This is a genomic window from Kutzneria sp. 744 (assembly GCF_000568255.1).
Classification (GTDB): Bacteria; Actinomycetota; Actinomycetes; order Mycobacteriales; family Pseudonocardiaceae; genus Kutzneria.
In genome coordinates this window covers 1,956,941-2,012,476 of the sequence record NZ_KK037166.1, presented here as the reverse complement: position 1 = coordinate 2,012,476, position 55,536 = coordinate 1,956,941, and the positions used below count along the sequence as shown (strand labels likewise).

Below are 55,536 nucleotides of genomic sequence, written 5' to 3'. Positions count from 1 at the left end.
CTCGACCTGCGCACCCGCGCCCAGGTCGCGGCGTGGGCGGTGGAGCAGGGCCGGGTTTCGTCACGCCCCTGAGCCCTGTGGGTTTCCCCGATGCCGGGGCCCGGCCGATGGTTGAAACTAAAACCATGGCTAGGGGAGAGAAGGTCGTCCGGGCGTTGTACCAGCAGCACGGGGCCGCGCTGATGGCGTACGCGAACCGGTTGACCGGGGGCCGCCAGGCCTGGGCCGACGACGTCGTCACGGAGACGCTCGTCCGCGCGGCCAAGGCCGGTGACCTGGGCAAGGACATTCAGGCGCGGCTGTGGCTGTTCCGCACCGTGCAGGACGTGGTCGGCGAGGGCACCGACAGCGTGGTGCCGGTGGCGCAGCGCCGACAGCTCGCCGTCGCCGACGCGCTGTTCGCGCTGCCACCCCGGCACCGTGACGTTTTGGTCGCGCCCAAGCCCGGCGCCGCCGCCACCAAGGACGCCTTCGCCGCGCTGCAACGCGTTCAGGAGCGCGCTGGCGGCCCGCGGCGTGACGAAATCAGGTCTCGACGATCTGCTTGCCGAGCGGCAGCAGTGACACCGGGATCAGCTTGAAGTTGGCCACCCCGAACGGGATGCCGATGATCGTGACGCAGAGCAGGAAGCCGGTGACCAGATGTCCGAGTGCCAGCCACCAACCGGCAACCACCAGCCAGATGATGTTGCCGAGCACCGCCCCCGCACCCGCCGACGGCTTGTCGACCAGGGTGCGTCCGAATGGCCACAGCGCGTAGCTCGCCATGCGGAACGACGCGATGCCGAACGGGATCGTGATGATCAGCACGCAGCAGATCACGCCGGCCACGGCGTAGCCCAGCGCCATCCAGAAGCCGGACAGCACCAGCCAGATCAGGTTCAGCAGGGTCTTCATGCCCCCATCCTGCCCGGGCGGTGCCACCGGTGGTGCCGCGACGGGCGAGGTCCAGGGTCATTTCAGGGTCGGCATCAGGGTGGCGGCCCCGACTGGTCAGTGCGCCAGCAGCTGATCGAGGAACGACCGGTAGCCGCGCAGCGCGAGGCGGAGATCCTCGGTCTCGGCGCTCGATCCCTCGCGCCACTTCTCCTCGAGCAGGTGCTTGCGCTGGCTGAACGCTGAGGCCAGCGACTGCATCAGCTCGGCGACCAGCACGTCGGCGTCCTGCACGGACCGCTTCGGGTCGTCGACGAAGCCGGCCTGCACCTCGTGCCAGCGGTCACGGAAGCGGGCGGCGTCGGCCTCGTCGAACAGCACGTCGGCGGCGGCGGCCCCGGATTCACGCTTGTCGGTGTTGTGCTTCGGGCCGCGCTGGCCGGCGATCGCGGTGTCGTGCTTGGACTCCCGCTCGCCGGCGAGCGCGGCGCCGGGCTCGCGGCGGTCGGCCGGCGTGGTGCCGGCCAGTCTGGTGTCGGCCGGCCGGGCCGTCTCGTCGTTGGTGGTGATGCGGTCCTCATTGTCGAGCCGGTCGCCGGAAATCCGGTCCGACCCGGCACGGCCGGCCTTGCCGGCATCGGTTCGACCGGTGTCCGTGTGATCGGTTTCGGCCCGGCCGGAGCCGGCGCGATCGGACTCGACCCGATTGGACGCGGTGCGGTCGGACGCGGTGCGGTCGGACTCGGTGCCATTGGACTCGACACGGCCGGTGTCGGCGCGGTCCGAGTCGATCGGGTCGGTCCGCTCACGGGACGTGCCGGCGGTCGTCGGTGTGGCGTTGGTCGAGTTGGCGATGTCGTCGGTCGTGGTGGGGTTCTTGTGCTGCTGCGGCATCACTTGCTCCGTTCCGTCGTGGCGTGGTCGAGGAGGTCCTCGACGAGCGTGCGGTAGTGGCGCATGGCGTTGCGCAGGTCCTCGGTGGACGGCGGGTCGTCGTCGCCGCGGCTGGAGATGTCGTGCGCGATGCGGTAGTTGCCCAGCACCTTGGAGTGCTCGACGGACAGGTCGGCGATCTGCTGCTCGGCGCCCTCGACCGGGTAGCCGCGGTCGCGCATGATCTGGCCCACCAGCTCGTCGGCCCGGCGGACCGCGCCGCGCGGCGAGTCCACGAACTGCTCCTGCGCCCACGCCCAGTCGCGCAGGTAGCCCTCGCGGCTCTCGTCGGTCAGCGGGCGCAGCTCGAACTTCTCGTGCCGGCGCTGGCGCTCCTCGAGCTCCTGCTCGGCGGTCCGGCGATCTCCCTTGTCCCGCACCAGATGGTCGTACTCGGGACCGAACTTCGCTTGCAGCTGCCGGCGCTTGAGGTAGGGACGGGCCGCGAGCCCGGCCGCCAGCAGAACGACTACGACAACGACCACGATCACGATGGCTGTGGTCGACATGGGGTCCTCCTTCGTCGATGTGACTACCGACGACTGCCCGGTTCTCGCCACGCGAAACGTGTGTTGGTCCGGTTCGGAGGGAGAGTGGGGCCAGGGGGAGCAGTCGGCGTTGCGCCGGGCGGGGGTTACCGCCAGGTATGCAGCTGCTCGCCGGTCAGCTGGGCGAACACGCCGGCGACACGGTTGTACGCGGTGGGTGAGAAACCCTTGAGCCGCCCCGTGCGCGCGCCGTCGGCCGGGTCCCAGACCTCCATGCCCTCATCGGTGACGGTGTGCAGCCGGCCCTGGTGGGCCCACATCCGACCGCTGGGGCCGTGGAACCGGCCGACCTCCTCGAAGGTCGGCGCCCGATCAAGAGTGACGCCGTGGGCCTGGTTGTGAACCGCGAACACGTCGTCGTCCAGCCAGGCCGGCGGGCGGTTCCAGAAACCGTCGGGGTCGTCGACGACGATGCCGTGCTCGGCGGCGTACCGATCCTGCGACCAGACCGCCATGTCGATGGCCCGGAGGATGCCGATCGGGTGCCAGACCCAGCCGTCGTCGATCAGCCAGCGGCCGCTCGGGCTGGGTGTGAGGCCGCCGTGGAAGCAGTCCTCGTAGCGCTCGGCGCCGTACGAGATGTCGCGTGCCGTGAGGTTTTCGCCGGTGCTCAGGTCGAAACGGTCCAGGCAGTTGCTCTCGGTCGCGGTGACGAACGTGCCGTCGGGCAGGAAGGCGGCCGGGTAGTAGGTGGTCCAGTTGTCGTCGTCGCCCCGGTCGAACTCCAGCGCCAGAGAGCCGTCCGACAGGTCGATCACCTCGCCGTAGCGGCCGAAATTCGTGACCACGGCGGCGAAACGGCCGTCGTGCGAGACGTGGATGCCCGGGCCGATGTCGAAGTCGCCGATCCCGTCGTCGGGGTCGTACGACTCGGCGTGGCCCCGCTCGCCGATGTGGTCCGGGCTGCCGTCGTCGGCGATACGGACCAGGCCGTCCTCGGTCAGCGCCAGCCAGCCGTCGGGCAGCGCCGCCAGGCAGTCCGGGTTGAGCGGAACCACGGTGCAGGCAACAGAAGTCACGTGGCCGCGGGACAGGTTCTGCATGCCTCAGGTCATAGCACGTACGAGCCGATCAGCTGACTGATTTGTCGGACGTCGGACTCGCCGCGGAACTCGAAGCGGACCTTGCCCAGGCCGCTGAACCACAGGTCAAGCTCGGCGTCGAGGTCGAAGTGGCCGGCGGTCTCCACCGAGAAGGCCTGGATCTTGCTGTACGGCAGGGAGGTGTAGTCCTTCTTCTTGCCGGTCATGCCCTGCACGTTGACCGCGATCACCCGCTTGTTGGTGAACACGACGAAGTCGCGCACCGTCTTGAACGCGAGATGCAGCTGCTCGCCGGGCACGATCAGCGGCTCCACGCTCTTGGCGATGTCCTGCGGATCGATGCGGGCCAGCTTGAGCAGCGCCGCCTTCTCGAAGTCAATCATGTACCGAGGGTAACCACGACACCGGTTATCATGGGCGGAAATCGGGACATTCGGGAAAGGGACCATGGTGGGCGTCCCCGTGATCGTGCTGGCCGGATTTCTCGGCGCCGGCAAGACGACACTGCTCAACCACCTGCTGCGGACCGGTTCCGGCACGCGCATCGGGGTGGTGGTGAACGACTTCGGCGCGGTCAACATCGACGCGATGGCGGTCGCCGGTCAGGTGGACGCGATGGTGTCGCTGGCAGGCGGCTGTGTGTGCTGCGTGACCGACGAGGGCGGTCTCGACGACGTGCTGGGCAAGCTGACCGGCGCCGTGGACGTGATCGTGGTGGAGGCCAGCGGCATCGCCGAGCCGCAGGCGGTGGCCCAGCAGGTGTTGGGCAGCGCCGATCCGTCGGTGGAGTACGGCGGCCTGGTCGAGGTGGTGGACGTCGTCGAGTTCGCGGCCACCCGCGTGCGGCATCCGGAGCTGGACAAGCACCTGCGCGTCGCGGACCTGGTGGTGCTGAACAAGGTCGACCGGGTGGACGCCGCCGCGCTGGCCGAGGTGTTCGCCGTGGTGACGGAGCTGGCCGAGGGCGCCGCGATCGTCACCACGGAGCACGGGCGGCTCGATCCGGGGCTGCTGTTCGACCGCCGCGAGCGCCCGAAGTCGGCGCAGCTGTCGTTCGACGACCTCGAGGACCACAGCGACCACGTGCACGCTCTGTACCAGAGCATTTCGTTCGAGTCCGACGAGCCGATGCATCCCGAGCGGCTGGTCGAGTTCCTCGACGGTCGCCCGGAGGGCGTGTTCCGCATCAAGGGCTATGTCCACTTCGGGCAGCCCGAGCGCTACGAGCTCCAGGTGGTCGGCGGCTTCCTGCGCTTGCGGCGTGCCCGATGGGGTAGAGCCGAGCCGCGCCGCACCAGCCTGGTGGTGATCGGCGTCGACATGAGCGACATCGAGGAACAGCTGGTCAGCTGCGTGGGGGAGGGTGACGAGCGGGCCATGTTCGCGGTGCACCGGCACACCGAGGCCTGAGTCCGTTATTCAACAGCTGTTGAGTTTACCGGCGCTTGGTCCTAACCTCGGCGTCATGTCGACGCTGACCTTGGACTTCATCCGAATCGACGGCACCATGCTGGCCTCGGTCGGCGGCAAGGCGGCCAACCTGGGCGAGCTGACGGGGGCCGGCCTGCCGGTGCCGCCCGGCTTCTGCGTCACCACCGAGGCCTATCGCCCGCGTCGCGGCCGGCGTCCCGCTCGACGAGGTGCGCGAGGCGCTGCTGGCGGTGGAGATTCCCGCCGACATCGCCGACCAGATCCGGGCCGGCTACGAGAAACTGGGCGCGGATGTCCCGGTCGCCGTGCGCTCGTCGGCCACCGCCGAGGACCTGCCGTTCGCCAGTTTCGCCGGCCAGCAGGACACTTTCCTCAACGTCGTGGGCATCGACAGCGTGCTGGACGCCGTACGCCGGTGCTGGGCTTCGCTGTGGACCGATCGCGCCTACGCCTACCGCGAGAGCAACGGAATCGACCATGCCGCCGTCGAGTTGGCCGTTGTCGTGCAGCGCATGGTGGACGCCGAGGTCGCGGGCGTGCTGTTCACCGCCAATCCGGTCACCGGCCGGCGGCGCGAGGCCGTGATCGACGCCAACGCCGGTCTGGGCGAGACCGTCGTGTCCGGCTCGGTCAACCCCGACCACTTCGTGGTCGACACCGCCTCGGCCCGAATCCTCCAGCGGCGGTTGGGGGACAAGAAGATCGCCATCCGGTCGGTCGCTGGCGGTGGCACACAAGAGGTTTCGCTCGACTCCGCCGAGCCCTGCCTGTCGGACAAGCAGATCCTCGCGCTGGCCGCGCTCGGCGACCGCGTCGAACGGCACTACGGCAGCCCGCAGGACACCGAGTGGGCCATCGACGCCGCCGGGACCCTGTGGCTGACCCAGGCCCGTCCGATCACCACGCTGTACCCGGTGCCCGACAGCCCCTCCAACGACGGCAAGGGTCGTCGCGCGTACCTGTGTGTTTCCGTTGCGCAGGGCCTTTATCGCCCCATCACACCGATGGGCATGGCCTCGTTCCGGCTCATCGCCAGCGGTGGCCGCCGCATGTTCGGCCTGCCGGTCACCGACGCCCTGGCCGGGCCGGCCTTCTTCTCCGACGCCGGCCAGCGCGTGTACGTCGACGCCACGGTGATCGTGCGCAGCCGCCTGGGCCGGTTCATCGTGCCCAGGATCTTCGACGTCATGGAGGCCCGGACGGCCGCCGCGATGCGATCCCTGTTCGACGACCCCGACATGTCGGTGCGCCCAGGCGCCTTTCGTGCGGCGCGGCACATCATGAAGTTGGCGCTGCGCATGGGTTTCCCGTTCCGCCTGACCGAGGCCATGGTCCGGCCCGCGGCTGCCGACCGGCGTCTGGACGGCGTGGGCCAACGGTTGCTGGCCATCGCGGCCCTGCCCGGCGAGCACGATTCGCGGACCCGGCTGGACCACGTGATCAAGGCGCTGCCGGCGATCCCGACGATGTTGCCGAAGGCGCTGCCGGTGCCGCTGGCCGGGTTCATCATGCTGGCCTTCGCCCGCCGGCTGCTGGGCAGCGGCGAAGGGCTGGAGACCGTCCTTCGTGGACTCCCGCACAACGTCACCACCGAGATGGACCTGGAGCTGTGGCGGGTGGCCGGCGAGCTGCGCGGCGTCGACCTGTCCTCCGGCGAGATTCCGTCGCCTGTGCAACGGTTCCTTGACCGCTACGGGCACCGGGCCGTCGCCGAGATCGACCTGGGCATGCCGCGCTGGTCCGACGACCCGGCCCACATCCTCGGCGTGCTGGCCAACTACCTGCGCCTGGACGACGCCGACGCCGCCCCGGACGCCCAGTTCCGGCGCGGCGCCGCCGAGGCCGAGGCGATGATCCAGTCGTTGTCCCGCAAGGCCGGCGGCGTACGTGGGCGGCTCGTCCGGTTCGCACTCGGCCGCACCCGGCGGCTCGCCGGCCTACGGGAGACCCCGAAGTTCTTCCTGATCCAGTTCCTGGCCGAGATTCGCCGTCAGCTCCAGCACGTCGGCGCGGACCTGGCCGCCGCCGACCGCATCGCCCGCACCGAGGACGTGTTCTTCCTGTCGCTCATGGAATGCCGGGAAGCGCTGGACGGCAAGGACTTCCGGAAGATCGTCGCCGGCCGGCACGAGTCGTACGAGCGGGAACTGCGCCGCCGTCAGGTGCCGCAGATGATCCTGTCCGACGGCACCGACCCCGAGGCCATCGCCGCCCCGCCGGCCGACGGCGACCTGGTCGGCACCGCCGCCTCCACCGGCCACATCACCGGCATCGCCCGGGTGGTGCTGGATCCCGTCGGCGCGCACCTCGAACCCGGCGAGATTCTCGTTGCCCCGTCGACGGATCCGGGCTGGACGCCGCTGTTCCTCACCGCCGGCGGGCTCGTGATGGAGATGGGCGGCGCCAACTCGCACGGCGCCGTCGTCGCCCGGGAGTACGGGATTCCGGCCGTGGTGGGCGTCCCGAACGCCACGCGGCGCATCGCCACCGGCGACGAGATCACGATCGACGGGGCGGCCGGGACGGTGACGCTGCTGCCCGCAGCCGACCGAACTCCTCCGCCAGCGCCGGCAACTGCCAGTGGGCGTTGAGGCCGCTGGGATTGGGCAGCACCCACACCCGGGTCTCGCCGATCGTCGCCTCCTGCGGCCCGACAACGGCCTTGGGGGCGGCGAAGGCGGTCCGGTACGCGCCGACGCCCACCACGGCCAGGAACTTCGGCCGATACTTCAGCACGACCGAGACCAGCCGCTTCCCGCCCTCCACGAACTCCGTCGGCGTCAACTCGTCGGCCCGGGCCGTGGCCCGGGCGACGACGTTGGTGATGCCCAACCCCAATCCCAACAGCAACTTCTGCTCCGAGGCGTCGAACAACCGCGGCGTGAAGCCGGAAAGATGCAGCGCCGGCCAGAAGCGGTTGCCGGGACGGGCGAAGTGGAAGCCGGTGGCCGCCGACCACAGCCCTGGGTTGATCCCGCAGAACAGGACGTTCAGCTCGGGAGCGACCAGGTCGTCGAGGACGGTGCCGTGGGCGGCGGCCAACTCGGCCTTGCTGGGCTTGTGCACCTGCCAAACCTAGTTGAACGGGTCCAGGGTCATCGTGGCGCTGGCCGGGTTGCCGTCGTTGACCAGCGACTCGAAGTTGCCCACGTCGTCGAAGGCGAAGGCATAGGCCTTGCCGTCGACCATCTGGCTGTGGATCAGCTTGGCGTACTGGTTGGTGACGCTGTCCTTGTAGAAGTCGCCGGCGTTGTTGTCGGGCTGGTTGGCCGAGGTCAGCAGCGTGCCCCGGTTGTAGCCGGCGCACAGCGTGCGGGAGATGGGCCCGCGCACCAGGTCGTTCGGCGCGTCCAGCAGCTTGAAGCAGCCGAAGATGCTGGAGGCGTCGGGTTTCTGGAACGAGGTGACCACCTGGCCGGCGCTGTTGGTGAAGTTCATGACGTTGCCGGAGACCCGCCCGAAGTACTTGGTGTTGGGCTGGTCGGCGAACGGCGTCACGGTCAGGGTGGAGCCGGAGTACCTGCTCCACACCCGGTTCACGTAGTCGGCCATCGCGTTCTCGGTCAGCGCCCCGGTCTCCACGCCGTGGCCGGGTGACAGTGCGCGGATGACCGTGCTGCCCGAGGTCTGGATCAGCCCGGACCAGCCGCTCATGGCCTTCAGGCCGTTCAGCACGGCGTTGTAGCCGCCGGCCTTCAGGTGCCCGGTGGTCTTCGAGCCCACGCTCACCGCGTAGGGCGCGGAGAACATGTCGACCTGGGTGCTGTTGATCCAGATGCCGGCGTCGTTGAGGGTGTACTCGGACCAGTTGAACAGGATGTTCCGGTTGGGGTCGGTGGGGTTCTGCACCGCCGGCTGCACCAGGCCGCCGGTGGTCAGCTTGAACACCAGCTTCTGGCCGTAGGAGAAGTACACCCGCCCTGAGAACTTGGGGATCCGGATGGTTGTCGACCCGCCGTTGCCGGGTCCGGCGATGGAGGCGTCCGGGGCGGGGGTGGGCGGGTTGCCGCCGGCCGGCCAGGCGTGGAAGCCGCCGCCCGCGTCGGCCCAGCCCTGCTGGCCGGTGGCCAGGTTGGTGCCCAGGTCGTAGATGTACACCGGGCCGGAGCGCCCGGAGTTGTTGACGATCTTCAGCGGAATCGTGGCCGGCACCGCGGCCTGGGCCGGCGCTACCAGCACGCCGGCGGCGACTGCTGTCGCGGCGGCGATGGTGCACAACGTCCTTGTCGTGCGCATACGTGAAATCCCCTCGTCGTGGGCAGGGTGGCGAGGCGGCCGTGCTCCCGGTCAGGGTGTGAGAGCGCTCTCATGGTCACGCTCCCCGCCATTCCGTGTCAATGCCGGAACCGGTCCCGGGTTTCTTCGGACAAAGGTCTGGACCTCCGGTACCGGTACCGCGAGGCTGTGGGCATGTTGACCTCACGACTGGCCCGCGGGCTGGCCACGACCGTGGCGCTGGCTGCGGTGGCCGCCACGGTGACCCCCGGCAGCGCGGCGGCCGCCGGCTCCCACCAGCGCGCGATCCCGGCGCACGTGTTCGCGCCGTACTTCCAGACGTACAAGCCGGGCGACCCGGCGGAGCAGGCCGCCGCCTCCGGCGCCCGCTACCTGACGATGGCCTTCCTGCAGACGCCGGTCGCGGGCTCCTGCGAGGCGACCTGGGACGGCGACCCCAAGCGGCCGATCTCCCAGGCCGAGTACGGCGACTCCATCAAGCGCCTGCGGGCCATGGGCGGCGACGTGATCGCCTCCTACGGCGGCGGCGACGCCTCCGGCCACGGCACCGACATCGCCGACAGCTGCACCGATGTCGACAAGATCGCCGAGAACTTCGAGCAGGTGATCACGACCTACGACATCACCCGCATCGACCTCGACGTCGAAGGCCCGATGCAGAAGAACCTGGCCGGCGTGGACCGCCGCAACAAGGCCATCGCCAAGGTCGAGAAGTGGGCGGCCGCCAACCACCGCGTCATCCAGTTCGACTACACGGTGCCGACCGACGTCATCGGCATCACCCAGGGTTCCCGGGACATGTTGGCCAACGCCAAGGCCAACGGCGCGGACATCCACATCGTCAACATCATGACCTTCGACTACTACGACGACCAGCCGCACCAGATGGCCGCCGACACCAAGACGGCGGCCAACCTCCTGCTGGCCGACCTGCGCGCCCTGCACCCGGGCACGCCGGACACCAAGCTGTGGGAGCAGGTCGGCATCATCGAGATGGTCGGCGTCGACGACTACGGCTCGGGCGGCGAGACCGGCCCGCTGGAGATCTTCACCCCGCGCGACGCCATCGACGTGACGGTGTGGTCATGGCTGCACAACATCGGCTCGCTGTCCTTCTGGGCGCTGGGCCGTGACAGCGGTTCCTGCCCGGGAGAGCACTCCGACGCCTGTTCCGGCGTGCAGCAGGCCCCGTGGCAGTACACCCGAACCATGGGCGCGTTCACGCACAACTAGTGTCCTGCGCCAGGAATTCGGTCAAGATATGAGGCGAGGCGGTCGAGGATCTCGTCAGCGTCCTTGGTCCACACGAACGGCCTGGGATCGGCGTTCCACGTCGTGATCCAGTCGCGGATGTCGTTTTCCAGTGCACGTAAGGACTTGTGCGCAGCTCGACGCAGGCGTTTGTCGGTCAGCAAGCCGAACCATCGCTCCACCTGGTTGAGCCAGGAGGAGTAGGTCGGGGTGAAGTGCATGTGGAAGCGGGGGTGCGCGGCCAGCCACTTGTTGATCGTGGGGTGTTTGTGGGTGGTGTAGTTGTCGCAGATTAGGTGCACGTCAAGGTCGGCGGGCACCTGCTTGTCCAGTGTGGTGAGGAACTTCTTGAACTCCACCGCGCGGTGACGGCGGTGGATGGAGCCGATCACCTCGCCGCTGGCCACGTCGAGCGCGGCGAACAGGGTGGTGATGCCGTGCCGGATGTAGTCATGGGTACGGCGCTGCGGCAGGCCGGGCATCATCGGCAGCATCGGCGCGGACCGGTCCAGCGCCTGGATCTGCGACTTCGTGCGCCACGAGGCGCTGCACTATCGGGTGGAGGTGAGAGACCTCCGCCGTCGTCCTGTCGCAGCAGGTCGATGAAGCTGAGGGCAGCCTGATCCGGGAGGCGCCGGGGAGGGTGGGAGCAGCCCTGACAACGAGGAGACGGGCCGGCACTGCCAGACGGCTCGGGCTCACCTAGCGAGACGGAAAGGTGTACGTGAGGAACCAGCGGTTAAAGCCTCTCAAGAGATACACCGGCTCCAACCTGGCGGATGCGGGCCGGAGCGCGACGCACACCTGTCTTGACCGGATGTCCGGGACAGGGCGGGTGACTTTCGGGCCGGGTGAAGACGCCGGCAGGGAGGCCGCGAGGAAAGGCTGCGGCGTACTCGTGGCGATGTCGCAGGGGCAAAGCTGGGCACCGACCCCGTCGACCGGTGTGTGGTGAACGTGGGAAGCGTCCCGGGCTGGTCCCGCGTGCTGGCCGTCCAGGTCGGGTGCGGGCAGGCTCGTCGTCGGCTGAGCGGGCCGGGGCGTGGCGGAGCCGTCGTAGTAGTCCGAGGTCGGGAAAGCCGGCCACATGGCGAAGGGCGGCAGCGAGTCCGCGGCGATGGGAACGGAAGGGCAGGAGATCACCGGTGAATACGGGTGTGCTGTGGCCGACGGTCGAGGAGGCCGAGGCGCGGGTACTGCGGATCCAGACCAAGCTGCATCAGTGGGCGATCGATGGTCCTGGTCGCCGGTTCGACGACGTGTTCAATTTGGTGTGTGACCCGGCTGTTCTCGTTGTGGCGTGGACGCGGGTCAGGGGCAACAAGGGTAAGCGGTCGGCGGGGGTGGATGGTGTCCGTCCGGACGCCGTGTTCGCCGCCGAGGAGTGGTTCCTGCCCACCTTGAGGCGAGATCTCAGGGAGCGGCGGTTCGACCCGATGCCCGTGCGGGAGCGGATGATCCCCAAGCCGGGCAGCGCGAATCTGCGTCGCTTGGGTATCCCGACCGCGCGGGACCGCACCGTGCAGGCGGCTCTGAAGCTGGTACTGGAGCCGATCTTCGAGGCGGACTTCCAACCGTGTTCCTACGGTTTCCGTCCTCGGCGCCGGGCCCAGGATGCGATCGCGGAGATCCACCAGTTCACGTCCCGCTCGTATGAGTGGGTCCTGGAAGGGGACATCGAGGCGTGCTTCGACATGATCGACCACCCGGCCCTGATGGACCGGGTGCGTGGTCGGGTCGGGGACAAACGTGTTCTGGCTCTGGTGAAGGCGTTCCTGCATGCGGGCGTCCTCAGCGAGGACGGCGTGGTCAGGAACACCAGTACCGGCACACCCCAAGGCGGGATCCTGTCTCCGTTGCTGGCCAACATCGCCCTGTCAGTCCTGGACGAGCATTTCGCCCGGGCATGGGCGGCCAGCGGCACCTCGTATCGGCGGTTCGTGGCGCGCCGCAAGGGGTCGGCCACCTATCGGATCGTTCGCTACGCGGACGATTTCGTGGTTCTGGTGTCCGGGTCGAAGCGGCATGCCGAAGACCTCCGGGAGGTGGTGGCCGGACTGTTGGCCCCGATGGGCCTGCGGTTGTCGGCAGCCAAGACGAGGGTCTGTCACATCGATGAGGGCTTCGACTTCCTCGGGTTCCGCATCCAGCGGAAACGGAAGCGGGGCACGGACAAGCGCGTGGTCTACACCTACCCGTCGAAGAAGGCGCTGGCCTCGATCGTCGGGCGGGTCCGCGCGCTGACCCGCAGGTCGTCGCATCCAACACTTGCCGCCCTGCTGCGCCAACTCAACTTGGTGCTGCGGGGTTGGTGCGTCTACTTCCGTCATGGTGTGTCGAAGGCGACCTTCCACTACCTCGATGATTACGCCTGGCATCGGGTAGTGCGGTGGATTCGTAAGCGGCACAACAAAACGAAGTGGGCCGTCCTCATGCGCCGTTACCTTCCGGGGTGGCGACCGACGGAGGACGAGGTGACGTTGTTCCAGCCCCAGACGGTGACGGTCAGCCGTTACCGATACCGGGCGGCCAACATCCCTACACCCTGGGCAGTCATAACGCCAGAACCAGCAAAGTGATCCGCTGACACGGGCTCGTGGAGAGCCGGATGCTCAGGAATGGGCACGTCCGGTTCGGCGGGCGGGCCGGGGAAACGTAACGTTCGTAAGGACGTCAACGCGCCCCGGTCCGACCCAACTCGTCGACGCAGAGGACCAGCGCCTTGTCGGGCGGATTCAGGTAGAGCCCGACGACGTCGCGGACCTTGTCGACGAACTGCGGATCGTTGCTGAGTTTGAAGGTGTCGACCTGGTGGGGCTTGAGGTTGAACGCCTTCCAGATCCGTCCGACCGTCGACTTGGACAATCCGCTCTCGGCCGCCATCGAGGTCCGCGACCAGTGCGTGGCATCGGCCGGGGTCCGTTCCAGCGTGGCCACCACCAGTTCCTCGACCTGCTCGTCGGTGATCTTGCGCGGGGCGCCCGGACGTGGCTCGTCCACCAAGCCCTCCAGGCGCCTGTCCAGGAACCGTCGTCGCCACTTGCCCACCGTCTGCGGCCAGATCCCCAACTCGGCGGCGACGTCCTGATTGGATCCGCCGGCCGCGCACCCGAGCACGATTCGGCATCGCTGTGCCAATGCCTGCGACGACTTCGCCCGCCGCGCCCACCGTTGAAGCGTCTCGCGTTCCTCGTCGGTTAACACCACAGCGGCCACCGGCCGGCCTCTACCTGCCATCCGTCAATCCTACAATTAATCAACGAACTTTAGGCGCAGGACACTAGGCCGGCGTGTAGATCAGCTCGACGGCGCCGCCGGGATGCGTTCGCTGGCACTGCAGGTGCAGCGGCTGCCCGGCGGTGCCGTCGAACAGCGGGATTCCGTTGCCCAGCAACATCGGCAGCACCACGACGCCGAGCCGGGCGACGGCCCCGAGGTCGAGGAAGGCTCGGATCGTGCGGGCGCCGCCGAGCAGGTGGACGTCGCCCATCAGGCCGGTGCGCTGTAACCGCGCCAACAGCTCGGTGGCGTTGTCGCACGCGCGGGCCTGCACGCCGGGAGGCAGGGGACGGGAGGTCAGCACGTGCACGTCTTTGTCGGCCCAGGGCCAGTCGGCGGACCAGCGGGCCAGCCCGCGGTCGAACGTCGAGCGGCCCATGACGACGGCCTCGCAGTGCTCCAGCACCTCGGCGATGCCGTGCGAGCGGTGCTCGTAGCCGGGCAGCGACTCCCAGGCCGCCACGCCGTCCGCATCGGCGACGAACCCGTCGAGGCTCACCCCGACGTGCGTGCGGATCACCATCCGGGCCCCTTCACGATCGGTGTCCCGTGGACACATCAGTGTCTGCCGGACACTTGGGTGTACGGTAGACACGCCTGGGGAGGACAGCAAGGGGCCGTATGTGACAGAAAGTGCCAGATTTCACGGCACAGAGCTGCTCTGGAAGCTGAGCGACCAGGGCCGCTCGGTCACGCGCCCGGCGCTGACGGTTCCCCGGATCGCCGCCGCCGGCATCACGCTGGCCGACGCGGCCGGCATGGCCTCGGTGTCCATGCAGCAGGTGGCCGGCATGCTTGACGTCACCAAGATGGCCCTCTACCGGCACGTCACCAACAAGGCCGAACTGGTCGCCGTGATGATCGAGATCGCGGTGGGGGAGCCGCCAGACCTGTCCACCGTGCCCGGCGGCTGGCGGCCCAAGCTGACGGAGTGGGCCCGCCTGATGCGCGAGACCTGGCAGCGCCACCCCTGGCTGCCGGCGGCCACCGTCGGCGAGCGGGCGATGGGGCCGCGCGAGATCGGCTGGACGGAGTCGGCCGTGGCCGCGCTCGAAGGCACGGGGCTGACCGGCGCCCAGCGCATGGACGCCGTTTTCCTGGTCAGCGGCCACATCCGCAACACCCGGTCGGCATCGACCGCCGGCACCCAGCCGTGGAGTCCGGACAAGCGCCTCCGCAGCCAGATCGCGGCCCACGGCGACCTGTTCCCGGCGCTGGTGGCGGCGACCGAGGACACCATCGACGCCACCCCGGACAGCAGCTGGGAGTTCGGCCTGGCCCGCATCTTCGACGGCCTGGAGTTGTTGATCACGGGCCGATAGCGTGACCGCCGCGCACCTGGTGGAATGGCAGCCATGAGCATCTATCTGCGCGTCGAGGTCGCCCCGCACGACGGCAAGCAGGCCGAGTTCGAGGAGACCGCCAAGGCGCTGGTGGCGGGCACGGCCGACGAGCCCGGCACGCTGTCCTACCGAGTGTTCTCCGACGCCTCCGGCAGCTACACCTTCATCGAGGAGTACGTCGACGCCGCCGCCTCGGCCGCGCACGGCAAGAACAGCCGCGAGCTGCTGGGCCAGCTGGCCACCGTGGCCAGCATCAGCCGGGTCGACGTCTACGGCGGCCCCGGCGACGACGTCGACAAGATCGCCAAGGTCTTCCCCAACGCCACCGCGCACGCCCAGGTGGTCTAACGCTCCGGAGTCACGATCCCGTACTCGTGGATCTTGCGGTACAGGGTCGCCCGGGACATGCCCAGCAGCTGAGCGGTCTGCACCTTGTTGCCGCCGCTGTCGGCCAGGCCCTGCACGATGGCGTCCCGCTCGATCGACTCCAGCCGGGACAGCGGCCGCCGCGTCAGGGTCCGGAACTCGGCCGGCAGGTCGCCCGGCTGGATGGTGCCCGTCCGCCGGTGCTGCACCGCGATCCTGAGCACGTGGTGCAGCTCGGCGACGTTGCCCGGCCAGTCGGCCCGCATCAGCAGGTGCATCGCCGCCGGCGAGCACGTCAGCTGGCCGCCGTGCCCCAGCCGGTTCAGGAACAGCGGCACCAGCTCGGACAGGTCCTCCACGTGCCGGCGCAGCGGCGGCACCTTCACCGTCCTCGGGAACAGGGCCAGCAGTTCCGCCAGCTCCGCGCGGTTGATGGTGTTCTCCGCCAACGTGACCGAGACCCACGTCGCCGGGGAAGCCAGTCGTAGCAACCGGATCGTGGTCGCCAGCGCCGGACCGGCCAGCCGGTCCCCGTGCCGGATCACCAAGGCGTCCACGGGATCCTCGATCAGTTCCCGCCGCAGCTCGTCGTGCCAGCCGGCATCCGCGGTGGCGGCGTCGAGCACGTGCACCCGGCCGGTCGGGTGCCGGCGCTGGTGCACGCACCGGGCCAGCGTCGTCTTGCCCACGCCCGGATCCCCGCCCAGCACAAGCCATTCGCCCGAGTTGTACGCCGAGTCGACGTCGTGGGCGCAGCGCAGCCACAGCGGCGCCGACCCGACCGCGCCGGGCAGGAACATCGGCAGCCGCGGCTCGGGCACACCAGCCCCCTCGGGCTCGGAGTCGATCAGCTTGCCGCACAGCACCACGCCGGCCACGTCGTTGCGGTTCTGGCCGAACACCTTGCGGCACTGGGACCTGACCTTGCTGCCGGTCGGCAGCGCCACGTCCGCGGTGCTGGACCGCCGCTCGGCCACCGCCTGCGTGGCGTGCCCGATCAGCACCGACTGGTCGGACGGGTCCAGCAGCTGCCGGGCGTGGTCGTTCATCATCACCACGCCGTCGTTGAACGCCAGCACGATGCCCGTGGTCCGCCGGCACGCCCGCAGATAGGCCTGGAACAGCGCCAGCTCACGGGGATTGGTGTGGGTCAACAGGGACTGGCTGATCTGCTCGGCCGCCGAGTGGGCCAGCGCCACCAGCAGCCGGCCGGCGTCGCGGCTCCAGCACGTCAGGTCGACCGCGCCGACCATCTTGCCCGACACCGGATGCTGGATGGGCGCGCCCGCGCAGGCCAGGCTCTCCAGGTTCTCGGCGTAGTGCTCGTGCCCGAACACGTACGTCGGCCGGCCCTCCTCCAGCGCGGTGCCGATGCCGTTGGTGCCGACGAACTGCTCGCCGTAGCTGAAGCCGGGGACCAGCTCCACCCGTTCCAGCTTGCGGTGCAGATCGATGTCGCCGGTGCGCTGGGTCAGCACCACACCCGTCGGGTCGGTGAGGATGAGGCTGATGGGCTGGCCGTCGAGCTGGTCGCCCAGCCGTTGCAGCACGGGCGTGGCCGCGCGGATCAGCGGGGAGTCCAGGTCGGGCTCGCGGACGTAGGGCAGCACGATCCGGTCGGCCGGCACCCGCAGCTGCCGCGACCGCCACCACGAGTCCAGGATGCTCTTGCGCACCTGGTCGGAGGCGATGGACTCCGAGGTCAGGAACCGCTCCCGGGTGCGGGCAAGGCGCCTCTCGTCGGCCGCCACTACGTCCTGCACATGGACCTCCTACCCACGGACAGCCCTGGCCGCGGGCACCCGGCGGTGCCTCCCGCTGGGCTCAGAGTAGGCCTCCGGCGGCGTCGGCGGGTGTCTCAAATTGAGACAGTCGGCCGGCTGCGACCGGAGTGGGATGAGAGGTCGGAGGTGTGTGGGTAATGACCGACAACGAGTCCTACAACCCATGGACCGTCGTGAACCTCGTCTTCAACCACTTGGTCGAACAGGGCTACCACCCGGTGCTCGGGGAGTCCGGCCACCCCGGTGAGCCCGCCGCCCAGCTGCTGCGCGCGCTGGGCGTCACGCCCGTGGTCGGGGGTACCGACGAACGAGTGGTCCAGTGCAACCGCGCGAAGCTCGCGGACATGCTCGAGCAGGAGTTCGGGCCGCGCTGACTGTCTCATTTTGAGACCGGAGGCCGCCCCGTCACCGGTTGTAATTCGACAGGCAGTAGGCGCAACGACGACGACGCGCTCGACCGCCGGCGACCGGCGGGTGAGGAGTGACCATGAGCCGCCAGAGCGTGGCGAAAGCACACCAGAAGATCCAGGAGCTGAGTTGGGACCCGGTGTACCACGAGCCGGTCTCCCACTACGGCACCGACTACACCTTCCGCAAGGCCAAGAAGAAGGACCCGCTCAAGCAGGTGCTGCGGTCCTACTTCCCCATGCAGGAGGAGAAGGACCACCGCGTGTACGGCGCGGAGGACGGCGCGATCCGCGGCAACATGTTCCGCCAGGTCCAGGAGCGCTGGCTGGAGTGGCAGAAGCTGTTCCTGTCCATCATTCCGCTGCCGGAGATCTCGGCGGCCCGGGCGATGCCGCTGCTGTTCCGCACGGTGCCCAACCCGGAGCTGCACAACGGGCAGGCGATCCAGATGATCGACGAGGTTCGCCACTCGACGATCCAGCAGAACCTCAAGCGCCTGTACATGAACAACTACATCGACCCCGCCGGCTTCAACTCCAGCCTGCGCAACTTCCAGAACGACTACTGCGGCACCATCGGACGGCAGTTCGCCGAGGGCTTCATCACCGGCGACGCCATCACCGCGGCCAGCATCTACCTGACCATCGTGGCCGAGACGGCGTTCACCAACACGCTGTTCGTGGCCATGCCGGCCGAGGCCGCGGCCAACGGCGACTACCTGCTGCCCACGGTGTTCCACTCGGTGCAGTCCGACGAGTCCCGGCACATCAGCAACGGCTACGCCACGCTGCTGATGGCGCTGTCCGACGAGTCCAACCACCAGCTGCTGGAACGCGACCTGCGCTACGCGTGGTGGAACAACCACCGCGTGGTGGACGCGGCCATCGGCACGTTCATCGAGTACGGCACCAAGGACCGCCGCAAGGACCGTGAGAGCTACGCGGAGATGTGGCGGCGCTGGATCTACGACGACTACTACCGCTCCTACCTCGTACCGTTGGAGAAGTACGGCCTGACGATTCCGCACGACCTCATCGAGGAGTCCTGGAACCAGATCTGGAACAAGGGCTACGTGCACGAGGTCGCGCAGTTCTTCGCCACCGGCTGGCTGGCCAACTACTGGCGCATCGACGCGATGACCGACGAGGACTTCGAGTGGTTCGAGTTCAAGTACCCGGGCTGGTACGACCGGTACGGCAAGTGGTGGGAGAACTACAACCGCCTGGCCACGCCGAACGGGCACCACCCGATCGTCGCCGAGAACGTGGACTACGTGTACCCGCACCGCTGCTGGACCTGCATGGTGCCGTGCCTCGTGCGCGAGGACATGGTGATGGCCGAGGTCGACGGCCAGTGGCGCACGTACTGCCACGAGGCCTGCCGCTGGACCGACGTCGAGGCGTTCCGGCCGACCTACCAGGGCCGCAACACGCCGAACATGGGCCAGCTGATCGGCGCCCGCGAGTGGGAAACCCTGTACCACGGCTGGAACTGGGCCGATGTGGTGAAGGACATGGGTTTCGTGCGCGACGACGGCAAGACCATGGTCGCGCAGCCGCACCTGGACCTGAACCCGAAGAAGATGTGGACGCTGGACCACCTTCGCCGGATGGGCCCGGTGCAGAGCCCGAACGTGCTGCTCAACCAGATGACCGACACCGAGCGGGCCGCGTTCCAGGCCGACTACAACCGGCAGGGTCCTGCCGGCAGGCCGGCTCCCGCCAAGTCAGCCTGAGACGCGGTCTGAGGGAGGCGACCTCCGGCCGCCTCCCTCGCCCTTCGAGAGGTGGGGCCAATGGGCGACAAGCACCGCATCCGCTTCGAGCCGGTCGGCATCGAGATCGACGCCGACGAGGACCAGACCATCCTGCGCGCCGCCGCCGAGCAGGGCGTGATGCTCATGCACGGCTGCAAGGAGGGCCAGTGCGCGGCGTGCAAGTCGTTCATCCTCGACGGTGACGACGTCGAGCACGACCGCTACTCCACGTTCGCGCTGCCCGACTACGAGAAGGAGGAGGGCTACACCCTGCTGTGCCGGGCGCACGCCTACGAGGACATGACCATCGAGCTGATCAACTACGACGAGGAGATGATCCGCTCGGGCCTGCCCATCCAGCAGGCCGTGGTCGAGGTGGTGTCCAAGGACCGCGTCACCCACGACATGGTGCAGCTGGTGGTGCGGCTGGTCGAGCCGGCCGACCTGAAGTACTTTCCCGGGCAGTACCTGGACTTCGAGGTGCCGGGCCGGGACGCCACGCGGTCGTTCTCGATGGCCACCACCTCGGCCGCGGGCGGGCTGCTCGAGTTCGTCATCAAGATCTACCCCGACGGCCTGTTCTCCGGCGTGCTGGACGGCGAGGTCGCGGTCGGCGACCGGTTACGGGTGACCGGACCGTTCGGGGTGTTCACGCTGCGGGACTCGACGGCGCCGATCGTGTTCCTCGGCGGCGGGGCCGGCATCGCGCCGATCCTGGCGCTGCTGCGGACCATGGCGGAGCGGGGCATCGACCGCAAGGCGGTGTTCTACTACGGCGCCCGCGGCCGGCGCGATCTCTGCTTCGAGAAGGAGATCGCCGAGCTCGCGACCCGGTTGCCCCGGCTGGAGTTCGTGCCCGCACTGTCCGAACCGGACGGTGAGCCGTGGGACGGCGAGGTCGGGCTGATCACCGACGTGGTCCGGCGCCGCGAGTCCGACCTGTCCGGCGCCGACGCCTACGTGTGCGGGCCGCCGCCGATGGTGGAGGCGGCGCTGGAGCTGCTGCCCGCACTGGGCGTGGCCGACAAACGGGTGTTCTACGACAAGTTCACCACCACCGGCGGCTGAAGGAGTTAGCCGATGACAACAACCGCAGAACCCACCACCGAACGCAGCGTGCCCAAGCCGGTGTTCACCGACGCCGAGGCGGGCGCCAAGGTGTTCCCCGACTCCGAAGCGCGCCGCTACAACTACTTCAAGCCGGCCAAGCGCAAGCAGAGCCACTACGAGGACGTCACCGTCGAGGTGCAGCCCGACCCGAGGCACTACCTGTCCCAGGGCTGGCTGTACGGATTCGCCGATGGCAAGGGCGGCTATCCGTTGGAGTGGACCGCTTTGCGGGCCTGGGGCAGCGACCGGCCGGTGCCGGAGCGCTTCGCCGGCTCCGGCGGCCAGGGCTACGAGTGGCCCGCCCACGGCTGGCACGAGTTCCGCGACCCCAACGAGGAGTGGGAGCTCACCCTCTACCGCTACAACTCCAACGTGGTCCGCCAGCTCAACCAGAACATCGAGGCGGCCCGCCAGGCCAAGGCGTTCGACCAGTGGAACCGCAATTGGGTGCAGTTCGTGGCCCAGCACGTGGGCGCATGGATGCACGTGGACCACGGCCTCGGGCTCTACCTGTTCGCCAACGCCAACCGCCGTGCGCCCACGAACATGCACAACAACGCGATCTCCGTGAACAGCATGCACCGCATCCGCGCCGCGCAGGACCTGGCGCTGTACAACCTCACGCTGAGCGAGGAGATCGAGGGCTTCGACGGCAGCGCGCACATCGAGACCTGGAACTCCGACCCGGCGTGGCAGGGCGTACGCGAGGCGGCCGAGCAGCTGACGGCGACGTGGGACTGGTGCGAGGCGATCTTCGCGGCAAACATCGTGTTCGAGCCGTTGGTCGGGGAGTTGTTCCGCAGCAACCTGGTTCAGCAGGCGGCGCCGTCCAATGGGGACTTCATCACGCCGACGCTGATCGGCGCCGAGGAGTACGACTTCGCCGAGCGGGATCTCCGCTACACCAAGCCGATGTTCCAGCTGCTGGTCAACGACAAGCAGTTCGGCGCGGAGAACAAGAAGCTGTTGCAGCAGTGGCTGGAGACCTGGGTGCCGCGCTGCATCCACGCCGCCCGCACGCTGCAGCCGCTGTGGTCGCAGCCGGACGCCAAGCCGCCGCGCTTCGAGGACGGCCTGGACCGGGCCAAGAGCCGGTTCAGCGCGATCCTGTCCGAACTGGAACTGACGGCGCCGAAGGAGCTGGGCCAGTGACCACCTTCAAGACGGCCGAGAGTCCGTACAAGCAGAACAACACCGCCTCCAACATGTGCGGCTTCACCCTGATGAACAACCAGGTCGGCGCGATCATCGCGGAGGTCATGGCCAGCAAGGACAACGTGACCGTGCTGCCGCTGCCGTCCATGATCAGGGTGGACGCGGTCGGCCGGATGGACCTGCTCTACAGCGAGGTCGACGAGGCCGCCGGCGAGGAGGAGGGCTGGTTCAACGCGGCCGAGTTCGAGGAGAGCATGTCCACCCACTACGGGCGCATGATCCACGAGGACGACCGCACGATCATGTTCGCCAATCCCGAGGACGCCGCCGAATACCTCGACTTCGACCTCGTTGCCCGCTCCTGAACCGCCGGTAGGAGGAGACGTGTACGTCAAGGACGGTGTGAAGTACTTCGTGGTCGACGGCCACACCCACTTCTGGGACGCCAGCCCCGCCAACTGGGTGGCGGGCCAGGAGGAGTACGCCAAGGGCTGGATCGAGTGCTTCCACGCCTACCAGAGTCTGGGCCCGGCCGAGACGCACTGGCCGATCGAGAAGTTCCAGAAGTACTCCGAAGAGCAGATGATGACCGATCTGTTCGACGAGGGCCACGTGGACGTCGCGATCTTCCAGCCGACCAACCTCCGCCAGTGGTACACGGAGGGGTTCAACACCACGGAGACCAACGGGGCTCTGGCCGAGAGGCATCCCGGCAAGTTCGTGGTGAACACCAACTGGGATCCCCGCGACGGCGAGGAAGGCCTGAAGGCGCTGGAGGAGCGAGCCAAGCGCTGGGGTTGTGTCGGGGCCAAGCTCTATACCGCTGAGTGGAAGGGCGACTCACGGGGCTGGAGCCTGAAGAGCCCGGAAGCCGCACGGTACCTGGAGAAGTGCCAGGAACTGGGCATTCGCAACATCCACATCCACAAGGGGCCGACGATCTGGCCCCTGGACAAGGACGCGTTCGACGTGTCCGATGTGGACCACGCGGCGACCAACTTCCCGGAGCTCAACTTCATCGTCGAGCACGTGGGCCTGCCGCGGATCGAGGACTTCTGCTTCATGGCCACGCAGGAGCCCAACGTCTACGCGGGACTGTCCGTCGTGGTCGGTGGCCTGATGCACGCGCGGCCGCGGTTCTTCGCCAAGGTCATGGGCGAGCTGATGTTCTGGCTCGGCGAGGACCGGCTGGTGTTCGGCGCGGACTACGCCATCTGGGAGCCCAAGTGGCAGGTGGAGGGCTTCGTCGACTGGCAGATGCCCGACGGCGAGGAGTTCTCCGACTACGCCAAGCTCTCGGTCACCGCCAAGAAGAAGATCCTGGGCCTCAACGCGGCCAAGCTGTACGACCTGAAGGTGCCGCCGGAGTGCGATGTCGACGCGCCCGAGGTCGAGCCGGTCGGTGTGCCGGCGTCATGACCTCTGTGACTCGCACCCCCGACCAGGCCGCCGCGGTGCTCGCGGCGGTCTGGTCGGCCCTGGGCGCCGTGCTCGACCCCGAGTTGGACGAACCGTTGACCCACTTGGGTTTTGTCTCCCACTGCCTGGTCACCGAGGAGGGGGAGGTTCGCGTGCGGCTGCGGCTGCCGACGTATTTCTGCGCGCCGAACTTCGCCTATCTGATGGTGGCGGACTCGTACGACGCCGTCCGCGCCGTGCCCGGCGTGACCTCAGTGTCCGTGAAGCTGGAGGACCACTTCGCCGCCGCGTCGATCAACGACGGGGTGGCCAGGCGGTCCGGCTTCGTGGACTCCTTTCCCGGCGAGGCCGTCAGCGAGCTGGATGACCTGCGCGCGGACTTCCTGCGTCGGGCCGTGCTCGCCGGCACCGACCGGGTGTGCCGGGCCATGATCGCCGCCGGCGTCGACCGCTTCTCCCTCACCGACCTGACTCTCGGCGACGCACCGGAGGGCGCCGATCGAGAGCGGTTGCGTTCTCGTAGAAGGGAACTGGGCCTGCCCAGCGGGGACTCTGATCCGCTGGTGCTGGATCCGGCGACGGGCGAGGTGGTCACCGATCTGCGCGCACATCTCGGGCTGGCCCGGCTGACCCGCGTCAGCCAGGAGGCGAATTCCGGGGTGTGCCGGGGAATGCTGCTCGGCCGTTACGGAGTGAAGGAGGAGCAATGAAAGCCGTTCGGCTGCACTCCTACCACAAGCAGCCCGTTGTCGAGGAAGTGCCGGAACCCCGGGCCCGCGACCCGTTCGACGTGGTCGTGCGCATCGGCGGGGCCGGTGTCTGCCGCACCGACCTGCACATCATCGAGGAGCAGTGGGCCGAGAAGTCCGGCGTCACGCTGCCGTACACCATCGGGCACGAGAATGCCGGCTGGGTCGAGGAGATCGGCTCCGGTGTGTCCAATGTGGCCGTCGGGGACACGGTGATCCTGCACCCCACGCCGACCTGCGGGCTGTGCCATGCCTGCCGGGCCGGCGACGACATGCACTGTCTCAACTCGACCTTCCCGGGCATCAACGCCGACGGCGGCATGGCCGAGTACCTGCTGACCTCGGCCCGGGCCTGCATCAAGCTGGACCCGGCCACGCAGCCGTCCGACGTGGCCGCCCTGGCCGACGCCGGCATCACGGCGTATCACGCTGTGCGCAAGGCGGTTCCGCTGCTGTATCCCGGCACGGTGTGCGTGGTGAACGGGGCCGGCGGTCTCGGGCACATCGGTATCCAGTCGCTGGCGGCCTTGACCGCGACAACAATCGTCGTCGTCGACCGGAACGCCGAAGCCCTTGACCTGGCATCGAAACTCGGCGCGGACGTGACGATTCTGGCCGACGGCAAGCACGTCGAGGCCGTGCTCGACCTGACCGGCGGGCAGGGCGCCGAAGTGGTGCTGGACTTCGTCGCGGAGCAGGGCGCCCAGCAGGACGCCTTCGCGATGACCCGGCGCGGTGGCTCGCACTTCGTCATCGGCTACGGCAGCAACATCGACATCCCCACCATCGACATCATCTCCACCGAGCGCAACGTGGTCGGCAACCTGGTCGGCACCTACAACGACCTGGTCGAGCTGATGGTGTTGGCGCAAAAGGGGAAGGTCACGCTGCACACCCGCAAGTACCCGCTCGACGCCGCGCTGGACGCGCTGGCCGACCTCGACGCCGGCCGGGTGCGTGGCCGGGCCGTGCTCACCCCCTAGAGAGGCATGGAACCATGGCCAAGGAACTGCGCTTCGGCGCACAAGCCCGGGACCTGCTGCTGGCGGGCGTGGACAAGCTGGCCGAGGCGGTCAAGTCGACGCTGGGCCCCAAGGGCCGCAACGTGATCATCGAGAAGATCACCGGCTCGCCGGTGGTCACCAACGACGGGGTGACCATCGCGCGGGAGATCCACCTGAAGGACCAGTTCGAGAACATGGGCGCGCAGCTCGTCAAGGAAGCCGCGATCAAGACCAACGACGTGGTGGGCGACGGCACCACCACGGCCACGGTGATCGCGCAGGCCATCATCCACGAGGGCATGGCCCGGATCAGCCAGGGCGGCAACCCGGTGCTGATCAAGCGGGGCATCGACCACGCCGTCGGCCTGTTGGTGGAGCACCTGGAGAAGGTGGCCCACCCGGTCAGCTCGCGGCAGGACTTCGCCCGCGTGGCCGCCATTTCCGCCAACGACGACGACCACGTCGGCACCGTGATCGCCGAGGCGCTGCACACCGTCGGCGAGGGCGGCGTGGTCAGCATCGAGGAGTCGGCCAAGATCGGCATGCGGGTCGACTTCGTGGAGGGCTTCGAGTTCGACAACGGCTACCTGTCGCCTTACCTAGTCACGGATCCGGGGCGACTGGAGGCCGTGCTCGACGACCCGTACATCCTGATGTGCAGCGAGAAGATCACCAAGGTCCAGGAGCTGATGCCGCTGCTGGACAAGGTCATGCGTGATCCGCGGCCGCTGCTGCTGATCGCCGAGAACGTCGAGGGCACCGCGCTGAGCATGTTGGTGCACAACCACGTCAACGGCACCTTCCGGGCCTGTGCCGTGCGCGCCCCCGGTTTCGGCGACCGGCGTCTGCATAAGTTGGAGGATCTCGCCGCCGTCGTCGGTGGTGCCGTGCTGTCGCGGCAGTCCGGCTTCTCCCTGGAAACCCTGACCCTGGCCCACCTCGGCCGGGCGCGGCAGGTTCGCATCACCGAGAACTCCACCACCATCGTCGGCGGTTTCGGCACCGAGTCCGACATCGAGTTCCGCGTGACCCAGCTGCGTTCCGAGCTGGAGCGAGCCCAGAACGGCACCGACGAGGACGTGCTGACCGAGCGGATCGGGGCGCTGACCGGCAAAGTAGCGTTGATCCGCGTCGGCGCGGCCACTCCGGCGGAGTTGAAAGAATTGCAGCACCGCGTCGAGGACGCCCTGTCCGCGACCCGGGCCGCCATGGCCGAGGGCATCGTTCCCGGCGGTGGGGCGGCGTTGCTGCACGCCGAGAAGATCCTGGTCGACCTCCCCGTCACCGGCGACTACGCCACCGGTGCCGACATTGTGCGCCGGGCCCTGTCCGAGCCGGCCTTCCTCATCGCCTCCAACGCCGGCCTGCCCGCCGCCCAGATCCTGGCCCACACCCGTGAACTGGCCGACGACGAGGGTTTCGACGCCCTGCACGAGCGCTACGGCAACATGGTCGAGATGGGCATCATCGACCCCCTGCGGGTCTGCCGCTCCGCCCTCCAGAACGGCGCCTCGGTCGCCGGCCTCCTGCTCACGACCAACTCCCTGATCGCCGAGGAGCAGACCCCGTGGGGAGGCAGCGCCGCGTTGATGACCGAGTTCGGCCCCCTCGACGGCGGCCTCCACCAGCCCTCTCCCGACTCCAGCACCCCCCAATCCCTGGGCATAGGCCCCTCCGTCGCCTGACCAAGATCGAGGGACCTCTCCTCTCGTTGAACGTCAGGAAGGGCCCCTTCCTGTCATTCAACGTCAGGAAGGGGCCCTTCCTGACATCACCCGTTCTCAGAGAAGGAGGTGGCGGTGCTTGAGCGTGATCCGGCGACTGTGACGACCGCGCGGCCGGCCGTCTCCGCGAAGTTGGTGGGACCGGCGTTCGTGGCGGCGGTGGCGTACATCGATCCCGGGAACTTCGCCACCAACATCAGCGCCGGCGGGCTGTTCGGGTACCGGCTGCTGTGGGTGATCCTGGCGGCCAACGTGATGGCGATGCTGGTCCAGTACCTGTCGGCCAAGCTGGGCATCGCCACCGGCCGGGACCTGCCGGAGCTGTGCCGGCAGCACTTCCCGAAGCCGGTGTCGCGGGGGCTGTGGGTGCAGGCGGAGCTGGTGGCGATGGCCACCGACCTGGCCGAGCTGGTGGGCGCGGCGGTGGGCCTGAACCTGCTGTTCGGGGTGCCGCTGCCGTTGGCCGGCGTGATGACGGCGGTGGTGGCCTTCGGGGTGCTGGCCCTGGAGCAGCACGGGCGTCGTCCGTTCGAGCTGGCCATCGCGGCGATGTTCGGGGTGGTGTTCCTGGGCTTCGCCTACGACCTGGCGACGGTCGGCACGCGGGGGAACATCGCGGCCGGGCTGGTGCCGGGGTTCGCGGGGTCGGACAGCGTGCTGCTGGCGGTGAGCATCATCGGCGCGACAGTGATGCCGCACGTGATCTACCTGCATTCCGCGTTGACGAAGAAGCGGGCCCATCACCGCAGCGAGATGTCCCGGCACACGCTGCTGCGGTCGCAGGGCGTGGACGTGCTGTTGGCGCTGGGCACCGCGGGCCTGATCAACATGGCGATGCTGGTGCTGGCGGCATCGCTGCTGCACGGCGGACCGCTCGGCGGGGACCCGATCCTGTCGGCCCACGACACGCTGGCGCGGATGGTCGGCGGCGGCGCGGCGCTGGCGTTCGCGATCGCCCTGCTGGCTTCGGGGGTGTCGTCGTCGAGCGTCGGCACCTACGCGGGGCAGGTGGTCATGCGGGGGTTCATCCGTCGCAGCATTCCGCTGTACGTGCGGCGGTCGATCACCATGCTGCCGGGGCTGGCCGTGCTCGCTATGGGGCTGCCGACCACCGACAGCCTGGTGATCTCCCAGGTCGCGCTGTCGTTCGGCATCCCGTTCGCGCTGATCCCGTTGGTGCTGCTGACCCGTCGGGTCGATGTGATGGGCTCGTTCGTCAACCGCCGCGTCACCACCATCGGCGCCGCCGGCTGCGCCGGGTTGATCACCGTGCTGAACGTCTACCTGGTGTTCGCGGAGGTGAGCTCGTGATCTCGCTGGTCATCCTCGGCGCCACTCTCACGCTGTCCCTGCTCGCGTTCCGGTTCGCCGAACTCGGCGCCGTGCCCGACTGTGTGCGAGCCCGGGTCGCCTGGGTCTGTGCCCACGCCTCGACGCTGCTCACGATCGGCGCGGCCGTATTGATCATCGGTATCGTGGGCCTCGCCCACACGACAGGAGGCTCGCCGTGATCTTCATCGTGGTCAAGTTCACCGTCCGCCCCGAGCTGGCCGACAGCTGGCCGGACATCGTCGCCGACTTCACCACGTCGACACGGGCCGAGGCCGGCAACGTCTTCTTCGACTGGTCCCGCAGCGTCGAGGATCCCACCGTCTACGTCCTCACCGAGGGCTTCCAGGACGACGCCGCCGAAGCCCACGTGACCTCCGCGCACTTCAAGACGGCCATGGCCGAGCTGCCCAAGGCCATCGCCACCACGCCACAGATCATCAACGTCACCATTCCCCAGGCCGGCTGGTCCGAGATGGCCGAACTCAAGCCCGTCTGACCCCGCGAGTCACGCTCTCGGGCACACCGAAATACGGTTTCGAGCACATCGACGTCAGCGGCGCACCGCACGGCACCTGGGGCCGAGGCACCAGCCGAGTTCGGCGACGAAGTCATCCCTCAGCGGCGGCCAGTCGTTGAAGCGCACGGCAACGTTGCCGACCTGGCATGTCCATTCGCCCGGCCAGTCCACGAGCGATCGCATGCGGGACAGCGGACGACCGGCTCGCCGGCCAGTAGCCACGGCTCCAGCTGATCGATGTACCGGCCGATGTCCAGCCGTGCGGCGCAGTTCGGGCAGTCGGGAGGCGTGACGTTCTGGCCCGAGTCGAAGACCATCCGCTCGGTGATGACGTCCACACCGGTGTCCCACAGCGGGGCGATGTCGGTGGTGCGGGCCGCGGCCTCCGAGACCGGGAGATGCGCGCTGGGCGGCGACGGGTTCGGCACGATCACGCCGGTGGCGAGCAGCCAGTCGCGCACGGCCTCAGCACGGACCACGGCGTCGTGTGGTGGCACCGAGATCTCGACCGCCGTCACGTCATCGTCACTCACGCCGCGACCGGTCTGGGCAAACCGGCTGACGGCGTGCGGATCGTCGGCTACCGTCGGTGGCGTGACGGATTTCAAGCTGCCGCTCTACGGCGCTGACACCGAACGCGGCGACCTCGCTCCCTGAGTCGCCGGCCGTTCTTCCGTCCCCACAACCGTTTCTGCTCAGGGAGCACAGCCATGCCCGGCGACAGCCTGCGCGCGTTCATCCATGCCCTGCCCAAGGTCGAGCTGCACGTCCACCTCGTCGGCTCGGCCGGCGTCGACGCCGTGCTCGCCCTGGCCCGTCGACACCCCTCGGCCGGGGTGCCGACGGACGCGGTCGAGCTGCGAGAGTTCTTCACCTTCCGCGACTTCCCGCACTTCCTGAAGGTGTATTGGGCCGTACAGTCCATGCTCACCGACCGGCACGACATCGAGAGCCTGGTCCTCGGCCTCACCGACTCGTTGCGCAGCCAGAACGTCCGCTACGCCGAGGTCACCGTCACGCCGTACAACCACATGGTCGACGGCATGCCCGCCGATGAGCTGCTGGCCGGTCTCGCGTCCGGTCGGGCCGAGGCCGCCCGTCGTGGCGTCGATCTGGCCTGGTGCTTCGACATTCCCGGGGAGAAGGGCCTCGCCGCCGGCCGGGAGACCCTCGCCTTCGCCCTCACCGAGCGGCCCGACGGCCTCGTCAGCTTCGGTCTCGGCGGACCCGAGGTCAGCGTCCCTCGCGCCCAGTTCGCCCCCTTCTTCGCCGCCGCCCTGGAGGCCGGTCTGCACAGCGTTCCCCACGCCGGCGAGACCTCCGGCCCGGCCACCGTCTGGTCCGCCGTTCGCGACCTGTCCGCCGAGCGCATCGGCCACGGGACCAGCTCCGCCGACGATCCCGCCCTGTTGGCCCACCTCGCCGAGCACCGAATCCCGTTGGAGGTCTGTCCCACCTCCAACCTCCGCACCCAGCAGGTCGCCACCATCGCCGGCCACCCCGTGGGCCGCATGCTGTCCGCCGGCGTCATCGTCACCCTCAATACCGACGACCCACCCATGTTCGACGCGACCTTGGAGGGGGAGTACCTCGCCGTGGCGGAGGCGTTCGGCCTGGGCGCAGAGAACCTCCGCCAACTGGCCCGCAACGCCGTGGACGCCTCTTTCCTCCCCGCCGCCGCGAAGTCCTACCTGCTAACCGAAATCATCGCCACCCCAACCCCCGCGAGTCCCGCTTAGCGTCACACCGAATTACGGTTTCGGGCACACCGCGAGTCCCGCTCTTGGGCAACCATGTGTCGACTCCCGAACCCCTTGGCGGCGACTCACGTGGCGCAAGAAGACAAGAACGACATACGAACCTGCCTGAAACCGTATTTCGGTGTGCCGGAGAGCGTGACTCGCGGGGGTTCAGAGGTCGGGGAGGGTGATGGGGCGGCGGGTGAGGGTGCGGATGAGGATGACCACCAGGCCGATGGCCAGCCAGACGAGGCCGCCGATCTTGGCGTCGGGGTCGGCGTTCCACAGGACGTAGCCGATGATCACGAAGCCGATGAGGGGCACGACCAGGTGCATGCCGAAGGTGCGCTGGCGCAGCTTGATCAGGTGGTAGACGGCGACGGAGACGTGGAGCATCAGGAAGGCGAACAGGGCGCCGAAGTTGACCAGGGTGGAGAGGAACTCGATCTGCCCGACGAAGAAGATGCCGAGGATGAGGCTGACGGCGGCGACGAGCAGCACGGCCCGTTCGGGGACGCGGCGCTTCTCGTTGACGTGGGCCAGGAAGGGCGGCAGCGTGCGGTCCCGGGCCATGGAGAACAGCAGGCGGGCGGTGGCGTTCTGGGCGACGAGGCTGTTGGCGACGGCGGCGGCAAGGGCGGACACGACGGCCACCAGGACAGTCAGCCACGGCCCGGCGGCGAGGCCGGCGACCTGGTAGAAGGCCTGGTTGGTGGCGTCCTGGCCGACGAACTCGGTGGTGCCGGGCACCAACAGCGCGGCCAACCAGGTCTGCACGATGAACAACACGGCCACCAGGCACAGCGACACCATGGTCGCCCGCCCGACGACCCGAGGCCCGCCCTGAACCTCCTCGGACTGGGTGGAAATGGCGTCGAAGCCGAGGAAGGACAGCACGGCGACGGACAGTGCGGCGAACACCAGGCCGGGGGAGAACTCGGTGGCGTTGAAGAACGGCGTGAACGACCAGGCGCCACGGGCCGACACCGCGATGACCGCGGCCGCGACGAAGATTGCCAACACGACCAGTTCGACGATCAGGAACCACCGGTTGACCTGGGCCGTGGTCTCGATGCCGGCCAGATTCACCGCGGTGTTCAAAGCGACGAACACCACCACCCACAGCCACTGCGGCACGGCCGGCAGCACAGTCCCCAGGGCGGCGGCACCGGTGACGTAGAGCAGGGTCGGCACGAGCAGGTAGTCGAGCAGAATCGCCCACCCGGCCAGGAAACCGACCCACGGCGCGATGCCACGGCCGGCATAGGTGTAGACGGAACCGGCGACCGGGAAGGCGCGGCTCATCTCCCGGTAGCTCAACGCGGTGAACACCATGGCCACCAGGCCGATGACGTAGGTCAGCGGCACCATGCCCTTGGACGCGTTGAACACCACGCCGAAGATGGCGAACGGGGCGATCGGCACCATGAAGATCAGCCCGTACACCAACAGGTCCCGCAGCCGCAGCGAGCGCTTGAGCTCCTGCCGGTAGCCGAAGTCGGACAGCTCGCTCACGACAGCGTCCCCAGGAAGCCGCCGACGACCTCGGCGAACCGTTCCGGTTCCTCCACGTGCGGCATGTGGCTGGACTCCTCGAAGATCTCCCACCGCACATCGGGAATGCGGTCGAAGTACGGCTGCACGGTCTCCGGTGTCGCCTCGTCGTGCCGGCCGCTGACCAGCAGGGTGGGCGCCGCGACGGCATCGATCCGGTCGATGATCGACCAGTCCCGGAGGCTGCCGATGACGTGGAACTCGCTGGGCCCGTTCATCGCGTGGTAGACGGTCGGATCCGCGTCCAGCGCCTCGAACGTGGCGGCCACCTCGGCCGGCATCGGCACCACCCGGCACACGTGCCGCTCGTAGAAGACGTCCACGGCGTCCTTGTACTCCTGGCTGTCGGTGGTGCCGTCGGCTTCGTGCGTGCGCAACGTCTTCTCGACGTCCGGCGGCAGCTCCGCGCGCAGCCGGTCCGCGGCGGCCGACCACAGGCACATGGACGCCGGTGAGTTGGCGATCACCAGCCCGCGGAGCCCGGCCGGCCGGCGCACGGCGTGCTCGGCGGCCAGCATGCCGCCCCAGGACTGCCCGAGCAGCGCGTAGCGGTCGGCGATGCCCAACGTGTGCAGCAGATTGTCCAGTTCTGACAGGAAAAGCTCCACCGTCCAGAAGCCGGGCGGGGCGTCCGGCAGATGGGTGGAACGGCCGCTGCCGACCTGGTCGTAGTGCACCACGGGCCGGTCGCCGGCCAGCGATGTCAGCCGCAGCAGGTAGTCGTGGGTGCAGCCCGGGCCGCCGTGCAGCACGACCAGGGGCACACCACCTGAGCCGAGCTCACCCGTTACCCGATACCAGGTCCGGTGTTCGCCGAACGCGATGTGCCCTTCGCTGCTCATACCACCTCAGTACCGAGGTCCGGCTGGTCACGTCAATAGCGGGACGAGGCCAGTTCGCAACGCTTCGAGCTCCAGCCGCTGCTGGATGTTGAACTTGTAGCTGGGGCAGGGGGGATTGCCCTCGCCCCAGTGCTTCGGGCAGCGGCCGCCGCACACCGGCAGGAACACGCAGCCGGCGCAGCTCTGCTCGCCGCGGTTGACCCGGTCGTGCCAGTCGTCGTAGCGCCCGGCCGGCCGCTGCCGGTCGTGGTCTGCGTGCTCCACCAGCTCCAGCACGTCGCCCTGCTCGTGCTCGGGCACCAGCGGGTGTTCGGTGCACGAGAAGATAGCGCCGCTGCTGCTGATCACCTCGGCGCTGCGGGTCACGGCCGGGCAGATCGGACCCCGCAGCTGGGCCGGGATCAGCGTCCGGGTGACCATCCCGACCTCGTGCATCCGCCGCAGCCACCGGGGTTCCGCCGCCGCGAACCGCTGCCGGGCCACCCGGGGCGCCGACATGTCGTTGCTCCACGCGTGCACCACCCGCAGATCGAACTCGACCATCGGGTGGTTCAGCCCGGCCTTGACCATGGCGTCGATGAAGGTGTCCACATGATCGATGTCGGCCACGTCGAGCGTGCCGCGAATCGTCAGGCCCAGCTCGGGAAACTCGTCGGCGTGCCGCACCACGTCGGCCAGCACCGCCAGCACACGGTCGTGTTGACGGCGCGGGTCGCCGATGCCGTCGATCGTCACGCACACCGAGTCGACCCGGCATTCCTCATACAGGACACGGAGTTTGCGCAGGGTCAGCAGCGCGCCGTCGGTCGTCAGCCGGGACCGGTAGCGCACGCCGGCGGCGACGGCCGCCTCGACGAACTGGCGGGCCAGGTCGCGCACGACCGCGTACGCCATCAGCGGATCGTCGCCGAACCAGCCGATCCGCACCTCCTGCGTGCTCGGCCGGTTGACGGCCCGTAGGATCCGGTCCCGCACGGCGCTGCGGTGGTTGGCCGAGGTCTTGCCGCGCACGTGCACCTGGCCGCAGTACTCGCAGCCCAGGTTGCAGTACCCGTTGGGCACCAACACATAGTTCAGCGTCGCCGCCGAGCGCGCTCGGGCCCGCTGCTCGTCCAGCACGTCGGTCAGCTCGTCACGGCCTTCGGGAACCAGGATCTTCAGGTCGGAAAGGCGATCGGAGACCGCCGCCGGCAGCGCGGCGCAGTCGCCGTGACGCAGCGCCCGGGCCACCTGGTCGCCGACCGTGCTGACCCGCGAGGTGCGGGTGTTGAGCACCAGCCGCACCGGCTTGCCGGCCCCGTCGGCGTACACGGCGTCGCTGACGACCAGGTACCTGCTTGCTTGCTGTCGCACGGCTTCGGTTGCTCCTCGACGGGGTCTGACCTGGTGATGACACAGATCCTCACCTCGCGGGCGCCCTCGTGCGTATACGCACATCTACGTAGAACTTCCATGTATCTGTTGTCGGGCAACGCTTTTCACGGCGCGGAGTTGCCCTGGAGTCTCTGCCGGCCGGGTAGATTCGGGCAACGTGTGGTCTAAGCTCGGAGGCATGGAAGTCGAGCCCGTGACCGTCACGACACCGCGGCCGCTCCGGCGCGCGGTGATGACGCAGGCGTGGCGCGAGCTCACCTTCCTGCACTGGCCGGTGGAGCCGGACCGGGTGGCCGGCCTGCTGCCGCCCGGCACGGCGCCGGACACCCTCGACGGAACCACGTACGTCGGGCTGGTTCCGTTCCGCATGCGGCAGGTGTGGCGGGTGCCGTATCTCGGCACGTTCCCGGAGACGAACGTGCGACTGTACTCAGTGGACGGTCACGGCCGGCGCGGAGTGGTGTTCCGCTCGCTGGACGCGTCCCGGCTGCTGCCCGTGCTCGTCGCCCGGCTCGGCGTCCGCCTGCCCTACATCTGGTCGTCGATGCGGATCGACTACGAGGGGGATGTCGTCACCTATGTCACTCACCGGCGCCGCGACGGGCCGTCCAGCCGGGTCCGGGTGCTGCCCGGGGCTCCGATCGCCGAGCCGAGTGAGCTGGAACACTTCCTGACCGCTCGCTGGGGCCTGCACGTGTCCTGGCACGGTCGCACGCTGTACGTGCCGAACGAGCACCCGCCCTGGCCGCTGCACCGCTCCGAGCTGCTGGACCTCGGCGATGGCCTGCTGGTTGCGGCCGGTGCGCCCCGGCCGGCCGAGCCGCCGGTCAGCGTGCTCTGGTCACCCGGTGTGCCCGTGCGCTTCGGCCTGCCGCTGACCCGATGAGGTGATGTCGTCACGCTGAGTATGCGCGGCCTGGGGAATACGTGCCGCTTGCGCAGGTCGCGTGCCCGGACGGGCGGTCGCCATCTCACGGCGGGCAACGGCAGGGCACTATGGACGTCCTAGGGACAAGTGGGTGCACCGTCGTGCGACCCCGCTGACCAGGCCGTGTTCGACCAGAAGGGGAGGATCGCGCCATGCCGGAGCGCGTCGACGCGCGGCGGATGCCGCCGCGGCCCGCCGGGCCGCCTCGCCCGCCCGCCCGCCGCCGCCCCAACCCGGCCCTGCGCACCGTGCAGGTGCTGATGGTCGTGGTGTCGATGATCGTGTTCGGCGGCACCTGGTACGCGTGGTCCCAGCTGGCTCAGCTCAACGGCCTGACCACGGCCAACGTGATCGGCAAGTCCGTGCCGCCGGCGGCCGAGCAGAACATCCTCATGGTCGGCCTGGACACCCGCACCGACGCGATGGGCAACCCGCTGCCCCAGGACGTGCTCAACCAGCTGCACGCCGGTGGTGGCGACGACGGCGGCGACACCACCGACACCATGATCGTGATCCACATCCCGGCCGGCGGCGGCGCGGCCACCGCCATCTCCATCCCGCGCGACTCGTACGTGCAGATCGCCAGCGACGACGGCAGCGACGAGTACGGCAAGCACAAGATCAACGCGGCGTACAGCTACGGCCGCAACGACGCCTACTCCACGCTGTCCAAGCAGGGGCTCAAGGGCGCCGAGCTGGAGACCAAGGCGGCCGAGGCCGGCGCCAAGACCTCCATCGCCACCATCCAGCAGTTCACCGGTCTCCAGATCACCCACTACGCCGCGGTCAACCTGGCCGGCTTCTACTTCATCAGCCAGGCCATCGGCGGCGTGCCGGTGTGTCTGATCAACCCGGTGAAGGACTCCTTCTCTGGAGCCAACTTCCAGGCCGGCCAGCAGACCGTGGAGGGCTCCAACGCGCTGGCCTTCGTCCGCCAGCGCCACGGCCTGCCCAACGGCGACCTCGACCGGATCAAGCGGCAGCAGGCCTTCATGTCCAGCATGGCCAAGACCGTGCTGTCCGCCGGCACGCTGGCCAACCCGGGCAAGCTCAACAACCTGATCGAGGCCGTGAAGAAGGCCGTCGTCATCGACCAGGGCTGGGACGTGCTCCAGTTCGCCCAGCAGCTGCAGGGCATGAGCACCGGCAACATCAAGTTCGTGACGATCCCGATCGTCAGCATCACGCTGCAGACCCCGCACGACGGCGACGCCGTCCAGGTCGACCCCGGCCAGGTGCAGGACTTCGTGAAGCAGACGATCGCCACCGCCGGCGGCTCCACGACCAGCACCTCCGCGTCCGGCGCCGCCAGCCCCAAGACCGTCGACTACTCGGCGACCACTGTGGACGTCCGCAACGGCGCCGGCGTCTCCGGTCTGGCCAGCACCGTGCTGGAGAAGCTGGTCGGCAAGGGCTTCGGCCGCGGCGACACCGGCAATGCCAACGCCCGCAAGGCTTCCAGCGTCAACTACTCGTCGGCCGACAAGGCCGCCGCGCAGGCCGTGGCCAAGGCCCTCGGCGGCGTCCCGCTGGTCGCCGACGACTCCGTCACCGCTGGACACGTCCGGGTCTACCTCGGCACCGACTACAACACCAAGTACGGCTTCACCGGCAGCTCTTCGTTGCAGCTCAACACCTTCGCCGCGGCCGCGCAGACCAGCTCGTCAACCGCGCCCATCACCGCCGACGGCGTGCCCTGCATCAACTAGCACCGCATCAACCAGCACCGCCCCAGGAGTCATCCTTGCCGTTCGCGCTGGACAGCGAAGTGGCCGCTGCGCTGGCCGGCTTGCAAGCCGGCGACAACGGCCCCGAGACACCCGCCCCGCGTGGCGACTGGCAGTCCCGCCGGGCCCTCGTCAACGCCATGATGGCCGGCCTCAACTCCGGCCAGCCCGAGCACGCCGACGTCGTGCGGACCGACCACCAGGTCGGCGTGCCGGCCCGGTGGTACGCGCCGGCCGGCGGTGGTGGCGGATCCGCGGTCGTCTACCTGCACGGCGGCGGCATGATCGGCAGCTCGGTCGACCATTTCGATCGGACGATCGCCGGTACGTGGCCGACACCGGTGTGCCGATGCTGGCCGTCGACTACCGCCTCGCTCCGGAACATCCGCATCCCACGCCGGTCGAGGACTGTTACGCCGGCCTGACCTGGCTCGTGGAGCACGCCGCCGAGCTGAACGTCGACCCCGCCCGGATCGCGGTGATGGGCGACAGCGCCGGCGGCGGGCTGGCCGCCGGCACCACGCTGCTGGCCCGGGACCGAGGCCTGCCGGTGGCTCGGCAGATCCTCGTCTACCCGATGCTGGACGACCGCACCACCACGGACGATCCGGCGCTGGCGCCGTTCCTCGGCTGGTCCGCCGACGACAACTACACCGGCTGGCACGCCCTGCTCGGCGACGCCGCCGGCGGGCCCGAGGTGTCCTCGTACGCCGCCCCGGCCCGGGCGTCCGACCTGTCGGGCCTGCCACCGTCCTATGTGGAGGTCGGGGAGCTGGACCTCTTCCGTGACGAGTCCGTCGACTACGCCCGACGGATCGCCGCCGCCGGCGCCTCCGTCGAGCTCCACGTGCACCCCGGCTGCCCGCACGGTTTCGAGCTCATCGCGCCCGACTCCGCCGTCGCCCGGCGCGCACGGGCCGACCGACTCCGTGTGCTGAAAGGGTTTTAGCGCCGGCCCGTGGCCAGACCGCGCCCGACGAGGTAGTCGTAGCAGTTCTGGAGCAGCCAGTACATGTCGTAGTGCGAGCGGTCCATCTCCACGATGTTCCACTTCACCGACGGGTTGGCGCGGGCCACGCCGTCGACGTCGATCACGCCCTGGCCGTAGGGCACCATGTAGTCGTCCATGCCGGTGGCCGGCCCGTCCTTGATGTGGATGTACTCCAGCCGGCGGCCGAGCAAGCGCTCGACGGCGACGGGGTCGACGCCGCCGGTCTGCGCCCAGTAGGTGTCGAGCTCGATGACGACGCGGGGATCCAAGGCGTCCAACAGGATCCGATAGGCCTGGCGGCCGTTGAAGGAGTTGCGGAACTCGGCGAAGTGGTTGTGGTAGCCGATCCGCATGCCGTACGCGGCGGCGTTGACGACCGCCTCGTTGATCCGGTCCGCGCCGCGCAGGATGGCGTCGCGGGTGTCGAACTCCTCCGGCTCCAGGCTCCACACCAGGGTGTGCGAGCCCAGTGCCGCGTAGGTGTCGAGGATGGACTTGGCATCGTCGCCGGACGGGAACGGCGCGTGCGAGCTGCACAGCCCGAGCCCGAGGGAGTCGAGGCGCTTGCGCACCGCCGTCGGCGAGTTGTCGTACAGGTCGTAGCTTTCGATGGCGACGTAACCCATGGCCGCGACCTTGTTCAGCGTGCCGAGCAGATCCTGCTCGGCCTGGTCGTTCAGCGACCACATCTGCAGGGCGATCGGCGCCGGACACCTGCGGCCGGGGGCCGCACTCGCGGTGGCGGCCGGCAGCGCGGCGCCGGCCGCCAGCACAGCGGCCGACGTCAACATGCAGCGACGGCTGAGCGTCATGAGGACTCCTTCACAGGTGTCAAACGCCTGCCACTCCACCGGTCCCCGGGCCGACGGTCAAGTACGGGTGATCAATGGGGAACGTTTCAGTAGTACGGGCGTGGCCGCGGGCGCCCGACGACGAACCAGAGCAGGCTGCCCAGGAACGGCAGGCACAGGACCACCAGGATCCACAGGATCTTGCCGCCGCACCCGACGTCCGCGCCGAGAATGCTGAACAGCGCCGCCAGGAAGAGGACGACCAGGAAGATGCCCACGGCGATCAGGACGATCATGAGGCCGACCCCGATGCCCCGGGCGGCGAGGTCGTCGCTGATGGTGAAGGCCTGTGCGAGGTGTGCCATGACACGAAGCTATGGGCTGATCGGGTTACCCGGCATCGATCCTGCGTCGGAATGCGCAGTACGACTTTAGTCGAATGCCGGCATGGTCATGCCTCGCTGGAAGGGGAGGCCATGGGGATCTACGTGTCGGTCAGGGGCTGGCTGGAGTGCGACGAGAAGCAGCTCGCCGCCATCCGTGAGGTCATCGCGGCGCACGACGAGGGCTTCTACTCCGGCGGCTGGGGCTTTCCGGCCAAGCCGTTCAACTGGATCAGCTATGTCTTCTACGGCGGCGACATCCGCCACCTCTCGGTCGACTGGTTCCTGGGGCAGTTGGCCGCCATCGCCCGGATTCCCGCCTCTGACGAGGACAACGACCGCGTGCGCGGCCTGTTCTTCGCCAGCCACGAGCAGGACGGCCTGAGCGAATGGCAGGTCCGTGACGGCCAGGTCCTCGTCAGCGCCGGGGACGACCGGTATCGCTACTTGGACGAGTAGCGGTAGACGCCTGAGTCGCGGAGCTCGAAGCCGAGGCGCTGGTACAGGCGGTTGGCGGCCTCGCGGGAGGGCCGGGACGTCAGGTCGACGGTGCGGGCGCCGGCCTCGGTGGCGATGCGTAGGGCGGCCAGGGTCAACTCCTCGCCGACGCCCTGGCCGCGGGCCGAGGAGTCGACGACGACATCGTCGATGTGGGCCCGCAAGCCGGTGGGAATGGGGTACATCACCAGGGTGAGGGTGCCGACGATGCCGGTGGCGTCGCGGGCCACCAACACCGTGGTGGCCTCGTGGCCGGCGATGCCCGCCAGCGCCGCCTTGGACAGCGGCGCGGCGGAGCGGGAGAGCTGGGGCAGCAGCCGGGCGAAGGCGGCGGTCACCTCATCGGTGACGTCGGAAAGGACCTCGATCTTCACCGGCCCCACTGTGTCAGAAACGGGCTGCTGCGTCAGAACTACCGGGCCAGCAGCTGCTCGAACGGCACGAAGGTGTCGGCCGGCTTGGCCACCGAACGCAGGCCCAGGGCCCGGTCGGCGAGCTCGGCGCCGGCCTGGCGGACCCGGTCGTGCAGGGACGGGCTGCCGAAGTCGGACGAGGCGGCGTACACGCCGGTCGGGGTGACCTCGGCCCGCAGGTAGGCGAACATCGGGCGCAGCTGGTAGTCGAGCACCAGGGAGTGCCGCTCGGAGCCGCCGGTGGCGGCGATCAACACCGGCTTGCCGACCAGGGATTCCTTGTCCAGCACGTCGAAGAAGGACTTGAACAGCCCGCTGTACGAGGCGGTGAACACCGGGGTGACGGCGATCAGCGCGTCGGCCGAGGTGACCGCGGAGATGGCCGCGGACAGCTTGGGGCTGGGGAAGCCGGTCAGCATGTTGTTGGTGACGTCGACGGCGATGTCCCGCAGCTCGATCACCGTGATCTCGGCGTCGCCCAGCGCCTCACGGGTGGCGGCGGCGAGCTGGTCGGCCAGCAGCCGCGTGGAGGAAGGCTGGCTCAGACCGGCCGTCACGACGGCGATGGTGGTCACTAGTGCACCCTCTTCCGTGCAGACGCCGTCATGGCGTGTGTGGTAGGAACCAGGCGGAAGCCGGGGTGACGGCCTAGTGTGGTCGCCCTTCGAGGGCCTGCATGACACTGCCGCCCCCGGCTTCCCCGGAACCGCGAAGCGATGACAAGAGGACGCGCCGTAGAGCGCCGGTTAGTGACCACTCCGCTGTCGGTTCCCTCGCCTCCGCCTGGCGCCTGCCCCGAGTCACGAACGGAAAGGCGACGGGGTTGTCGCTGCCAGACGCGTTGTTCTTCGTCGGGATCGACTGGGCGGCGGCCGAGCACGCCGTATGCGTGCTCGATCCCACCGGCCGTAAAGTCGCCGCGTTCACCATCGCCCACACCGCCGCCGGGTTCGCCGAGCTGGTCCGCAAGCTGGGCAAGCTCGCCGACTGCGAGCGGGCGCCGGTCGCGATCGAACGCCCGGACGGCCGCCTGGTCGACACGCTGCTGGAAGCCGGCTATCCGGTGGTGCCGGTCAAACCGAACGCGATCAAGACCTGGCGTGAAGCCGAGGTGCTCTCCGGCGCCAAGTCCGACCCCGGCGACGCCCACGTCATCGCCGACTACCTTCGAGTCCGCGCCCACCGGCTGCGGCCGGCGACGCCGTTCTCCAGCCACACCAAGGCCTTGCGGGCCACCGTGCGCAGCCGCACTGACCTCGTCGAGGCGCGCGTGGCCGCGATCAACCAGCTCGGCGCGCTGCTCGACGCGCACTGGCCCGGCGCCAAAGCGATCTTCGCCGACATCGAGTCCGCGATCGCCCTGGCCTTCCTGACCCGCTACCCGACCGCGGCCTCGGCCGCCCGCCTGACCGAGAAACAGCTGGCCGCGTTCTGCGCCAAACAGGGCTACTCCGGCCGCAAACCCGCCGCGGTCCTGCTGGCCCGTCTGCGTGACACCCCGGCTGGCATGACCGATCCCGTTACCTGCCACGGCGTCCGTGACGCGGTCCTGGCTCAGGTCGGCGTACTCACCGCGCTCAACACCGCGATCAAGAACCTGGACCGCTCGATCGCCGAGCAGATGGACACCCACCCCGACGCGGAGATCTTCCGGTCCTTCCCCCGCGCCGGCACCATCAACGCCGCACAGATCCTCGCCGAGTGGGGCGACGCCCGCGAAGCGTTCGGCCATCCCGACGCCATCGCCGCGCTGGCCGGCATCACCCCGGTCACCAAGGCCTCCGGCAAGCAACGCGGTGTCAGCTTCCGCTGGGCCTGCAACAAACGGCTGCGCACCGCGATCACCACCTGGGCGGCGAACAGCCGCTTCTCCAGCGACTGGGCCGCCGACATCTACAACCGCGCCCGCGCCGAGGGAAAGGACCACCCCCACGCCACCCGCATCCTCGCCCGCGCCTGGATCCGCGTCATGTGGCGCTGCTGGCAAAACAACACGCCCTACGACCCCATCCTGCACGGCGCAGCCCGACGCCAGGCCGAACACCAGATCGCGGCCTGACTTTGATCTTGAGGTTGACACAAGAGGTGTCATGCGGACACCTTCTTCTGCAGCAAGGAAGCGTGGGTGGGGGCGTCGGGCACGTGGGCGGGCCGCTTGGCGTCGAGCTCCTTGCGGAGCACGGGAACGATCTCGCCGAGCAGGTCGAGCTGCTCCAGCACGGTCTTGAGCGGCAGGCCGGCGTGGTCCATCAGGAACAGCTGGCGCTGGTAGTCGCCGAAGTGCTCGCGGAAGGTCAGCGTCTTGTCGATGACCTCCTCCGGGCTGCCGACGGTCAGCGGGGTCTGCGAGGTGAAGTCCTCCAGCGAGGGCCCGTGCCCGTACACCGGCGCGTTGTCGAAGTACGGCCGGAACTCGCGCACGGCGTCCTGGGAGTTGCGGCGCATGAAGACCTGCCCGCCGAGGCCCACGATGGCCTGGTCGGCCGAGCCGTGCCCGTAGTGCTCGAACCGCTGCCGGTACAGCTGGATCAGCTGCTGGAAGTGGTAGGTGGGCCAGAAGATGTGGTTGGCGAAGAAGCCGTCGCCGTAGTAGGCGGCCTGCTCGGCGATCTCGGGGCTGCGGATGGAGCCGTGCCACACGAACGGCGGCACGCCGTCGAGCGGGCGGGGCGTGGAGGTGAACTCCTGCAACGGCGTGCGGAACTTGCCGGACCAGTTCACCACGTCCTCGCGCCACAACTTGTGCAGCAGCGCGTAGTTCTCGATGGCCAGCGGGATGCCCTGGCGGATGTCCTTGCCGAACCAGGGGTACACCGGCCCGGTGTTGCCGCGGCCCATCATCAGGTCGACCCGGCCGTCGGCCAGGTGCTGCAGCATCGCGAAGTCCTCGGCGATCTTCACCGGGTCGCTGGTGGTGATCAGCGTGGTCGCGGTGGACAGGATGATCTTCTCGGTCCTGGCCGCGACGTAGCCGAGCATGGTGGTGGGCGACGAGGGCACGAACGGCGGGTTGTGGTGCTCGCCGGTGGCGAACACGTCCAGCCCGACCTCCTCGGCCTTGAGCGCGATCGTGACCATCGCCTTGATCCGCTCGGCCTCCGTCGGCGTGACGCCGGTGGTGGGGTCGGCCGTCACGTCGCCGACGGTGAAGATTCCGAACTGCATGTCCGTCGCTCCTCTCGACTCGTCCAGTACTTGAACTCTCAACTACTGGACGCTCGACAGTATTCCACGGTCAGCAGGGGTCCGTGGGGGAGTCCTCGCTCACATAGGTCCGCCACTCGGCGTCGCTGACCGGGGTGCCCCGCGTCGCGCACACCTGCCGGGCCACGGCCTCGGGATCGGTCTGCCACAAGGAGTTCGGCGCGTTGGCCACGCCCGCGGCCACGCTGCCGCCACGCGGATCGAACGTCACCGCCGTCACGTTGTCGGTCGGGCCGGACAGGGTTGCCGACGGCTGGGGCGCGTGCGGGTCGCTGACGTCCCAGATGGACACCGTGCGGTCCCAGCTCGCGCTGGCCAGCGACTTGCCGTCGGCGCTGAAAGCCACCGAGGTGACGGTGTTGGTGTGGTCGGTCAAGGCGCTGACCTGCGATGGAGCGCCGCCGACGTCCCACAGTTCGACGGCGTGGTCCTCGCCGCCGGTGGCCAGCAGACGGCCGTCGGCCGACAGCGCGATGCCGCGGATCGGGGCCGGCCGGCTGGTGGCGATCCGGTACCTGCTGACCGGATGCACCGGATCGGACACGTCCCACAGCCGCGCCGAGCCGTCATAACTGCCGCTGGCCAGGGTCTTCCCGTCGGCGCTGAACGCCAGCGAGCTCACCCCGTCGGTGTGCTCGGTCAGCGGCTGCCCGATCGGCGTCACCCGTCTCGCGTCCGTCACGTCCCATAGTCTAATCAGGTGATCGTCACCAGATGTGACAATCATCTTTCCGGACGGATCGAAGACCACCGCCTCCAGCTGCCCGGTGGAGGCCGGCACGCTGGACAGCAGGGTCGGATGAGCGGGATCGGAGACGTCCCAGAGCCGGGCCGTGTGGTCGTAGCTCACACTGGCCAGCGTCTTCCCGTCCGGACTGAACGCCACCGAGGTCACCGGGCCGCTATGGCCGCTCAGGGTGGCCAGGGCCGTCGGACGGCGCGGGTCCGACGTGCCCCACAACCGCACGGTGCCGTCGTAGTGACCGCTGGCCAGTACCTTGCCCGTCTTGTCGAAGGCCACGCCCCAGCCGGACTGCGCATGCCCGTTCACCTCGGCGGCCCGCACGTCCCACACCGACACGCACCAGTTGGCGGCCCCGGTCGCCACCGACGAGCCGTCCGGGCTGAACGCCACCGCGCGGATGGTCGCCGGGGCCGTGAACGAGGCGACCTGGGCGCCGCCGGCCAGGTCCCAGAGCCGGGTGATGTGGTCGTCGCCGCCGGCCGCGACCGTCCGGCCGTCGGGGCTGAACGCCACGGCCTCCAGGAAGCTGGTGGCGCCGGTGAACGTCGACACCAGGCCGCCGGCGGTGTCCCAGACGCGGACCGTCTCGTCGTAGCTGGCGCTGGCCACCCGGTGGCTGTCCGGGCTGAACGCCACACCCGTCACGGCGTTGGCATGCCCGGTGAGGACGCCGGCCGGCGCGCCGGTGGCGGCGTTCCACAGCCGCACGGTGTTGTCGTAGCTGCCGCTGGCCACCAGCTTGCCGTCGGGGCTGTAGGCGATCGAGGTGACGGTCTTCTCGTGTCCGTTGAGGACTCCGGCCGGCTCGATCTGACGACCGTCCACTTGCCACAGTCGAACCGTCTTGTCCCCACTGGCCGAGGCCAGGCGCTTGCCGTCGGGGCTGAACGCCAGCGCGAACACGCTGTCCGTGTGCCCCTTGGCCACCGCGAGCTGGGCCGGGCTGCGCGGATTGCTGAGGTCCCACAGGATTATCGACCCGTCGGCGACGCCGGCGGCCAGCAGCTTGCCGTCCCGGCTCAGCGCAACGCCGTAGGCCGCGCTCGGCACCTGAACCGTCGCGACCTCGGTGCGGGTGCCGGCGTCCCACAGCCGGACCGACTTGTCCTTGCTGGCGCTGGCGAGGAGATTTCCCCCGTACGACAAGGCCGTCACGCCGTCGGTGTGCCCGAGCAGCCGGGTCGTCGCCGGCACACCCGACGCGGTCAGCAGACTGCCGCGGGCCTCCGTCGTCGGCGAGGTCCGGTACGCCACCAGGCTCAGCTGCGCCGCCAGCGCGGGATCGGCCGCCAGCAGGGAATTCGCCCGCAGCGCCACCTGTCTGGACATGGCGTCGGCCCGTTCCTGCAACGCCGTGTTGCGTTCCACGAAGGCAAAAACCATCGAGGCCACGGCCACCAGCAGCAGCACCGTCAGCGCCGCCACCAGCTGCCGCAGCCGCCGGGTCCGCCGCACCGCCGCCTGCTGCTCGGCGGCCTCGCGGGAACGGCTGGCGTCCAACAGTTCCCGCTCGATCGGGGCGAGGGTGCCGTCGTCCGGCGCCCAGTTCAGGGCGATCGCCAGCTTCGCGCCCCGATACAGCCCCGAGGCGTCGCGGCCGTCCCGCTGCCACGACCGGGCGTCCCGCGCCAGCTGCTGGTGCAGCCGCAGGCCCTCGCGATTGGCGGCCACCCACCCGCAGCCGTGGCCACGAGCGCAGCAACGCCTCGTGGCTGATCTCCGCGGTGTCCTCGTCCACCGTCACCAGCCGCGCCCGGGCCAGCGCGTCCAGCACCGCCGCCGCGGTCTCCGGGTCGGCGGCGCCCTCGATCAGACCGGCCCGGTCCACCCGGGCCCGCGTCACCTCGACGCCCTCGCCGACGTGCACCATGCGCAGCAGCAGCCGTCGCACGAGGTCCCGTCCGTCCCATCGAACCGGGCATACGTGGCGTCGGCCGTGGTGGCGTGTCCCTTGGAATACGTAACGGGCTACATTTCAACTGAACTTTAAACCCCGAGCTGACCCGGAAGAGAAAGGGGGGGTTAGAATACCGGGCCTTCCTGCCCTATTGTCAGTGTGGCGGCAGCTCTTTCACCCACACCACCTAACTTACTTAAGACCGCATCTAGATTTAACCAAACAAAGAAGACTAGAAGGGATAGGCGTAAGTTACTATTGGTGTTACCCGCCAGTGACAAACCTAGTCATTTTGCCGGTTCGCGCCCTAGGACTTGCTGATACCTGCTAACTATACAGATCTAGCTTATCGCCTTTCACGGGTCCTCCTCGGCCCCGAGATCGCGCAGCAGCACGTCGCTCAGGCCCGGCTCCAGCTCCAGGCCGGCCAGCGCCGCCGGCCGCTCGATCGCCTCCCGCAGGGCCGACGCCGTCATCGGGCCGACCACCACCGCCCGTTCGAGCGAGGCCAGCAGCTCCGGGAAGCGGGCGCAGTGCCCGTAGAAGTCGGCGCGCACCCCGTAGACCACGGCCGCGTTCAGCGCGGTCAGGGCCGCCACGAAGATCCGGCGCTGGGCCTCGTCCTCGCACTGCGTGAACAGCTCCTCGAACTGGTCGATCACCACCACCAGCCGCTCCGACCCGTCCAGCACGCCGGCCAGCTCGCCCGGGTCGTCCTGCATGATCGCCAGCAGCTCCGACGGCGGCCGGCCGGTGGCCTGGGCCAGCGACGAGGCCAACGCCTCCACCGGCTTGTTGCCCGGCGTGAACAGCAGCCACGACCAGCGGCGCGGCGTCGCCAGGTCCATGCCCTCGACCGTCGGCACCAGGCCGGCCCGCAGCAGCGAGGACTTGCCCGAGCCGGACGCGCCCACCACCGCCACCGGGCCGTCCCGGCGCGGATCGCCGAGCCGGTCCACCAGCGTCGCCGTCAGCTGCTCACGTCCGAAGAAGTACTGCGCGTTGCCCACCGAGAACGCCAGCAGCCCCGGGTACGGGCTGCGACCCTCCCGGGCCGGCGTCGGTGGCTCCTCCTTGGGCAGCGTCACCGTGACCCGCGGCGTCGGGCGGCCCAGCACCGGGTCGTTGGCCAGGATCTGCTGGTAGACCGCCTGCACCTCGGTGCCCGGATCCACGCCCAGCTCCGCCGCCAGCAGCCGGCGCAGCCGGTCATGGTGCTCCAGCGCCTCCGCCTGCCGCCCGCCCCGGTACAGGGCGATCATGTGCAGGGCTCGCAACCGCTCGCGTAGCGGATTGTCCTCAACGGTCGTTCGCAGGTCGACGACCACTTCGGACTCCCGGCCCAGCGACAGCAACGTCTCCGCCCGGTCCTCGATCGCCGCCAGCCGCAGCTCCTCCAGATGCTGCCGCTCGCTCTCCGCGAACGGTCCCGGCACCCCGGCCAGCGGCTCGCCCTGCCACAGCCGCAGGCCCTCGTCCCACTGCGCGATCGCCCGCTCCACCTCGTTGGCCGCCCGCGCCTGGCCCGCCTGCTGGAACGCGTGCTCGAACCGCCACACGTCCAGGTGCTCCGGCTCCAGCGCCAACCGATACCCCGAGCCCACGCTCGTCAGCACGCTGTCGCGGGACCGCGCCTTGCGATCCCCCGCCAGCGTCTGCCGCAACTTCGAGACGTAGGTGTGGATGATGCCCCGCACGCTGTCCGGGGGTTCCTCGCCCCACACCCCGTCCACCAGCTCGGTCCGCGACACCACCTGATTGCGCCGCACCGCCAGCTGCGCGAACAGGGCCCGTTGCTTCGGTGGCCCCAGCTCCAGCTCGCGTCCGTCGATCTCTGCGTGCAGCGCGCCCAGGAGCTTGACCAGCAGCATGGCTGCATCCTATGGCGCGCGCTGTGTTCCCGTGCGCGCGAGGCGTTCCGGAGTTATCGTCGGTGGGTGCGCACGGTGCGGGTGGCTCGGGTCTACGACGATCCCAGCCCCGACGACGGGGTTCGGGTGCTGGTCGACCGCCTCTGGCCGCGCGGACTGCGCAAGGACCTGGCCCAGCTGGACAGCTGGTGCCGCTCCGTCGCCCCGTCCGATGAACTGCGCATCTGGTACGGCCACGACCCCTCCCTGTTCGAGGAGTTCGCCGAGCGCTACCGCGCCGAGCTCAAGGCCGCCGATCGGCAGACGGCGTTGCAGGGGCTGATCGAGACGACCGGCACGTTGACCTTGCTGACTGCCACCAAGGCCTTGGAGATCAGCAACGCCGCGGTGCTGGCCGATGTGCTGCGGTCGATGGTCTAAGCGCGACGGAGCGTCAGTTCGAACGGGGTGAATCCGTGTGAACGGTAGAACGCGATTGCCGTCTCGTTCGCGGCGAAGGCCGTCACGCGGAATTCGGTGGCCTCATTTCGTTCGGCCCACGCGGTGAATTCGGTGACCAGCGCGGAACCGGCGCCGGTGCGGCGGAACTGCTCGCCGACCCGCATGCTCTCCAGGACGGCGATGCGCGCGCCCGGGCGGATCTCGCTGGTCCGCAGCCGGCCGACCAGATGGCCGGCCGGCGTGCCGTCCGCCCTGGCCAGCAGGCACAGTCCGGCGCTGTCGCCGATCACGTCGCGGTAGTAGGCCGCGCCGTGCCGGCGCGGCCAGTCGGCGTCCATACGCGGGTCGTGCCGCCCGCCGTCCTCGGCGAACAGCGCGCCCACGGACGTCACCAGTTCGGGAATCAGTTCTTCGGTCGCTTCGACGATTGTCGTGGCCATGAAACGACCGTAGCCGATTCCATTAATCATGTAAATTAATCCTCGAACGTGACCTCCGGGGGCGGGCGGCGGAAGCCGCGGGTGAGGTAAGTGAGGTAGCAGACGCCGAGGGCGAGCCAGATGAGGCCGAGGGTGATGGCGGTGCCGTCGAGGTGGACGAGCAGCCAGAGGTCGACGGCGGCGCCGACGACGGGCACCACGAGGTTGCGCAGGACGGAGCCGCGCTGGCGGAGCCACAGGGCGATGACGGAGAGGTTGACGAAGGTGAAGGCGGTGAAGGCGCCGAAGTTGATGAACGAGGTGGAGGTGGTGACGTCGAGGGCCAGCGCGCCGAGGCCGATCAGTCCGATGAGGACGATGCCGAAGACGGGGGTCTCCAGCTTCGGTTGCAGGTAGCCGAAAAAGCGCTTGGGCAGCACGCCGTCGCGGCCCATGGCGAACATGAGGCGGGACGCGCCGGCCTGGGCGGCGATGCCGGAGGCGAACTGGGCGACCATGAGCCCGGCCAGGAAGACGGCGGCGAACAGGGTGCCGCCGATGTCGGTGGCGATCTCGAACGCGGCCGAGGACTCGTCGTGGAAGGTGGCGCCGGGATGCACGAGCTGCGTGGCGTAGGCCAGGATCACGAACAGCACGCCACCCAGCAGTGCGGTCAGCAGAATGGCGCGGGGAATGGTCTTGCGCGGCTCGAAGGTCTCCTCGGTTAGCGTGGTCACGGCGTCGAAGCCGAGGAACGAGTAGGCGGCGATGGCGGCCCCGGCGGAGATGCCGCTGAACGAGGAGCCGTTGTGGTAGAAGGGAACCCCGCTGAACAGGCTCGGGGCGTGGCCGAACGACAGGATCACGAAGAACAGGATCACCAGCATCTGGAACGCCATCAGCAGGAAGTTGGCGGTCACCGCGACCCGGATGCCCAGCACGTTCAACTCGGTCGTGAGAATGATGAAACCCAGCACCCACAGCCAACTCGGCACCGACGGGAACTGGGCGGACATGTAGGCGGCGCCGATCAGCCAGATCACCATCGGCAGGAAGAAGTAGTCCAGCAGCACCGCCCAGCCGACCAGGAAGCCGACGCGGGAGTCGATGGCCTTGCGCACGTAGGTGTACGCGGAGCCGGCGACCGGGAACTCGGAGGCCATCCGTCCGTAGCTGGCCGCGGTGAACAGCATCGCCACCGTGGCCAGGAGATAGGCGGTCGGCACCGTCCCGTCGGTGGTGGTGGCGACGATGCCGTACGTGCCGAGCACGATCAGCGGCGCCATGTAGGCGAGTCCGAAAAGGACAACGCCACGCAGGCGCAGATGCGGGGTGAGGGTAACGGTCATCGCGGGTCACCTCCACCCGGCCGCCACCGGCCGGGGTCGATCCTGCCCTGGTACAACGGAAGTTCGATCGGCGCGTCACCGTCACGGAACTGGTCCCACATGCGGTTCACGCCGGCGGTGCCGCGCCGGCGAACCCGGGCCACCTCGTCGACGTCCAGTGTCACGGCGAGCACGGCCGGGTCGGCGCCGGCCGTCTCGGCCAGCACTTGGCCCTCGGGCCCGACCACCACGCTGCATCCGACGCCGAACGGCCCGGCCACGTTGAGGCTGACCACAAAAACCTGGTTGACGATGGCATTGGCCCGCGCCAGCACCAGTTCCTGCGCGCGGTCGGGCGTGGTCGTCTGCACGGGGTTGAGCACCACGTCGGCCCCCATCCACGCCAGGTGCCGGGTCAGCTCCGGGAACCACGCGTCGTAGCAGATGGAGAAGCCGACGCGGCCGGCGTCGGGGATGTCGAAGACGACGAACCGGTCGCCCGGGTCGTACGGCTCGTACGGCCGCCACGGGAAGATCTTGCGGTACGACGCGACCAACGAGCCGCCGGGGGAGAAGGCCAGGGCGGTGTTGAACACCTCGCCCGACGGCCCCCGCTCGCAGACGGTGCCGGGAACCAGCCAAATGCCCAGGTCGCCGGCCATCTCGGCCAGCCGGCGGGTGCGCGGGCCGCTCAACGGCTCGGCGGTGTCGCGCGGGTTCTCCGCCCCGCACAGGTGCAGCTCGGGGTACATGACCAGGCGGGTGCCCGGGTGCTCGGCCAGCACGGCCGCCACCTCGTCGGCGAAGGTGTCGAGCGGCCGGTCGAACGGCACCGGTTCGGCCTGCACCAGCACTGTGGACAGCACGGCGGCTCCTTCCGCGTTGTCGGCAAAATAGTCCAGGTTGAACACTTTCACAAGACTGTTCAAAATGAGCGCTTTTGGCCGGTAGGGTGACGGCCATGGACGGCCTGAGCGCGCCCGCGCTGACCGGTATCCGCAGGTTGTCCGCGCTGGACACGGTGCGGGCGCGGATCGCGCTGGCTGTCGAGCTCGGGCTGCTGGCGCCGGGCGAGGCGCTGCCGCCGGGGCCGGAGATCGCCTCCGCGCTCGGGGTCGGCGAGATCACCGTGCGCCGGGCCCTCGTGTCGCTGTGCTCGGACGGCGTGCTCGTGCGGCGGCGCGGTCGGGGCGGCGGGACGTCGGTCGCCGCCGAGCCAGCCTTGGGCGTGGTGGCGGAGATCGCCGCCTACATCGGCGCCGGGGCCGAGGTGCACGAGCTCATCGATCACCGGCTGGCGCTGGAGACCGGGCTGGTCCATCTGGCGGCGATCCGGCGCGCCGACGACGCCGTGCCGGCGATGGAGGAACTGGTGCGGCGTATGGAAAAGGCGTCTGGCTGGGCCGAGTTCCACGAACTCGACGCGCGGTTCCACGCCACGGTGGTCGAGGCCAGCGGCCTGACCGCGACCGAGCGGTATGGCGAGGTCGTGCGGGAGCTCTACCGCTACTACCTGCCGTATCCCTTGGAATACCTACGCGAATCCAACCGTGAGCACGCAGAGCTCGTCGCGGCGATCGACCGCCGGGACGCCGTTTCCGCGGTCGAAGTCACGTGCCGGCACGTCGAAGTGCTGCACGAGACCATGTTGTCCAGACATTCCCGTTAGTTCCCACACTCTGGATGCGCTTCCCTCGCCGTGGCCGGCATTGTTAGGCATACGGCCATGCGCTTGCACATCCTCGCGTTGGCCGTCGCGGCCCTCGTCCCCGCCCTGCCGGCCACCGCGGCCGCCGCCGAGCCGTCGCTGCCGCCGCTGACCGTGCTCACCGACGCTCCTGGGGCCGGGAAGGGCGACATCTTCCTCACGCCGACCTCCGCCGACGGCAAGTACGCCAACGGCGTGGCCATCCTCAGTCCCGACGGCAGGAAGACCGTGTGGTCGCACGCCGTGCCGGCCGGCCTGTCGGCGGCCGACTTCCGCAAGCAGAACTACCGTGGCCGGCCGGTGCTGACCTGGTGGGAGGGCAAGGGTTTAGGCGGGTTGGCGGTCGGCGTCGACCAGATGTACGACGCGGGCTATCACAAGATCGGCGAGGTGCGGGCGGGCAACGGCTATCAGGCCGACGGGCACGAGTTCGTCATCACGCCGCGCGACACCGCCCTGGTCCTGGCCTACAAGCAGGCCACCGCCGACCTCACCGCGATCGGCGGCCCGCCGCGGCAGCAGGTGCTCGACGGCGTCGTGCAGGAGATCGACATCGCCACCGGGAAGGTGCTTTTCCAGTGGGACAGCAGCGATCACGTGCCGTACTCGCAGAGCGAGCAGGCGTTGCCGGCCTCGCCGGACACACCGTGGGACTGGTTCCACATCAACGCCGTCAAGCCGGACGGCGACAATCTGCTGCTGGACGCCCGGAACACCTGGGCCGCGTATGAGGTTTCCCGCCGGGACGGCCGGATTCTGTGGCAGCTGGGCGGAAAGGCCAGTTCGTTCCGGCCGGCCGGGGCCGAGCTCAACGCCGCCGGTGCGCTCGTCGCGTGGCAGCACGACCCGGAGCCGTTGGGCAACGGCTACTACAGCTTCTTCGACAACGAGTCCGCCGGGGTCGCCAACACCGGCAGCGGGGCTGTCTCCGAGTACGACCACAGCCGGGTCGCCGTGGTGAAGGTGGATCCGGCCAAGCACACGGCCACCTTGGTGCGGGCCTACAACCAGCCCGCCGGGCTGCTCGCGACGTCGCAGGGCAACGCGCAGCCCGAGCCGGGTGGGCAGACGTTCGTCGGTTGGGGCGCGCTGCCGTACCTGTCCGAGTTCGACCGGCACGGGGCCGTGGTGTTCGGCGCCAAGTTCCCGGCCGGCGTGAACACCTACCGCGCCTACCGTTTCGACTGGCGGTGAACCACTGCGCCGGCCGCCCCTGGGGGGACGGCCGGCGCAGTGTCGCAGGCTCAGCCGCCGACCTGGGAGGCGGCGGTCCGAGCGCGGGACATGAACTGGTTGTACGCGCCGTTCTGGTACGTCGTCCACGGCGTCCAGTTGGTGCCGTTGGACGAGATACGGGCCGTCTGCTGCGCGGCGGTGACCGGGTTGAAGGCCTGGTCGTCCGAGACCTCGCTGTGCCACTTGGAGTTGATCTGCCAGACGCCGCGGTCGCGGCTGCAGTCGGTGTTGATCAGCACCGCCTTGGTCCAGCCCTGGCTCTCGGCCAGCGCCACCGCGATGGAGATGATCAGGCCGTTGCCGTGCAGGCCGCCGTTGTTGCGGGCGTACTGGGCGATCTGCTTGTCGGACAGGTGGGTTCCGGCCAGTGTGCTCTTCTGCGTGCACAGCGGGGCGGCCGGCGAGGCCACCGCGGCCGGCGTGGTGCCGGCGGTCGCCAGTGGCGCGGCGGCCAGGAGTCCGCTGAGCACGAGCCCGGAAAGCGCGACAAGGCGCGTAGAAACCTTCGCCATGATGTTTCCTCACAGTCATCGCAGGGGTAATGACGTGATTCACGTGGCGGCGTCCGCCCATCCTGACAGCGAACGATCCTCGGGCGAAGCGTTCACCCTTGACAGATTTGGTCTAGACCAGAAGGGGTGGCACAGAAAAACGCCACCCCGGCCGGAAAGCCGGGGTGGCGTCTGGTACTGCCGGTGAATCAGCCGGCGACGGGCGCCGGCGGGGCGGCGCAGGTGGCGTCGGAGACGTTGCCAGGCTTACGGGTCGGCAACGTTCCAGTGCTGAGGTAGTTGCCCAGCACGGTGTTCACGCAGGTGTCCGCGCTCGGCGTGACGCCATGGGTGATGGCGCCGTTCACGGTCAGCAGCGCGGAATGCGCATACCGCTGGCGCAGTGCCATGCTGCCGGACGGCGGGGCGACGCCGTCGAGCTCGTTCTGCAGCAACAGCACGCTGCCCACGCCGTACCCGAGCACCGGCACCGGGTTCGAGGCCTTGACCGGCCACACCCGGCACGGGGCGTTGAACCAGGTGTTGCCCCACGTGATGTCCGGTGCCTGGGCCGCGCTCGCCACGGCGTTGGCGCGCCACGTCGACCAGTCGGCCGGCCACGGGGCGTCGGTGCAGACCTCGGACAGCAGCGCGGCGTAGATGTTGTCACTGCCGCGCTGGTAGAACTGTGTGTACAGGCCCTGCAACGCGGTGGCGTCGCCGGTGTGCACGTAGCCGGCGAACAACCCGCCGAGCGTGGGCCAGAACGCCTCGTAGTACGGCGTCAGCGTGAGCAGGTCGGTCAGTTCGGCCGGCCCGATCAGGCCGTTGGCCGGCTGCGCCGTCACCTTGGCCAGCTGCGCGTTCCACACCTGCTTGATGGCGTCCCGCGTGGCGCCCAGGTGGTAGGTGGCGTCATTGGCCGCCAGCCAGTCGAAGAAGAGGTAGAAGTTCCGCTGAAGATTGGCGTTCTGGTCCAGGTCGGCCGCCCGGTACCAGACCTCGTCCGGGTTGATCGCGCTGTCCAGCACCAGACGCTTGACGGTCAGCGGGTGCAGGGTGGCGTACACCTCGGCCACATAGGTGCCGTAGGACTGGGCGTACAGGCCGACCTGGTTGACGCCGAGCGCCGCGCGCACGTCGTCCAGGTCGGCGGCGACGTCGGTGGTCCTCATGTGCTGCAACAGATCCGAGTGCGTGTTGGCGCACGCGGTGGCGTAGCCCTGCACGCGGTTGAGCCAGTTGACCTCGTTGGTCGGCGCGGTCGGCGCGTAGCCCGGCCGGTTGAACGAGTTGTAGCCCGGGTCGCACGACAGCGCGGGCACGCTGGGCGCGATGCCGCGGCGGGCGATGCCGATCCAGTCGTAGCCGTCCGCGCCGGGCAACTGCTGCCCGAGCAGCGAGGACTCGTAGCCGGCCCCGGCCAGCGGGTCCGGGGCGGTCAGCATGACGCCCTGATAGGCGCTGGATGCCTTGTGCGCCACCCGAGACAGCGCGAGCGTGATCTTCGCGCCGCCGGGGTTGGCGTGGTCGAGCGGCACCTGGAGCGTGCCGCACTGGGCGCCGGCTCCTGCCAGCGTCGTGTCCTGGCAGGCGCCCCAGCCGATGGTCTCGTGGGGCAGGGTCGCGCCGACAGCGGCCGCGTTGCCCATGGTGATCACTGCCGTCACGACGACGGCGGCAGCGGACAGCATGCGTCTCACCAGTAATTGCCTCTCTCACGGTGGTTCCCGTGATCACCGTAGGCAGCGCGACTGTGCGCGTGCGCGATCCCGGTCGGTTTCGGGTCATGTTTTGTTCCCGTACGGACAGCGGCGCTAGGGTGCGGGAATGACCGCGGGCATTCTGGGTGGCCTCGTCGCCGGACTGGACTTTCCGGACTGGGTGCGCTGGATCGGCCTGGCGCCGCTGGCCGCCGGCGCCCTCGTGGCGTGGCCGGCCCGTCGCGAGCGCGGCCCCCGCCTCGGGGTCGGGCTGGCGCTGGCCGGGGCCGGGCTGCTCGTCCTGCTCGCCGGCTGAGAAAACCGCGATCGCGGTTTACGGAATTGTCTTTGCCGCCGTGAATTCCGCCCCGCAGAAAACTCGCTGCAACCCGCTGAGCCGCCGTGCGCGTGTTCACTGATGGAAGCGAGGACACGGAGGGGACATGGCCGATCGCGACATCGCGTTCGCGCAGTTCGTCACGGCCAAAGCCGACGGCCTGCAACGCACGGCGTACCTGCTGTGCGGTGACTGGCACCGTGCCGAGGACCTGACCCAGGTGACGTTCACCAAGCTCTACCGGCAGTGGCACCGCCTGACCGACCTGGGCGCGCTGGACGGCTATGCCCGCAAGGTGCTGGTCCGCGTGTTCCTGTCGGAGCGGCGACTGGGCTGGTTCCGCCGTGAGCACGTCACCGCCGAGCACGCCGACCAGCCGGAACAGGGCGGGGACCGGCCGGAGGACCGCCTGATGCTGCTGGCCGCGCTACGGCGCGTGCCGGCGGGGCAACGGGCGGTGCTGGTGCTGCGGTACTGGGAGGACATGTCCGTCGAGGACACCGCCCGGCTGCTGGAGTGCTCCGAGGGCACGGTCAAGAGCCAGGCCGCGCGCGGGTTGCAGACCCTGCGCGCACTGCTGAACGTGACACCACTGAGCCCGAGGAGGGGCGCGTGAACGAGCAGGACCTGCGGGAAGCACTCCAGGACGCGA

General features: G+C 69.2%; 58 protein-coding genes and 3 pseudogenes (1 of these 61 running past the window's edge). 33 read left to right on the top strand and 28 right to left on the bottom strand.

Features of this window, described 5'->3' with window-relative positions; genetic code table 11:
* Together KUTG_RS08915 and KUTG_RS53145 are read left to right on the top strand one after the other, a co-directional pair.
* On the top strand, positions 1-72 hold the final stretch of the coding sequence (locus tag KUTG_RS08915; protein WP_043716302.1) for an ATP-binding protein. The gene continues 2,346 nt to the left of window position 1, outside the view; only the last 72 of its 2,418 coding nucleotides appear in the window; its start codon lies beyond the left edge, outside the window; the stop codon is at positions 70-72.
* 53 nt (positions 73-125) lie between these two features.
* Positions 126-581: a sigma factor gene (locus tag KUTG_RS53145; protein WP_232240719.1), complete on the top strand. Its 456-nt coding sequence runs from the start codon at positions 126-128 to the stop codon at positions 579-581.
* Here the strand turns inward: KUTG_RS53145 and KUTG_RS08905 are convergent.
* The 5 genes from KUTG_RS08905 to KUTG_RS08885 form a co-directional block, all read right to left on the bottom strand.
* Positions 526-897 (bottom strand): YccF domain-containing protein, encoded by a 372-nt coding sequence (locus KUTG_RS08905; RefSeq protein WP_043716300.1) that lies wholly within the window; start codon positions 895-897, stop codon positions 526-528. The genes KUTG_RS53145 and KUTG_RS08905 overlap by 56 nt on opposite strands.
* Positions 898-993: 96 nt before the next feature.
* Positions 994-1,770 (bottom strand): hypothetical protein, encoded by a 777-nt coding sequence (locus tag KUTG_RS53140; RefSeq protein WP_052394234.1) that lies wholly within the window; start codon positions 1,768-1,770, stop codon positions 994-996.
* Positions 1,770-2,318 (bottom strand): hypothetical protein, encoded by a 549-nt coding sequence (locus tag KUTG_RS08895; protein WP_043716298.1) that lies wholly within the window; start codon positions 2,316-2,318, stop codon positions 1,770-1,772. The genes KUTG_RS53140 and KUTG_RS08895 overlap by 1 nt, the downstream gene beginning before the upstream one ends.
* Before the next feature lie 125 nt (positions 2,319-2,443).
* Positions 2,444-3,400 (bottom strand): YncE family protein, encoded by a 957-nt coding sequence (locus KUTG_RS08890; protein ID WP_043716297.1) that lies wholly within the window; start codon positions 3,398-3,400, stop codon positions 2,444-2,446.
* An 8-nt stretch (positions 3,401-3,408) separates the two neighbouring features.
* Complete coding sequence (locus KUTG_RS08885) at positions 3,409-3,783, bottom strand: PH domain-containing protein (RefSeq protein ID WP_043716295.1); 375 nt, start codon at positions 3,781-3,783, stop codon at positions 3,409-3,411.
* A gap of 64 nt (positions 3,784-3,847) precedes the next feature.
* On the opposite strand from KUTG_RS08885, the gene KUTG_RS08880 reads away from it, so the two are divergent.
* The 3 genes and pseudogenes from KUTG_RS08880 (at position 3,848) to KUTG_RS65140 (ending at position 7,422) form a co-directional block, all read left to right on the top strand.
* Positions 3,848-4,810 (top strand): CobW family GTP-binding protein, encoded by a 963-nt coding sequence (locus KUTG_RS08880; protein WP_043716293.1) that lies wholly within the window; start codon positions 3,848-3,850, stop codon positions 4,808-4,810.
* A gap of 55 nt (positions 4,811-4,865) precedes the next feature.
* Positions 4,866-4,967, top strand: a pseudogene (locus tag KUTG_RS66055) (hypothetical protein); the annotation flags it as partial.
* A gap of 73 nt (positions 4,968-5,040) precedes the next feature.
* The gene (locus tag KUTG_RS65140; RefSeq protein ID WP_255360859.1) at positions 5,041-7,422 is read left to right on the top strand and encodes a PEP/pyruvate-binding domain-containing protein; all 2,382 of its coding nucleotides are present in this window, start codon (positions 5,041-5,043) and stop codon (positions 7,420-7,422) included.
* Here the strand turns inward: KUTG_RS65140 and mug are convergent.
* Both mug and KUTG_RS08865 read right to left on the bottom strand, forming a co-directional pair.
* The gene (gene mug, locus KUTG_RS08870; protein WP_043716290.1) at positions 7,331-7,897 is read right to left on the bottom strand and encodes a G/U mismatch-specific DNA glycosylase; all 567 of its coding nucleotides are present in this window, start codon (positions 7,895-7,897) and stop codon (positions 7,331-7,333) included. The genes KUTG_RS65140 and mug overlap by 92 nt on opposite strands.
* A 9-nt stretch (positions 7,898-7,906) precedes the next feature.
* Positions 7,907-9,067: a glycoside hydrolase family 64 protein gene (locus tag KUTG_RS08865; RefSeq protein WP_043716288.1), complete on the bottom strand. Its 1,161-nt coding sequence runs from the start codon at positions 9,065-9,067 to the stop codon at positions 7,907-7,909.
* Between the two features lie 174 nt (positions 9,068-9,241).
* On the opposite strand from KUTG_RS08865, the gene KUTG_RS08860 reads away from it, so the two are divergent.
* Positions 9,242-10,300: a glycosyl hydrolase family 18 protein gene (locus KUTG_RS08860; protein ID WP_043728721.1), complete on the top strand. Its 1,059-nt coding sequence runs from the start codon at positions 9,242-9,244 to the stop codon at positions 10,298-10,300.
* Here KUTG_RS08860 and KUTG_RS08855 read toward each other — a convergent pair.
* Positions 10,297-10,839, bottom strand: coding sequence for an IS630 family transposase (locus KUTG_RS08855; protein WP_369794618.1), 543 nt, complete (start codon positions 10,837-10,839; stop codon positions 10,297-10,299). The genes KUTG_RS08860 and KUTG_RS08855 overlap by 4 nt on opposite strands.
* A gap of 624 nt (positions 10,840-11,463) precedes the next feature.
* Between KUTG_RS08855 and ltrA the strand changes: the two genes are divergently transcribed.
* Positions 11,464-12,897 (top strand): group II intron reverse transcriptase/maturase, encoded by a 1,434-nt coding sequence (gene ltrA, locus KUTG_RS08845; RefSeq protein WP_043714528.1) that lies wholly within the window; start codon positions 11,464-11,466, stop codon positions 12,895-12,897.
* A 118-nt stretch (positions 12,898-13,015) separates the two neighbouring features.
* Here the strand turns inward: ltrA and KUTG_RS08840 are convergent.
* Positions 13,016-13,555, bottom strand: a pseudogene (locus tag KUTG_RS08840) (IS630 family transposase); the annotation flags it as partial.
* Positions 13,556-13,598: 43 nt separating this feature from the next.
* Positions 13,599-14,120, bottom strand: a complete 522-nt coding sequence (locus KUTG_RS08835; RefSeq protein WP_052394233.1) for a dihydrofolate reductase family protein — start codon at positions 14,118-14,120, stop codon at positions 13,599-13,601.
* A 100-nt stretch (positions 14,121-14,220) separates the two neighbouring features.
* On the opposite strand from KUTG_RS08835, the gene KUTG_RS08830 reads away from it, so the two are divergent.
* Both KUTG_RS08830 and KUTG_RS53135 read left to right on the top strand, forming a co-directional pair.
* Entirely contained in the window at positions 14,221-14,919 is a 699-nt protein-coding gene (locus KUTG_RS08830) for a TetR/AcrR family transcriptional regulator (protein ID WP_043716286.1), read from the top strand.
* Between the two features lie 33 nt (positions 14,920-14,952).
* The gene (locus KUTG_RS53135; RefSeq protein ID WP_052394232.1) at positions 14,953-15,288 is read left to right on the top strand and encodes a putative quinol monooxygenase; all 336 of its coding nucleotides are present in this window, start codon (positions 14,953-14,955) and stop codon (positions 15,286-15,288) included.
* On the opposite strand, the gene KUTG_RS08820 is transcribed toward KUTG_RS53135, so the two are convergent.
* Positions 15,285-17,069, bottom strand: coding sequence for a sigma-54-dependent Fis family transcriptional regulator (locus tag KUTG_RS08820; protein ID WP_043716284.1), 1,785 nt, complete (start codon positions 17,067-17,069; stop codon positions 15,285-15,287). The two genes, KUTG_RS53135 and KUTG_RS08820, sit on opposite strands and share 4 nt — an antisense overlap.
* A 158-nt stretch (positions 17,070-17,227) precedes the next feature.
* Here KUTG_RS08820 and KUTG_RS08815 point away from each other — a divergent pair, with 158 nt between their 5' ends.
* The 12 genes from KUTG_RS08815 to KUTG_RS08760 all read left to right on the top strand — a co-directional run bounded on the left by KUTG_RS08815 (position 17,228) and on the right by KUTG_RS08760 (position 28,243).
* A complete protein-coding gene (locus KUTG_RS08815) occupies positions 17,228-17,464 on the top strand; it encodes a hypothetical protein (RefSeq protein WP_043716281.1) in 237 nt (78 codons plus the stop codon).
* A 113-nt stretch (positions 17,465-17,577) separates the two neighbouring features.
* Entirely contained in the window at positions 17,578-19,233 is a 1,656-nt protein-coding gene (locus KUTG_RS08810) for a ferritin family protein (protein WP_157494417.1), read from the top strand.
* Positions 19,234-19,293: 60 nt separating this feature from the next.
* Complete coding sequence (locus KUTG_RS08805; protein ID WP_043716277.1) at positions 19,294-20,322, top strand: NADH:ubiquinone reductase (Na(+)-transporting) subunit F; 1,029 nt, start codon at positions 19,294-19,296, stop codon at positions 20,320-20,322.
* A gap of 12 nt (positions 20,323-20,334) precedes the next feature.
* A complete protein-coding gene (locus KUTG_RS08800; protein ID WP_043716275.1) occupies positions 20,335-21,516 on the top strand; it encodes a ferritin family protein in 1,182 nt (393 codons plus the stop codon).
* Positions 21,513-21,884, top strand: coding sequence for a propane 2-monooxygenase effector subunit MimD (mimD, locus tag KUTG_RS08795; protein WP_043716273.1), 372 nt, complete (start codon positions 21,513-21,515; stop codon positions 21,882-21,884). The genes KUTG_RS08800 and mimD overlap by 4 nt, the downstream gene beginning before the upstream one ends.
* A gap of 19 nt (positions 21,885-21,903) precedes the next feature.
* The gene (locus tag KUTG_RS08790) at positions 21,904-22,938 is read left to right on the top strand and encodes an amidohydrolase family protein (RefSeq protein WP_043716271.1); all 1,035 of its coding nucleotides are present in this window, start codon (positions 21,904-21,906) and stop codon (positions 22,936-22,938) included.
* Positions 22,935-23,648 carry an iron-sulfur cluster assembly protein gene (locus KUTG_RS08785; protein ID WP_052394231.1) on the top strand — a complete coding sequence of 238 codons (714 nt, stop codon included), beginning with the start codon at positions 22,935-22,937 and terminating at the stop codon, positions 23,646-23,648. The genes KUTG_RS08790 and KUTG_RS08785 overlap by 4 nt, the downstream gene beginning before the upstream one ends.
* Complete coding sequence (locus tag KUTG_RS08780) at positions 23,645-24,670, top strand: NAD(P)-dependent alcohol dehydrogenase (RefSeq protein ID WP_043716270.1); 1,026 nt, start codon at positions 23,645-23,647, stop codon at positions 24,668-24,670. Before KUTG_RS08785 ends, KUTG_RS08780 begins: the two co-directional genes overlap by 4 nt.
* Before the next feature lie 14 nt (positions 24,671-24,684).
* Complete coding sequence (gene groL / locus KUTG_RS08775) at positions 24,685-26,376, top strand: chaperonin GroEL (RefSeq protein ID WP_043716267.1); 1,692 nt, start codon at positions 24,685-24,687, stop codon at positions 26,374-26,376.
* 114 nt (positions 26,377-26,490) lie between these two features.
* Positions 26,491-27,726 (top strand): Nramp family divalent metal transporter, encoded by a 1,236-nt coding sequence (locus KUTG_RS08770; RefSeq protein WP_043728717.1) that lies wholly within the window; start codon positions 26,491-26,493, stop codon positions 27,724-27,726.
* Positions 27,723-27,926 (top strand): hypothetical protein, encoded by a 204-nt coding sequence (locus tag KUTG_RS08765; protein WP_043716265.1) that lies wholly within the window; start codon positions 27,723-27,725, stop codon positions 27,924-27,926. The genes KUTG_RS08770 and KUTG_RS08765 overlap by 4 nt, the downstream gene beginning before the upstream one ends.
* Positions 27,923-28,243, top strand: coding sequence for a putative quinol monooxygenase (locus tag KUTG_RS08760; RefSeq protein WP_043716262.1), 321 nt, complete (start codon positions 27,923-27,925; stop codon positions 28,241-28,243). Before KUTG_RS08765 ends, KUTG_RS08760 begins: the two co-directional genes overlap by 4 nt.
* A 119-nt stretch (positions 28,244-28,362) precedes the next feature.
* Here KUTG_RS08760 and KUTG_RS08755 read toward each other — a convergent pair whose 3' ends face one another.
* Positions 28,363-28,797: a hypothetical protein gene (locus tag KUTG_RS08755; RefSeq protein ID WP_043716259.1), complete on the bottom strand. Its 435-nt coding sequence runs from the start codon at positions 28,795-28,797 to the stop codon at positions 28,363-28,365.
* Positions 28,798-28,974: 177 nt separating this feature from the next.
* Between KUTG_RS08755 and add the strand changes: the two genes are divergently transcribed.
* Positions 28,975-30,003 carry an adenosine deaminase gene (gene add, locus KUTG_RS08750; RefSeq protein ID WP_043716256.1) on the top strand — a complete coding sequence of 343 codons (1,029 nt, stop codon included), beginning with the start codon at positions 28,975-28,977 and terminating at the stop codon, positions 30,001-30,003.
* 171 nt (positions 30,004-30,174) lie between these two features.
* Here the strand turns inward: add and KUTG_RS08745 are convergent, their stop codons facing one another.
* From KUTG_RS08745 to KUTG_RS08735, 3 genes are read right to left on the bottom strand one after another with little or no spacing between them, the layout of a single operon-like run.
* Positions 30,175-31,518, bottom strand: a complete 1,344-nt coding sequence (locus KUTG_RS08745; protein WP_043716254.1) for an APC family permease — start codon at positions 31,516-31,518, stop codon at positions 30,175-30,177.
* Positions 31,515-32,399: a proline iminopeptidase-family hydrolase gene (locus KUTG_RS08740; RefSeq protein ID WP_043716251.1), complete on the bottom strand. Its 885-nt coding sequence runs from the start codon at positions 32,397-32,399 to the stop codon at positions 31,515-31,517. The genes KUTG_RS08745 and KUTG_RS08740 overlap by 4 nt, the downstream gene beginning before the upstream one ends.
* Before the next feature lie 27 nt (positions 32,400-32,426).
* Positions 32,427-33,752 carry a radical SAM protein gene (locus KUTG_RS08735; RefSeq protein ID WP_043716249.1) on the bottom strand — a complete coding sequence of 442 codons (1,326 nt, stop codon included), beginning with the start codon at positions 33,750-33,752 and terminating at the stop codon, positions 32,427-32,429.
* Positions 33,753-33,951: 199 nt separating this feature from the next.
* Between KUTG_RS08735 and KUTG_RS08730 the strand changes: the two genes are divergently transcribed.
* The 4 genes from KUTG_RS08730 to KUTG_RS08720 all read left to right on the top strand — a co-directional run bounded on the left by KUTG_RS08730 (position 33,952) and on the right by KUTG_RS08720 (position 37,377).
* On the top strand, positions 33,952-34,659 hold the full coding sequence (locus KUTG_RS08730; protein ID WP_043716246.1) for a YqjF family protein: 708 nt from the start codon (positions 33,952-33,954) through the stop codon (positions 34,657-34,659).
* 194 nt (positions 34,660-34,853) lie between these two features.
* Positions 34,854-36,410 carry an LCP family protein gene (locus KUTG_RS08725; protein WP_232240718.1) on the top strand — a complete coding sequence of 519 codons (1,557 nt, stop codon included), beginning with the start codon at positions 34,854-34,856 and terminating at the stop codon, positions 36,408-36,410.
* 35 nt (positions 36,411-36,445) lie between these two features.
* Positions 36,446-36,853, top strand: coding sequence for an alpha/beta hydrolase family protein (locus KUTG_RS63325; protein ID WP_232240717.1), 408 nt, complete (start codon positions 36,446-36,448; stop codon positions 36,851-36,853).
* Entirely contained in the window at positions 36,757-37,377 is a 621-nt protein-coding gene (locus tag KUTG_RS08720) for an alpha/beta hydrolase (RefSeq protein ID WP_232240716.1), read from the top strand. Before KUTG_RS63325 ends, KUTG_RS08720 begins: the two co-directional genes overlap by 97 nt.
* Here the strand turns inward: KUTG_RS08720 and KUTG_RS08715 are convergent.
* Together KUTG_RS08715 and KUTG_RS08710 are read right to left on the bottom strand one after the other, a co-directional pair.
* Positions 37,374-38,231: a sugar phosphate isomerase/epimerase family protein gene (locus KUTG_RS08715; RefSeq protein ID WP_157494416.1), complete on the bottom strand. Its 858-nt coding sequence runs from the start codon at positions 38,229-38,231 to the stop codon at positions 37,374-37,376. The two genes, KUTG_RS08720 and KUTG_RS08715, sit on opposite strands and share 4 nt — an antisense overlap.
* Before the next feature lie 86 nt (positions 38,232-38,317).
* Complete coding sequence (locus KUTG_RS08710) at positions 38,318-38,575, bottom strand: PLD nuclease N-terminal domain-containing protein (RefSeq protein WP_052394229.1); 258 nt, start codon at positions 38,573-38,575, stop codon at positions 38,318-38,320.
* Positions 38,576-38,686: 111 nt separating this feature from the next.
* On the opposite strand from KUTG_RS08710, the gene KUTG_RS08705 reads away from it, so the two are divergent.
* Complete coding sequence (locus KUTG_RS08705; protein ID WP_043716243.1) at positions 38,687-39,052, top strand: hypothetical protein; 366 nt, start codon at positions 38,687-38,689, stop codon at positions 39,050-39,052.
* Here the strand turns inward: KUTG_RS08705 and KUTG_RS08700 are convergent.
* Both KUTG_RS08700 and KUTG_RS08695 read right to left on the bottom strand, forming a co-directional pair.
* Positions 39,037-39,465, bottom strand: a complete 429-nt coding sequence (locus KUTG_RS08700) for a GNAT family N-acetyltransferase (protein ID WP_043716241.1) — start codon at positions 39,463-39,465, stop codon at positions 39,037-39,039. The genes KUTG_RS08705 and KUTG_RS08700 overlap by 16 nt on opposite strands.
* Before the next feature lie 38 nt (positions 39,466-39,503).
* Entirely contained in the window at positions 39,504-40,079 is a 576-nt protein-coding gene (locus tag KUTG_RS08695; protein WP_043716239.1) for an FMN reductase, read from the bottom strand.
* A gap of 248 nt (positions 40,080-40,327) precedes the next feature.
* Here KUTG_RS08695 and KUTG_RS08690 point away from each other — a divergent pair, with 248 nt between their 5' ends.
* Positions 40,328-41,563 carry an IS110 family RNA-guided transposase gene (locus KUTG_RS08690; protein WP_043714337.1) on the top strand — a complete coding sequence of 412 codons (1,236 nt, stop codon included), beginning with the start codon at positions 40,328-40,330 and terminating at the stop codon, positions 41,561-41,563.
* Between the two features lie 29 nt (positions 41,564-41,592).
* Here the strand turns inward: KUTG_RS08690 and KUTG_RS08685 are convergent, their stop codons facing one another.
* The 4 genes and pseudogenes from KUTG_RS08685 to KUTG_RS53125 all read right to left on the bottom strand — a co-directional run bounded on the left by KUTG_RS08685 (position 41,593) and on the right by KUTG_RS53125 (position 47,221).
* A complete protein-coding gene (locus KUTG_RS08685; protein ID WP_043716236.1) occupies positions 41,593-42,669 on the bottom strand; it encodes an LLM class flavin-dependent oxidoreductase in 1,077 nt (358 codons plus the stop codon).
* A 70-nt stretch (positions 42,670-42,739) separates the two neighbouring features.
* Positions 42,740-45,124: a WD40 repeat domain-containing protein gene (locus tag KUTG_RS08680; RefSeq protein WP_052394227.1), complete on the bottom strand. Its 2,385-nt coding sequence runs from the start codon at positions 45,122-45,124 to the stop codon at positions 42,740-42,742.
* 13 nt (positions 45,125-45,137) lie between these two features.
* Positions 45,138-45,347: pseudogene (locus tag KUTG_RS66050) on the bottom strand (hypothetical protein); the annotation flags it as partial.
* Between the two features lie 359 nt (positions 45,348-45,706).
* The gene (locus KUTG_RS53125; protein WP_052394225.1) at positions 45,707-47,221 is read right to left on the bottom strand and encodes an nSTAND1 domain-containing NTPase; all 1,515 of its coding nucleotides are present in this window, start codon (positions 47,219-47,221) and stop codon (positions 45,707-45,709) included.
* A 66-nt stretch (positions 47,222-47,287) separates the two neighbouring features.
* Here KUTG_RS53125 and KUTG_RS08670 point away from each other — a divergent pair, with 66 nt between their 5' ends.
* A complete protein-coding gene (locus KUTG_RS08670; RefSeq protein ID WP_043716234.1) occupies positions 47,288-47,641 on the top strand; it encodes a DUF488 domain-containing protein in 354 nt (117 codons plus the stop codon).
* Here KUTG_RS08670 and KUTG_RS08665 read toward each other — a convergent pair.
* The 3 genes from KUTG_RS08665 to KUTG_RS08655 are packed head-to-tail and all read right to left on the bottom strand — an operon-like array spanning position 47,638 to position 50,320.
* Positions 47,638-48,102: a GNAT family N-acetyltransferase gene (locus tag KUTG_RS08665; RefSeq protein ID WP_043716231.1), complete on the bottom strand. Its 465-nt coding sequence runs from the start codon at positions 48,100-48,102 to the stop codon at positions 47,638-47,640. The genes KUTG_RS08670 and KUTG_RS08665 overlap by 4 nt on opposite strands.
* Positions 48,103-48,137: 35 nt before the next feature.
* A complete protein-coding gene (locus KUTG_RS08660) occupies positions 48,138-49,430 on the bottom strand; it encodes an APC family permease (RefSeq protein ID WP_043716229.1) in 1,293 nt (430 codons plus the stop codon).
* On the bottom strand, positions 49,427-50,320 hold the full coding sequence (locus tag KUTG_RS08655) for a carbon-nitrogen hydrolase family protein (RefSeq protein ID WP_232240715.1): 894 nt from the start codon (positions 50,318-50,320) through the stop codon (positions 49,427-49,429). The genes KUTG_RS08660 and KUTG_RS08655 overlap by 4 nt, the downstream gene beginning before the upstream one ends.
* A 50-nt stretch (positions 50,321-50,370) precedes the next feature.
* Between KUTG_RS08655 and KUTG_RS08650 the strand changes: the two genes are divergently transcribed.
* Positions 50,371-51,078 (top strand): FadR/GntR family transcriptional regulator, encoded by a 708-nt coding sequence (locus KUTG_RS08650; RefSeq protein WP_043728711.1) that lies wholly within the window; start codon positions 50,371-50,373, stop codon positions 51,076-51,078.
* 57 nt (positions 51,079-51,135) lie between these two features.
* Positions 51,136-52,311, top strand: a complete 1,176-nt coding sequence (locus KUTG_RS08645) for an arylsulfotransferase family protein (RefSeq protein WP_043716227.1) — start codon at positions 51,136-51,138, stop codon at positions 52,309-52,311.
* A 50-nt stretch (positions 52,312-52,361) separates the two neighbouring features.
* On the opposite strand, the gene KUTG_RS08640 is transcribed toward KUTG_RS08645, so the two are convergent.
* A complete protein-coding gene (locus tag KUTG_RS08640; protein WP_157494415.1) occupies positions 52,362-52,865 on the bottom strand; it encodes a transglycosylase SLT domain-containing protein in 504 nt (167 codons plus the stop codon).
* A 188-nt stretch (positions 52,866-53,053) separates the two neighbouring features.
* A complete protein-coding gene (locus tag KUTG_RS08635) occupies positions 53,054-54,538 on the bottom strand; it encodes an alpha/beta fold hydrolase (protein ID WP_157494414.1) in 1,485 nt (494 codons plus the stop codon).
* Positions 54,539-54,674: 136 nt separating this feature from the next.
* On the opposite strand from KUTG_RS08635, the gene KUTG_RS08630 reads away from it, so the two are divergent.
* Positions 54,675-54,863 (top strand): hypothetical protein, encoded by a 189-nt coding sequence (locus KUTG_RS08630; RefSeq protein WP_043716224.1) that lies wholly within the window; start codon positions 54,675-54,677, stop codon positions 54,861-54,863.
* A gap of 127 nt (positions 54,864-54,990) precedes the next feature.
* A complete protein-coding gene (locus tag KUTG_RS08625; RefSeq protein ID WP_043716222.1) occupies positions 54,991-55,500 on the top strand; it encodes a SigE family RNA polymerase sigma factor in 510 nt (169 codons plus the stop codon).
* Positions 55,501-55,536 lie beyond the last annotated feature (36 nt).

Excerpts from the sequence above, each read along its gene's own strand:
- KUTG_RS53145 (WP_232240719.1), top strand. The coding sequence starts at position 126 with ATGGCTAGGGGAGAGAAGGTCGTCCGGGCGTTGTACCAGCAGCACGGG.
- KUTG_RS08905 (WP_043716300.1), bottom strand. The coding sequence starts at position 897 with ATGAAGACCCTGCTGAACCTGATCTGGCTGGTGCTGTCCGGCTTCTGG.
- KUTG_RS53140 (WP_052394234.1), bottom strand. The coding sequence starts at position 1,770 with ATGCCGCAGCAGCACAAGAACCCCACCACGACCGACGACATCGCCAAC.
- KUTG_RS08895 (WP_043716298.1), bottom strand. The coding sequence starts at position 2,318 with ATGTCGACCACAGCCATCGTGATCGTGGTCGTTGTCGTAGTCGTTCTG.
- KUTG_RS08890 (WP_043716297.1), bottom strand. The coding sequence starts at position 3,400 with ATGCAGAACCTGTCCCGCGGCCACGTGACTTCTGTTGCCTGCACCGTG.
- KUTG_RS08885 (WP_043716295.1), bottom strand. The coding sequence starts at position 3,783 with ATGATTGACTTCGAGAAGGCGGCGCTGCTCAAGCTGGCCCGCATCGAT.
- KUTG_RS08880 (WP_043716293.1), top strand. The coding sequence starts at position 3,848 with ATGGTGGGCGTCCCCGTGATCGTGCTGGCCGGATTTCTCGGCGCCGGC.
- KUTG_RS08865 (WP_043716288.1), bottom strand. The coding sequence starts at position 9,067 with ATGCGCACGACAAGGACGTTGTGCACCATCGCCGCCGCGACAGCAGTC.
- KUTG_RS08860 (WP_043728721.1), top strand. The coding sequence starts at position 9,242 with ATGTTGACCTCACGACTGGCCCGCGGGCTGGCCACGACCGTGGCGCTG.
- KUTG_RS08835 (WP_052394233.1), bottom strand. The coding sequence starts at position 14,120 with ATGGTGATCCGCACGCACGTCGGGGTGAGCCTCGACGGGTTCGTCGCC.
- KUTG_RS53135 (WP_052394232.1), top strand. The coding sequence starts at position 14,953 with ATGAGCATCTATCTGCGCGTCGAGGTCGCCCCGCACGACGGCAAGCAG.
- KUTG_RS08815 (WP_043716281.1), top strand. The coding sequence starts at position 17,228 with ATGACCGACAACGAGTCCTACAACCCATGGACCGTCGTGAACCTCGTC.
- KUTG_RS08810 (WP_157494417.1), top strand. The coding sequence starts at position 17,578 with ATGAGCCGCCAGAGCGTGGCGAAAGCACACCAGAAGATCCAGGAGCTG.
- KUTG_RS08805 (WP_043716277.1), top strand. The coding sequence starts at position 19,294 with ATGGGCGACAAGCACCGCATCCGCTTCGAGCCGGTCGGCATCGAGATC.
- KUTG_RS08800 (WP_043716275.1), top strand. The coding sequence starts at position 20,335 with ATGACAACAACCGCAGAACCCACCACCGAACGCAGCGTGCCCAAGCCG.
- KUTG_RS08785 (WP_052394231.1), top strand. The coding sequence starts at position 22,935 with ATGACCTCTGTGACTCGCACCCCCGACCAGGCCGCCGCGGTGCTCGCG.
- KUTG_RS08780 (WP_043716270.1), top strand. The coding sequence starts at position 23,645 with ATGAAAGCCGTTCGGCTGCACTCCTACCACAAGCAGCCCGTTGTCGAG.
- groL (WP_043716267.1), top strand. The coding sequence starts at position 24,685 with ATGGCCAAGGAACTGCGCTTCGGCGCACAAGCCCGGGACCTGCTGCTG.
- add (WP_043716256.1), top strand. The coding sequence starts at position 28,975 with ATGCCCGGCGACAGCCTGCGCGCGTTCATCCATGCCCTGCCCAAGGTC.
- KUTG_RS08740 (WP_043716251.1), bottom strand. The coding sequence starts at position 32,399 with ATGAGCAGCGAAGGGCACATCGCGTTCGGCGAACACCGGACCTGGTAT.
- KUTG_RS08730 (WP_043716246.1), top strand. The coding sequence starts at position 33,952 with ATGGAAGTCGAGCCCGTGACCGTCACGACACCGCGGCCGCTCCGGCGC.
- KUTG_RS08725 (WP_232240718.1), top strand. The coding sequence starts at position 34,854 with ATGCCGGAGCGCGTCGACGCGCGGCGGATGCCGCCGCGGCCCGCCGGG.
- KUTG_RS08715 (WP_157494416.1), bottom strand. The coding sequence starts at position 38,231 with ATGACGCTCAGCCGTCGCTGCATGTTGACGTCGGCCGCTGTGCTGGCG.
- KUTG_RS08710 (WP_052394229.1), bottom strand. The coding sequence starts at position 38,575 with ATGGCACACCTCGCACAGGCCTTCACCATCAGCGACGACCTCGCCGCC.
- KUTG_RS08705 (WP_043716243.1), top strand. The coding sequence starts at position 38,687 with ATGGGGATCTACGTGTCGGTCAGGGGCTGGCTGGAGTGCGACGAGAAG.
- KUTG_RS08685 (WP_043716236.1), bottom strand. The coding sequence starts at position 42,669 with ATGCAGTTCGGAATCTTCACCGTCGGCGACGTGACGGCCGACCCCACC.
- KUTG_RS53125 (WP_052394225.1), bottom strand. The coding sequence starts at position 47,221 with ATGCTGCTGGTCAAGCTCCTGGGCGCGCTGCACGCAGAGATCGACGGA.
- KUTG_RS08665 (WP_043716231.1), bottom strand. The coding sequence starts at position 48,102 with ATGGCCACGACAATCGTCGAAGCGACCGAAGAACTGATTCCCGAACTG.
- KUTG_RS08660 (WP_043716229.1), bottom strand. The coding sequence starts at position 49,430 with ATGACCGTTACCCTCACCCCGCATCTGCGCCTGCGTGGCGTTGTCCTT.
- KUTG_RS08650 (WP_043728711.1), top strand. The coding sequence starts at position 50,371 with ATGGACGGCCTGAGCGCGCCCGCGCTGACCGGTATCCGCAGGTTGTCC.
- KUTG_RS08645 (WP_043716227.1), top strand. The coding sequence starts at position 51,136 with ATGCGCTTGCACATCCTCGCGTTGGCCGTCGCGGCCCTCGTCCCCGCC.
- KUTG_RS08640 (WP_157494415.1), bottom strand. The coding sequence starts at position 52,865 with ATGGCGAAGGTTTCTACGCGCCTTGTCGCGCTTTCCGGGCTCGTGCTC.
- KUTG_RS08635 (WP_157494414.1), bottom strand. The coding sequence starts at position 54,538 with ATGCTGTCCGCTGCCGCCGTCGTCGTGACGGCAGTGATCACCATGGGC.
- KUTG_RS08630 (WP_043716224.1), top strand. The coding sequence starts at position 54,675 with ATGACCGCGGGCATTCTGGGTGGCCTCGTCGCCGGACTGGACTTTCCG.
- KUTG_RS08625 (WP_043716222.1), top strand. The coding sequence starts at position 54,991 with ATGGCCGATCGCGACATCGCGTTCGCGCAGTTCGTCACGGCCAAAGCC.